This window comes from Kitasatospora sp. NPDC059973 (genome assembly GCF_042737525.1).
Taxonomy (GTDB): domain Bacteria; phylum Actinomycetota; class Actinomycetes; order Streptomycetales; family Streptomycetaceae; genus Kitasatospora.
Window position 1 is genome coordinate 1 of sequence record NZ_JBHWUI010000040.1, and the last position, 57,472, is coordinate 57,472.

General features: G+C 75.6%; 22 protein-coding genes. 8 read left to right on the plus strand and 14 right to left on the minus strand.

The window, feature by feature from the left end:
- Positions 1–42: 42 nt before the first annotated feature.
- The 3 genes from ACFWA9_RS13860 to ACFWA9_RS13870 form a co-directional block, all read right to left on the minus strand.
- The gene (locus ACFWA9_RS13860) at positions 43–1,053 is read right to left on the minus strand and encodes a zinc metalloprotease (protein WP_380386714.1); all 1,011 of its coding nucleotides are present in this window, start codon (positions 1,051–1,053) and stop codon (positions 43–45) included.
- Positions 1,054–1,346: 293 nt separating this feature from the next.
- Positions 1,347–2,051 carry an AAA family ATPase gene (locus tag ACFWA9_RS13865; RefSeq protein ID WP_352293803.1) on the minus strand — a complete coding sequence of 235 codons (705 nt, stop codon included), beginning with the start codon at positions 2,049–2,051 and terminating at the stop codon, positions 1,347–1,349.
- A gap of 295 nt (positions 2,052–2,346) precedes the next feature.
- Positions 2,347–3,273: an LLM class F420-dependent oxidoreductase gene (locus ACFWA9_RS13870; RefSeq protein WP_329491098.1), complete on the minus strand. Its 927-nt coding sequence runs from the start codon at positions 3,271–3,273 to the stop codon at positions 2,347–2,349.
- 162 nt (positions 3,274–3,435) lie between these two features.
- Here ACFWA9_RS13870 and ACFWA9_RS13875 point away from each other — a divergent pair, with 162 nt between their 5' ends.
- Positions 3,436–3,789 carry a DUF6401 family natural product biosynthesis protein gene (locus ACFWA9_RS13875; RefSeq protein ID WP_329491097.1) on the plus strand — a complete coding sequence of 118 codons (354 nt, stop codon included), beginning with the start codon at positions 3,436–3,438 and terminating at the stop codon, positions 3,787–3,789.
- 104 nt (positions 3,790–3,893) lie between these two features.
- Positions 3,894–4,700, plus strand: a complete 807-nt coding sequence (locus ACFWA9_RS13880; RefSeq protein ID WP_380386719.1) for an alpha/beta hydrolase — start codon at positions 3,894–3,896, stop codon at positions 4,698–4,700.
- Positions 4,701–4,725: 25 nt separating this feature from the next.
- Here ACFWA9_RS13880 and ACFWA9_RS13885 read toward each other — a convergent pair whose 3' ends face one another.
- Entirely contained in the window at positions 4,726–5,598 is an 873-nt protein-coding gene (locus tag ACFWA9_RS13885) for an SDR family NAD(P)-dependent oxidoreductase (RefSeq protein WP_352293808.1), read from the minus strand.
- A 395-nt stretch (positions 5,599–5,993) separates the two neighbouring features.
- Between ACFWA9_RS13885 and ACFWA9_RS13890 the strand changes: the two genes are divergently transcribed.
- On the plus strand, positions 5,994–7,688 hold the full coding sequence (locus ACFWA9_RS13890; protein ID WP_380386722.1) for a fatty acid CoA ligase family protein: 1,695 nt from the start codon (positions 5,994–5,996) through the stop codon (positions 7,686–7,688).
- A gap of 75 nt (positions 7,689–7,763) precedes the next feature.
- On the opposite strand, the gene ACFWA9_RS13895 is transcribed toward ACFWA9_RS13890, so the two are convergent.
- The 5 genes from ACFWA9_RS13895 to ACFWA9_RS13915 form a co-directional block, all read right to left on the minus strand.
- Positions 7,764–14,312 carry a type I polyketide synthase gene (locus tag ACFWA9_RS13895; protein WP_380386724.1) on the minus strand — a complete coding sequence of 2,183 codons (6,549 nt, stop codon included), beginning with the start codon at positions 14,310–14,312 and terminating at the stop codon, positions 7,764–7,766.
- Positions 14,313–14,392: 80 nt separating this feature from the next.
- The gene (locus ACFWA9_RS13900; protein WP_380386727.1) at positions 14,393–26,128 is read right to left on the minus strand and encodes an SDR family NAD(P)-dependent oxidoreductase; all 11,736 of its coding nucleotides are present in this window, start codon (positions 26,126–26,128) and stop codon (positions 14,393–14,395) included.
- A complete protein-coding gene (locus ACFWA9_RS13905; RefSeq protein ID WP_380386730.1) occupies positions 26,121–35,324 on the minus strand; it encodes an SDR family NAD(P)-dependent oxidoreductase in 9,204 nt (3,067 codons plus the stop codon). The genes ACFWA9_RS13900 and ACFWA9_RS13905 overlap by 8 nt, the downstream gene beginning before the upstream one ends.
- Positions 35,325–35,463: 139 nt before the next feature.
- Positions 35,464–42,189, minus strand: coding sequence for an SDR family NAD(P)-dependent oxidoreductase (locus ACFWA9_RS13910; protein WP_380386733.1), 6,726 nt, complete (start codon positions 42,187–42,189; stop codon positions 35,464–35,466).
- Positions 42,190–42,250: 61 nt separating this feature from the next.
- Positions 42,251–45,634: a type I polyketide synthase gene (locus ACFWA9_RS13915; protein WP_380386736.1), complete on the minus strand. Its 3,384-nt coding sequence runs from the start codon at positions 45,632–45,634 to the stop codon at positions 42,251–42,253.
- A gap of 523 nt (positions 45,635–46,157) precedes the next feature.
- Here ACFWA9_RS13915 and ACFWA9_RS13920 point away from each other — a divergent pair.
- From ACFWA9_RS13920 to ACFWA9_RS13930, 3 genes are all read left to right on the plus strand, one after another.
- Positions 46,158–46,718 (plus strand): hypothetical protein, encoded by a 561-nt coding sequence (locus ACFWA9_RS13920; protein ID WP_352296379.1) that lies wholly within the window; start codon positions 46,158–46,160, stop codon positions 46,716–46,718.
- A 352-nt stretch (positions 46,719–47,070) separates the two neighbouring features.
- Positions 47,071–48,267: a family 2 encapsulin nanocompartment cargo protein terpene cyclase gene (locus tag ACFWA9_RS13925; RefSeq protein ID WP_380386758.1), complete on the plus strand. Its 1,197-nt coding sequence runs from the start codon at positions 47,071–47,073 to the stop codon at positions 48,265–48,267.
- A 15-nt stretch (positions 48,268–48,282) separates the two neighbouring features.
- Positions 48,283–49,161 carry a geranyl diphosphate 2-C-methyltransferase gene (locus ACFWA9_RS13930; RefSeq protein WP_329491088.1) on the plus strand — a complete coding sequence of 293 codons (879 nt, stop codon included), beginning with the start codon at positions 48,283–48,285 and terminating at the stop codon, positions 49,159–49,161.
- Between the two features lie 136 nt (positions 49,162–49,297).
- Here ACFWA9_RS13930 and ACFWA9_RS13935 read toward each other — a convergent pair whose 3' ends face one another.
- Positions 49,298–50,059, minus strand: coding sequence for a maleylpyruvate isomerase family mycothiol-dependent enzyme (locus tag ACFWA9_RS13935; protein WP_380386740.1), 762 nt, complete (start codon positions 50,057–50,059; stop codon positions 49,298–49,300).
- Positions 50,060–50,256: 197 nt separating this feature from the next.
- Here ACFWA9_RS13935 and ACFWA9_RS13940 point away from each other — a divergent pair, with 197 nt between their 5' ends.
- Positions 50,257–51,276, plus strand: a complete 1,020-nt coding sequence (locus ACFWA9_RS13940) for an alpha/beta hydrolase (protein ID WP_380386743.1) — start codon at positions 50,257–50,259, stop codon at positions 51,274–51,276.
- Positions 51,277–51,393: 117 nt separating this feature from the next.
- Here ACFWA9_RS13940 and ACFWA9_RS13945 read toward each other — a convergent pair whose 3' ends face one another.
- The 4 genes from ACFWA9_RS13945 to ACFWA9_RS13960 all read right to left on the minus strand — a co-directional run bounded on the left by ACFWA9_RS13945 (position 51,394) and on the right by ACFWA9_RS13960 (position 57,052).
- On the minus strand, positions 51,394–53,004 hold the full coding sequence (locus ACFWA9_RS13945) for a hypothetical protein (protein WP_380386746.1): 1,611 nt from the start codon (positions 53,002–53,004) through the stop codon (positions 51,394–51,396).
- Positions 53,001–55,316, minus strand: coding sequence for a glycoside hydrolase domain-containing protein (locus tag ACFWA9_RS13950; protein ID WP_380386749.1), 2,316 nt, complete (start codon positions 55,314–55,316; stop codon positions 53,001–53,003). The genes ACFWA9_RS13945 and ACFWA9_RS13950 overlap by 4 nt, the downstream gene beginning before the upstream one ends.
- Positions 55,317–55,386: 70 nt before the next feature.
- A complete protein-coding gene (locus ACFWA9_RS13955; protein WP_352296393.1) occupies positions 55,387–56,583 on the minus strand; it encodes a DUF4185 domain-containing protein in 1,197 nt (398 codons plus the stop codon).
- 163 nt (positions 56,584–56,746) lie between these two features.
- Positions 56,747–57,052, minus strand: coding sequence for a hypothetical protein (locus tag ACFWA9_RS13960; RefSeq protein ID WP_380386752.1), 306 nt, complete (start codon positions 57,050–57,052; stop codon positions 56,747–56,749).
- A 91-nt stretch (positions 57,053–57,143) separates the two neighbouring features.
- Between ACFWA9_RS13960 and ACFWA9_RS13965 the strand changes: the two genes are divergently transcribed.
- Positions 57,144–57,472, plus strand: a 329-nt coding sequence (locus ACFWA9_RS13965; protein ID WP_380386755.1) for a helix-turn-helix transcriptional regulator, incomplete at its 3' end; no start/stop codon positions are given.

The window sequence follows — 57,472 nt, forward strand, 5'->3', positions numbered from 1 at the left end:
CGTTGCCCGCGCACCCGCCAGGGTCTCTGGACGTACGGCCCGTCAGGCCCGGTAGGCAGCCCAGGAGTTGGACATCCTGGCGACCTGGCCGGGGGTGAACTGGGTCATGCAGGAGTCGTAGGTGTAGTCCATGAAGTTGTGGATCGGGTCGACGCCGGTGGCCGTGCAGGTGTCGCGGCCGGCCGGGCACTGGTACGCGGCCGTCTTCTCGGCCGGAGTGTCCGAGACGTAGTCGCCCTGGCCGCCGCAGCCGCCCTGGAAGGTGTGGTACAGCCCGAGCCAGTGGCCGACCTCGTGGGTGACGGTGTCGCCCTCGTTGTAGTTGGTGGCCGAGCCGCCGGGGAACGAGCTGTCGAGGATGACCACGCCGTCGTCGCTCGGGTTCGACTGGTAGGAGCTGGGGAAGGTCGCCCAGCCGAGCAGCGACTGGCCGAGCTTGGCGGTGTAGAGGTTGAGGGCGTTGGCACCGCCCTTGCGCAGCGAGCTCTTCATCGACCGTTCGGCCGAGGAGCCCGGGGTGACGCCGTTGTACCAGGACGAGTTGTCGGTGTAGTCGGTGCCGGTCAGCTGGAACTGGAACTGGCTGGCGGTGTTGCCCGCGCCCTGGCCGCCGTAGGCGGCGTTGAGGACGGAGATCTGCCGGCTGATGTCCGTCGCGGTCAGCTTGCCCGTCGATCCGGCGTGGACCACGTGGACGTACACCGGGATGGTCGTGGTGGCGGCGAGCGTCCCCGGGGCGAGCAGCGCGCTGCCCTGGGAGGAGTGGGCCAGCTGGGCGACCCGGGCGCTGAGGTCCGCGTCCATCGCCTGGGCCTGGGCCTGGGTGACGGCGTTGGGCTCCTGGCCGCCCGGGCTGCCGGCGGGCTTGCGGGCCCCGGCGTCCTGGCTCTCCCCGCCGACGCACGGGGCGGCGACCGCGCCGGGGGCCTGCGCGGCGGCGGTGGAGAACGCCGAGGGGGCGGCGAACTGGGTGAGCCCGAGGGCCGTGACGAGGGCTGCGGCGCTGAGGAATCTGCGGGGGACACGCGAGGGTACGCGGGCAGAACGACGCATCTGCGCTCCTGAGGGGGAGTTGTGGGGGGTGGCGGAGGGGGGCCGCCGAGCCTAGGCTACGCAGGGCCGCGTGTACGCGTCAGGTTTCTTCCGGCCGCGAAGTTCTGACGACATATCGGACATAACCCGGAAGCCCGATCGAGTGACCCCGGTCACAGGTGGAGCATTTCCGATGCCGTACGGTCGGGGCAACGCCCCCGAGTTGTCCGAAAGTTGACGCTCCGTCCGCCGGACAGGCCTCGGAAGGCCGACCGGACCGGTCGGGTGGGCGGCCCCGCACCGCCTCGCCGAGACTACGACGCCACGAAGACGATCTCCCGCACGGCGCGCGCACCGGCCCGGTCGAGTACCACCGCCGACGCACAGCCCGCCGGCGGCTCGCCCGTCCCGGCCAGCCGCCCGCGCAGCCGCCGGGCGGACTCGCGGTGCCGGGCGAAGGCGTACGCGGAGACGCGCTGGCCCCGGGCGTGCTGGCCGTCCCGGGCCTCCTCCGCGCTCGCGTCCAGCAGGATCAGGTGCACCCGGCGCCCCTGCCGGGCGGCCGCGCGGCCCAGCCAGTACCGCACCCAGGGCAGCGTGCCGCAGTCGTGCACCGCGAGCGGGCCGCCGGCCAGGACGGCGCGGCGCAGCCGCCGGTAGTGCGCGGCCCGCACCAGCGGGCGGTAGGCGGCATAGGGCAGCCAGCCGGGGACCCGGGCCGCGTACTCCTCCCGCACCTGCTGGGAGTCGACCAGCGGGGCGCGGACGCAGCGGCGCATCAGGGTGCTCTTGCCGCTGCCCGGCAGGCCCGACACGACCAGCAGGTCGTCGGCGCGGTAGTGCAGCGCCTGCGCGGGCACCGCGGCGGCCCCCGCCTCGGGGCACCCGGCCGCGCCGGGGCCCCGGCGCAGGTCGTGCAAGCCGCGCGGGCGCAGCACCGCCGCGGCCGGGCGGACCTCGGCGGCGCACGCCGATCTCGGTACGGGCACCTTGGCCCCGGACACCCCGACCTCAACCACCGGCACTCCCCCTGACTCCGCGGCCCCGGCTCCCCGGCCTCCGCCTCCCGAAGAAACCTTCCCCCTTCAAGAGAGAGTAAAGACTAGTGGTCAGCGCCGGTGCGGCCGAGCCCTCCCGCGCCGCCGCGGCGCCTCCCGCACAACGCCCTCGCACCACGCCCTCGGAACCGACGCATTCGCCCCGGCCGTTCGTACCGGCTGTTTCGGCCCGGCTGCCGGGGCAGAGCGCGCCGCCCCCGCCCGGCGGCGCAGGCGGGCGGAGGCGGGCGGGGGCGGCGGACGGTCGCGGGGCGGGTCAGCCCAGCTGCGGGGCGACCCGGGAGGCGATCAGCTCCAGGTGGTCGAGGTCGTCCAGGTCGAGGATCTGGAGGTAGAAGCGCTCGGAGCCGACGGCGGCGTAGCGGCCGATCGTCGCCACCACCTCGTCGGGGGTGCCGGCCAGGCCGTTGGCCTTCAGCTCGTCCACGTCGCGGCCGATCGCGGCGGCCCGGCGGGCCACCTCGGCGTCGTCCCGGCCCACGCAGGCGACCAGGGCGTTGGAGTACACCAGGTCGTCGGCCTGGCGCCCGGCCCGCTCGACGGCGGCCCGGACCCGGCCGAACTGGGCGGCGCTCTGCTCGACCGAGACGAAGGGCAGGTTGAACTCGTCGGCGAAGCGGGCGGCCAGCGCCGGCGTCCGGGTCGGGCCCGTGCCGCCGACCAGCACCGGGATCTTCTCCTGGGCGGGCTTGGGCAGCGCCGGCGACTCGGTCAGCCGGTAGTACTCGCCGGCGAAGTCGAAGGTGTCGCCGACCTTGGTGTTCCAGAGGCCGGTGATGATCGCCAGCTGCTCCTCCAGCCGCCCGAACTTCTCCTTGGGGAACGGGATGCCGTAGGCGGTGTGCTCCTCCTCGAACCAGCCGGCGCCGAGGCCGAACTCGACCCGGCCGCCGCTCATCGCGTCGACCTGGGCGACCTGGATGGCGAGCACCCCGGGCAGCCGGAAGGTGGCGGCGGTCATCAGGGTGCCCAGGCGGATGGTGCTGGTGTCGCGGGCGAGGCCGGCCAGCGTGATCCAGGCGTCGGTGGGGCCGGGCAGGCCGCTCACCCCGCCCATCTTGAGGTAGTGGTCGGAGCGGAAGAAGGCGCTGAAGGCGCCGAGCTCCTCGGTGGTCCGCGCCACCCGGAGCAGGGTGTCGTAGCTCGCGCCCTGCTGGGGCTCAGTGAAGATTCGAAGATCCATGCGGTCCATTCTGGGGCAGATCGCCCCGTGCTTCCGGGCGATCCGCGCTTTCGGCCACGCGGCGGGGCGGGGGGCGGGACCGGCCGGGCGGCGGGCGGCGGGGTGGCCAAGGTCTCAGCCCGCGCGGCCGCTCCCCCGCCGCCGCTCGCCTACCTTGGACGGATGTTCGCCACGCCCGACGAGTCCCACCGCGACTCCCCCGACCAGCCGGCCGGCTGCCCGCTGCCCGGGATCGTCGCCGCCTTCACGCCGCGGCTGGCCGAGTTCGCCTTCGAGCCCGGCTTCGTCGCCGCGGTCGACCAGCACGTCGCCCAGTTGCGCGAACTGCTCTACGCGCAGGGCCCGGAGCTGCTGCCCCTGGCGCTGGACCGCGCGGAGCTGTCGCAGTACGCGGCGGAGTTCGTCGACGCGCTGATCGACATCGGCTGGCGGGAGCCGGTGGGGTACGACTTCGCGGTGCACCGGCTGACCGCGATCTGCTGGCTGGTGCGCGAGCAGGGCCTGCTCACCCGCTGAGGGCGGGCGCGGCCGGGGCGATCCTCCCGGGCGGGCCCGGCGCCGGCGGGTCGACGCGTACAGTGGCGGTCCACGGACGGACGGCGGGGGCGGGACGGTACAGGGTGAGCGGCGACACGGGGAGCACGGTCCGGGCGGGTCGCGAGAGCGGTGCGACCGGCCACCGGGCGCTGGTCTGGCGGGAGCTGCCCGAGCGCCCGGTGGCCGCGGTGCTGGTCCTGCACGGCGGCCGGGAGCACGGCCTCGGCCGGCCCGGCCCGGTCAACCTGCCCGGCCTGCGGATGACCGGGTTCGTCCGGGCCCTGCGCCGGGAGACGGCGGGGGCCGGGGTCGCGATCGGCACCGTCCGCTACCGCCACCAGGGCTGGAACGGCGAGCGCGCCGACGCCGCCCGGGACACCCGGGCCGCGCTCGGCGACCTGGCCGAGGAGCTGGGGCACGTGCCGACGCTGCTGGTCGGCCACTCGATGGGCGGCCGGGCGGCGCTGCGCGCGGCGGGCCACCCGAACGTCACCGGCGTGGTCGCGCTGGCGCCCTGGTGCCCGGCGGAGGACCCGTGCGTACAGCTCGCCGGCCGGAGCGTCCTGATGCTGCACGGCGACCGCGACAAGGTCACCGGCCCGGCCGACACCCGCGCCTTCGCCGCCCGCGCCCGCTCGGCCGGGGCCGGGGTCTGCGGCTACACCGTGGTCGGCAGCGGTCACGCCCTCCTCCGGCGCTCCGGTGACTGGCACCGTGCCACCGCCCGGCTCTGCACCGGACTGCTCGGCCTGCGCGACCTGCCCGCCGAGGTCGGGGCCGCGCTGGCGCTGCCGGCCGGCAGCCGCGACGCCCTCGCCCTCCCGCTCCCCGCCCAGCCGCGCACGGCGCCGCCGCGCCGCCTCACCCCGGTCCTGCCGACCGACGCCTGACGCCGCGCGCCGGCCGCCCCGGCGGTCACCGCACCCCGGCGGCCGGGCCGGGCGCGGGCACCGCGTGCTCCGCCGCACGGCTGACCTCCTCCCAGCCGGCCCAGGTCTCCATCCTGGTCCGCGCGATGTCGAACGCCAGGTCGTAGACCATGCTCCCCAGCAGCAGGCGCAGCGGGGGCTCGTCGCTGTCGACGAGCCGGAGCAGCGCCTCGGCGGCGAGCTTCGGGTCGCTGTCGACCGAGCCCTCGGCGAACTGCTTCGCCAGTTCGGCCCGGAGCGGGTCGTAGGCGTCCAGGGTGTCGGTGCTGTGCATCGCCGTGTAGAGGTCGGTCCAGTAGCCACCGGGCTGCACGATGCTCACCTTCACGCCGAAGCCGGCCACCTCCCTCGCGATCGCCTCGCTCAGGCCCTCCAGCGCGAACTTGCCGGCGCTGTAGAGCCCGGTGCTCGGGAATCCGCCCAGCGCGGCGACGCTGGAGATCTGCACCAGGTGCCCGGAGCCCTGCCCGCGCAGCACGGGCAGCACCGCCTGGCTCACCCAGAGCGCGCCGAAGAAGTTGACGTCGAGGTGGGCCCGGGCCTCGGCCTCGCCGAACTCCTCGACCATGCCCATCGAGAGCATCCCGGCGTTGTTGACGACGATGTCGAGCCGGCCGAAGTGGCCGACGGCCTCGGCGACCGCCGCGAAGACGGCGCCGCGGTCGGTCACGTCCAGCCCGAGGGGCAGCACCCGCCCGGGGTGGGCGGCCGCCAGCTCCTCCAGCGGCCCGGTGGTGCGCGCGGCGACCGCGACCCGGTCCCCCGCGGCGAGTGCCGCGTCCGCGAAGGCGCGGCCGAGGCCCCGGCTGGCGCCCGTGATGAACCAGACCCGGTCGGTGCTTGCGGCTGAGGTGCGCATACCCGGTACTCCTCCACTTACGAGAGACGAGACGGTTCGTCTCGTTTGCTGGCCTCCACTATCGTCCCCGTTCCGCCTTCTTGTCAAGACGAGACGTATCGTCTCACTGGCTCCGCGTGCGGCCGGTGATCCGGGCCGGGCGGTCCAGCTGCACCGCGCACGACCCTTTTTGACGGTTCTCGACCGCGATGATCGCCCGGCCGGTAGCGTCACTCCTGTCGTCCGAGGCCCACCGGCACCGGCTGCCGCACGGGCACCGTGTGCCGCCCGGTGCGACATGTCAGGGCGGCGCTACGGGGAGCGCGCCTTCGTGTGGACCCCGAGGAGTGAGAACCAGTGATGACTGCCAGGCGCCACCGTGGAGTCGAGGCCACCGCCGGACGGGCGGCCCGCCGATGACCGTCGCACCCCGGCACCCCTTCGAGGCCGAGGCCGGTCTCGCCGACTACCTGGAACGGCACGCCCGCACCTCCCCCGAGAAGACCGCGATCATCCACCCCGACGGCCGGGAGCCGGACGGCGCGATCCGCTACCGCGAGCTCAGCTACGGCGAACTGCAACGCCGGGTCGAGGAGTTGGCGGCCGGGTTCAGCCGGATCGGGATCACCTCGGGCATGCGGACCATCCTGATGCCCAAGCCCGGACCGGATCTGTACATCCTCGTCTTCGCGCTGCTGCGGATCGGCGCGGTACCGGTGGTGGTGGACCCGGGCATGGGCATCAAGCGCATGCTCGACTGCTACCGCGCGGTGGGCGCGGAGGCCTTCGTCGGGCCCTCGGTCGCGCACGCCGTCCGGGTGCTCGGCCGCCGCACCTTCGCGACCGTCCGGATCAAGGTGACGCTGGGCCGGCGCTGGTTCTGGGGCGGCCACACCCTGGACGGGCTGCTCGGCGGCTCCGGCTCGGCGCCGGCCCGGCCGGTGACCGGCGACGACCTGATGATGATCGCCTTCACCACCGGGAGCACCGGCGCCGCCAAGGGCGTCGAGAGCGTCCACCGGATGGCCACCGCGACGGCCCGCCAGATGCACGCCGCGCACGGGCGCGACCGTGACGACATATCGCTGGTCACCGTCCCGATCTGGGGGCTGTTCGACCTCATCTACGGCTCGACCATGGTGCTGGCTCCGATCGCGCCGGCCAAGGTGGCGCAGGCGGACCCGGAGCTGCTGACGGCGGCCCTGACCCGGTTCCGGGTGTCCACCGTGTTCGGCTCCCCGGCGCTGTTCCGCGTCCTCGCCGCCCACCTGGAGCGCGAGCGCGTCCCGCTGCCCGAGCTGCGCGGCGTGGTGTCCGCCGGCGCACCCGTCCCGCCCGACCTGGTCGCCTCGCTGCGCCGGGTGCTGGACGAGCGGACCGGGATCCACGTCGCCTACGGCGCCACCGAGGCGATGCCGATCTCCTCGATCGAGTCCACCGAGATCCTGGGCGAGACGGCGGCCCGGGGCGCGCTGGGCGACGGCACCTGCGTCGGCCGGCCGGTCGACGGGACGCTCGTGCGGCTGGTGCGGGTCGACGACGGCCCGCTGCCGGACTGGGAGGACGACCTGGCCGTCCCCGGCGGGGAGATCGGCGAGATCGTGGTGGCGGGGGACGTGGTCAGCCCGCGCTACCACGCCACCGCGGACGCCAACGCCCAGTACAAGATCCGCGAGCGGCCCGCCGACGGTCCCGAGCGGACCTGGCACCGGACCGGTGACCTGGGCTACCTGGACGACGCCGGGCGCCTCTGGTTCTGCGGGCGCCGGGCCCAGCGGGTGCGCACCGCCGGGGGCGACCTGCACACCGTCCGCTGCGAGGGGGTCTTCAACGCGCACCCGCTGGTCCGGCGCAGCGCGCTGGTCGGCATCGGGGCCCCCGGGGCCCAGCGCCCGGTGGTGTGCGTGGAGACCGAGGACGGCGTCTCCGAGGAGCAGTGGCCCGAGCTGCTGACCGAGCTGCGCCGGCTCGGCGCCGACCGGCCGCTGACGGCCGGGCTGCGCGAGTTCCTGCGGCACCCGGGGTTCCCGGTCGACATCCGGCACAACGCGAAGATCGGGCGCGAGGAGCTGGCCGGCTGGGCCGAGCGGCAGACGGCCGCCCGCACCTGAGCCGAACCGCGCGGGCCGGTCCGGACGGTGCTCCCGTCCGGACCGGCCCGCGCGGGTGCCGGGGGGGTCAGCGCGTCAGCGCGTCAGCCAGAAGGCCTCGCGCTGGAAGGCGTAGGTGGGCAGGTCCACCCGCCGCCCGCCCGGCAGGGCGGTGCGCCAGTCGACGTCCTGGCCGCGCACCCACCGCCGGGCGAGCGCCTCCAGTTCGCCGGCCGTACCGGTCGCCGGGGCCGCGGTGTCCGCCTCCGGCCGGCCGTCGATCACGTTCTCGGCCGGCGCCCCCTCGGCCACCGCCTTGAGCCCGCCGAGGAACCCCTCCCGGTCGGCGGCGAACACCACCGCGCGGTGCTCCAGGCCCGCCCGGCCGGTGGCCAGCGAGAAGGCGACGTCCAGGGCGGACGGCTCGGCCCCGGACTCCAGGAAGGCGGCGAGGCGCGCCGCCTGGGCGGCCAGCCCGGCCGCGGTGCGGCCCGACAGTGCCCAGGGCAGCGGCCCGTGCTGCCGGGCCGGAGCGCCCCCGGAGTCCGGGGCGTCCTCGGCCACGTGTTCCAACACGACATGGGTGTTGGTGCCGCTCATCCCGAACGAGGACACCCCGGCCCGCCTGGGCCGACCGGTCTCCGGCCAGGACCGCGCCCGCGTCAGCAGCCGGACCGCGCCGGCCTCCCAGTCCACCTGCGGTGACGGCCGGTCCGCGTGCAAGGTCCGGGGAAGCACGCCGTGCCGCATGGCCAGCACCATCTTGATCACTCCGGCCACGCCGGACGCCGACTGGGTGTGGCCGATGTTGGACTTCATGGTGCCCAGCCAGAGCGGCCGTTCGGGCGAGCGGCCGGCGCCGTAGGCGGCCAGCAGCGCGGTGGCCTCGATCGGATCGCCCAGCGCCGTACCGGTACCGTGCGCCTCCACCGCGTCGACCTGATCGGGCGTCAGGTCGGCGTTGGCCAGGGCCTGCTGGATCACCCGCCGCTGCGCCGAACCGCTGGGCGCGGTGAGCCCGTTGCTCGCGCCGTCCTGGTTGACGGCCGAGCCGCGGACCAGGGCCAGCACCGGGTGCCCGTGCCGGCGGGCGTCCGACAGCCGCTCCAGCAGGACGACGGCGACGCCCTCGGCCATTCCCATGCCGTCGGCCTCCGCCGAGAAGGACTTGCAGCGGCCGTCCGCCGACAGCTCGCCCAGCCGGCTCAGCCCGACCAGTTCGGACGGGTAGGACATCACGGTGACCCCGCCCGCCAGGGCGAGCGAGCAGTCGCCCTGGCGCAGCGCCTGGGCGGCCAGGTGCAGGGCGACCATCGAGGACGAGCACGCCGTGTCGACGGTGACCGCCGGGCCCTCCAGGCCGAGGGTGTAGGAGACCCGGCCGGAGAGGATGCTGATCACGTCGCCGAGACCGAGGTGCGCCGACAGCTCGTCGGTGACCTCGGCCCGGGCGCCGTAGCCCTGGTAGCGGGAGCCGATGTAGACGCCGGTCCGGCTGCCGCGCAGGGCGTGCGGGTCGATGCCGGCCCGCTCGACGGCCTCCCAGGAGGCCTCCAGCAGCAGCCGCTGCTGCGGGTCCATCGCCAGCGCCTCGCTCGGGCCGATGTCGAAGAACCCGGGGTCGAACTCGGCGGCGTCGTGCAGGAATCCGCCCTCCCGCGTGCAGGTGGTGTCGGGGCGTCCGGGCTGCGGGTGGTAGAGGCCCGCGAGGTCCCAGCCGCGCTCGGTGGGCAGCCCGGAGACGGCGTCCGTACCGGCGTCGAGCAGCTGCCAGAGGTCCTCGGGCGTCCGGACGCCGCCCGGCAGCCGGCAGCTCATCGCCACGATCGCGACGGGGTCGTCCCCGGCCGCGGCACCGGCGGGCGCCGGGTGCTCGGCCACCCGGGGCGACTCCCCCAGGATCTCGGTCCGCAGCCGGTCGGCGAGCGCCCGGACCGTCGGGTGGTCGAAGACCACGGTGGTCGGCAGCCGCAGGCCGGTCGCGGCGTTCAGCCGGTTGCGCAGGTCGACCGAGGCCAGCGACTCGAAGCCGAGTTCGCGGAAGGGCCGCCCGGTCGCGATCGCCTCGGGCGAGTCGTGGCCGAGCACCGCCGCCACCGTCCCGGCGACCAGTTCCAGCAGCTCCCGGTCGGCCTCCGCCGCCGGGCGGCCCGCCAGGCGGTCGCGCCACCGGGCGAGGGCGTCCGCCGCGTGCCCGGGCTCCGGCTGCTCGCTCCGGCGGCCCCGGCGGGCCTCGGGGATGGCGTCCAGGAGCGGCCGCGGCCGGGCCGAGGCGAAGGTCGGCACGAAGCGGTCCCAGGCCACGTCGACCAGGGCGACGAAGGTCTCGTCGCGGTCCAGCACCTGCTGGAGGGCGGCGACGGCCGGTTCGGGGTCCATCAGCGGCAGCCCCTGCCGGAACAGCCGGCGCTCGGCCTCCTTCGACGGGCCCTCGGGGCCCCAGCGGTCCGGGGTGTTCCACAGCCCCCAGGCGACCGAGGTCGCCCGCAGCCCGCGGGCCCGGCGCTGCTGCGCGAGGGCGTCCAGGTAGGCGTTGGCCACCGCGTAGGCGCCGTGGTCGCCGCTGCCCCAGACCCCGGCGACGGACGAGAAGAGCACGAAGGCGTCCAGGTCGTCCCGGTCGAAGATCTCGTCGAGGTGGCGGGCGCCGTCCGCCTTGGCCGCCACCACCTCGGCGAACTCCGCCGGGGTGGTGGCGTCCAGCGAACTCAGCCGGATGAAGGCGGCCGCGTGCACGACGGCCCGCACCGGCGTGCCGTCCGCCGCCAGCCGGGCCACCAGCGCGGCGAGCGCCGACCGGTCCGCGACGTCGCACGCGGTGACCGTCAACCTGGTACCGGTGGCCGCGAGTTCGGCCCGCAGCGCGTCGGTGGCCGGACCGCCGGCGGCGGAGCGACTGGTGAGCACCAGGTGCTCGGCCCCGCTGCGGGCCAGCCAGCGGGCGAGGTAGGGGCCGACCGCCCCGGTGGCGCCGGTGAGCAGGACGGTGCCGCGCGGCCGCCAGCCGGCCGGTTCGGCCGCCGTCCCCGGCTCGGCCCCGGCCCCCGCTGCGACCTCCGCCCCGGGGGCCGGGGCCGACGCGCGGACCAGCCGGCGCGCGTACAGGCCGTCGGCCCGGACGGCCACCTGGTCCTCGTCGGCGATGCCCGCGAGCACGCCGCACAGCCGGGCGCGCGCCCGGTCGTCCGGCTGCCCGGGCAGGTCGACCAGGCCGCCCCAGCGGTCGGGGTGCTCCAGGGCGACCGTCCGGCCCAGGCCCCAGAGGGCGGCCTGGCCGGGGCTGTCGAGCGGGTCGGCGGCGCCGACCGTGACCGCGCCGCGCGTCGCGCACCAGAGCGGGGCCGCGACACCGGCGTCACCGAGCGCCTGCACCAGGGTCAGCGTGAGCACCAGGCCCACCGACAGCGCGGGGTGCTCGGGGTGCGGCTGCCCGGCCGGCGCCAGCAGCGACAGCACGCCCGCCAAGGGCTCCGGCCCGCCGGCGAGTTCGCGCAGCCGGTCGGCCAGCCGGGCGCGGTCCGCGGCCGGGTCGAGCGCGATCCGCAGCACCCGGGCGCCGTGCTCGGCGAGGGCGCGTTCGGCCCCGGTGGCCCACGGGTCACCGGTGTCACCGGCCGGGACCACCACCAGCCAGGTGCCGGACAGGGCCGGCCCGGACGGCTCGCGGAGCGGCTGCCAGTCGATGACGTAGCGCCAGCCGTCCACCGCGGACAGCGTCCGCTGCCGCTGCCGCCAGGCGGCGAGCAGCGGCAGGGCGGGCGCCAGGGCGTCGACGGCCGCCCCGCCGTCCGGTCCGGCGCCCAGCGCGCGGGCCAGGGCCTCGATGTCGCCCTGCTCGACGGCCGCCCAGAACGGCTGGTCCGCGAGCGGCCGGCCGCCCGGCCCCGGCTCCTCCTCCGGCTCGGCGTCGAGCCAGTAGCGGCGGCGCTGGAAGGCGTAGGTGGGCAGCTCGACCGGGCGGCCGCCGGCGGTGGCGGCGCTCCAGTCGACCGGCACACCGGCGGCCCAGAGCCCGGCCACCGAGGCCAGCAAGCGCTCCGGCCCGCCCTCGTCGCGGCGCAGCGTGCCCGTCACGGTGGCCGTGGCCTCCGCGCTCTCGACGGTGTCCTGGATGCCGGCCGCCAGCACCGGGTGGGGGCTGACCTCGATAAAGACCCGGTGGTCGTCGTCGAGCAGCGCCCGGGTGGCGGCCTCGAACTCCACCGGCTGGCGCAGATTGGCGTACCAGTAGGCGGCGTCCAGCTCCCGCCCCTCCATCAGCCGCCCGGTGACCGAGGAGTAGAACGGCACCTCGGCCGGGCCCGGCACGACCGGCGCCAGTACCCCGGCCAGCTCGTCCCGGACCAGATCGATCTGCGGCCCGTGCGAGGCGACGCCCGCCTGGACCCGGCGGACCCGGACGCCGTCCGCCTCGCAGTCCTTCACGAAGGCGCCCAGCGCGTCGAGGTCCCCCGACACCACCACGGTGCCCGGCCCGTTCACGGCCGCCACCGAGAGCCGGCCCTCCCAGGCCCGCAGGCGCTCGCGCACCTGCTCCACCGGCAGGAACACCGGGGCCAGCCCACCGAGTCCGGCCAGTCGGGCCAGGGCCCGGCTGCGCAGCGCGGCCAACCGGGCGGCGTCCGGGAGCGTCAGCACGCCGGCCACGCAGGCGGCCGCCACCTCGCCCTGGGAGTGCCCCACCACGGCCGAGGGTTCCACCCCGTAGGAGCGCCAGACCGCCGCCAGCGACACCAGGACGGAGAACAGCACGGGCTGGACGACGTCGATCCGGTCCAGCGACGGCGCGCCGGGCGCGCCCCGCAGCACGTCCAGGAGGTCCCAGTCGACGAAGGGCTTCAGCGCCTCGGCGCACTCCGCCATCCGGGCCCGGAAGACCTCCGACTCCGCCAGCAGCTCGACGCCCATCCCGACCCACTGCGAGCCCTGGCCCGGGAAGACGAAGACGGTGCCGTCGTGCTCGGTGACGGCGGACCGGACCACCGCGGCGGCGGGCCGGCCCTCGGCCAGCGCGTCCAGGCCGCGCAGCAGCGCCGCCCGGTCCGCGCCCAGGACCGCGGCCCGCTCGGGCAGCGCCGCCCGGGTGACCGCCAGCGCGTGGCCGACGTCCCGCACGCCCAGCTCCGGCCGCTCCCGCAGATGCGCCGCCAGCCGGCCGGCCTGAGCCCGCAGGGCACCCTCGTCAGCACCCGACAGCAGCCACGGCACCACACCGTCCGCGCTCGCCTCCGCCGCCTCCGCCGACTGCGACGGCTCCGGCGGCGCCTGCTCCAGCACCACATGCGCGTTGGTCCCGCTGATCCCGAACGAGGACACCGCCGAACGCCTCGGCCGCCCCGTCTCCGGCCACGGCCGCGCCCGCGTCAACAGCTCCACCGCACCCGACGACCAGTCCACCTGCCCGGTCCGCTCGTCCGCGTGCAGCGTCTTCGGCAGCACCCCGTGCCGCATCGCCAGGACGGCCTTGATGACCCCGGTGACACCGGCGGCGAACTGGGTGTGGCCGAGGTTCGACTTCACCGAGCCCAGCCAGGCCGGGTGCTCCGGCGGCCGGCCCTGGCCGTAGGTGGCCAGCAGCTCGACGGCCTCGATCGGGTCGCCCAGCGCGGTGCCGGTGCCGTGCGCCTCCAGCAGGTCGACCTGGTCCGGCGTCAGCCGCGCCTCGGCGAGGGCCTGCCGGATCACCCGGCGCTGCGCGGCGCCGTTCGGCGCGGTCAGGCCGTTCGACCTGCCGTCCTGGTTGATCGCGCTGCCCCGGAGCACCGCGAGCACCGGGTGGCCGAGGCGGCGGGCGTCGGAGAGCCGCTCCACCAGCAGCAGGCCGACCCCCTCGGCCGTGCTCATGCCGTCGGCGCCGGCGCCGAACGCCTTGGAGCGGCCGTCCCGGGCCAGCGCCCGCTGGCGGGACAGCTCCAGGATGCCGTCCAGGGTGGACATCACCGTCACCCCGCCGGCCAGCGCGAGGTCGCACTCGCCCTGGCGCAGCGAGCGGGCCGCGAGGTGCAGCGCGACCAGCGAGGACGAGCAGGCCGTGTCCACCGTGACGGCCGGCCCCTCCAGCCCGAGCGTGTAGGAGACCCGGCCGGAGGCGACGCTGCCCGAGCGGCCGTTGCCCAGGTAGCCCTCCAGCCCGTCCGGCACCCGGCCCAGCCGGGTGCCGTAGTCGTGGTAGCCGAGGCCCGCGAAGACGCCGGTCCGGCTGCCGCGCAGGGAGTGCGGGTCGATGCCCGCCGCCTCGACGGCCTCCCAGGAGGTCTCCAGCAGCAGCCGCTGCTGGGGGTCCATCCCGAGCGCCTCGCGCGGCGAGATGCCGAAGAACTCCGCGTCGAACTCCGCGACGTCCGTCAGGAAGCCGCCCTGCCGGACGTAGAACGTGCCGGGCACGTCCGGGTCGGGGTCGTACCGGCCGTCGATGTCCCAGCCGCGGTCCCGGGGCAGGTCGGCGATCACGTCCGCGCCGTCGGTCAGCAGCGTCCAGAGGTCCTGCGGGGTGCGCACCCCGCCCGGGAGGCGGCAGGCCATGCCCACGATCGCGATCGGTTCGGGCGCGGGGTCGGCGAGTTCGGCGTTCCGCCGGCGCAGCAGCTCGTTCTCCTTCAGCGAGAGCCGCAGGGCTTCGACGAGGCGGTCCTGGGTCTCAGCCATCTTTCCTCCACTGGCGGTTCCGGGTCGGTCGGCATGCGGGGCCCGGGCGGGCGGACCGGCCGGGCGGTCGGGGCGCGGCGTCATGTCGCGCTGCCGAACGCGCGGGCGATCAGGTCTTCGGCGTCCATGCCGTCGAGCCGGTCGAGCTCGTCCTCCGCGACGGGCGCCGGGTCGGGCGTCGGGTCGGACGCCGGGTCGGGCGCCGACACAGCGGACGGCTCGGAGGGCGGCCCGGCGTCCGCCGCGGGGGCCGGGGCCTCCTCGGCGAGGCCCAACAGCACGTCGAGCAGGCCCAGTTCCCGCAGCCGGTCGAGCGGCAGCGCGGCGAGGGTCCGGCGGATCCCGTCCTCGTCGGCGCCGGTACCGGGCACCGCGGCGGCGACGGCCCCGGGTGCCTCCCCGTCGGGGAAGAGCTCCCGCCGCAGCCGCTCGGCGAGTTCGCGCGCGCTCGGGCTCTCGAAGACCACGGTGGCGGGCAGCCGCAGCCCGGTAGCCGTGTTCAGCCGGTTGCGCAGCTCGACGGCGGTCAGCGAGTCGAAGCCGAGGTCCTTGAAGGGACGGTCCGCCCCCACCAGGTCCGGCCCGTCGTGGCCGAGCACGGTGGCGGCGTGGCCCCGGACCGCCCGCAGCAGGACGCGGGTGCGTTCGGCCGCGGGCAGCCTGGTCAGCCGCAGGACGAGCGAACCGTCCTCCGGCCGGCCGGTGCCGGCCGTCCGGCGCGCCGGGGCGACCAGCTCGCGCAGCAGCGGGGGGACGTCCCCGCCGCGCTCGCGCAGGCCGGCCAGGTCGAGCGGCGCGGCCACCAGCGTCGACCGGTCCAGCCGGACCGCGGCGTCGAACAGGGCGAGGCCCTGCTCCGGGGTCATCCCGAGGGCGCCGCTCCTGGCCAGCCGGCCGTGGTCGCTCGCGCCGAGGTGTCCGGTCATCCCGCTGCGGGGCTCCCAGAGCCCCCAGGCGAGCGAGAGCGCCGGCCGGCCGGCCTCCCGTCGCCGGGCGGCGAGCGCGTCCAGGAAGGCGTTGGCCGCCGCGTAGTTGGCCTGCCCCGGGCTGCCGAAGACACCGGCGGCCGAGGAGTAGAGGACGAAGGCGGCGAGGTCCTCACCGGCGGTGAGCTCGTGCAGCGCGAGTGCCGCGTCGGCCTTGGGCCGCAGCACCGCGTCCAGCTGCTCGGCGGTCAGGGACTCCACCACGCCGTCGTCGAGCACGCCCGCGGTGTGCACGACGCCGCTCAGTGGCGGTCGGAGCCCGGCGAGCAGCTCCCGCAGCGCGTCGCGGTCGGCGGTGTCGCAGGCCGCGATGGTCACCTCGGCGCCCAGTTCGCGCAGCGAGGCCTCCAGTTCGCCGGCACCCTCGGCCGCCGGGCCACCACGGCTCACCAGCAGCAGATGCCGCACCCCGTACGCCGTCACCAGGTGCCGGGCCAGCAGCGACCCCAGCGTGCCGGTACCACCGGTGACCAGCACCGTGCCCTCGGGGCCCAGCTGCCGGGGGACGGTCAGCACGACCTTGCCGACCAGCTTGGCCTGGCTCAGCTGCCGGAAGGCCTCGGGTGCCCGCCGGACGTCCCAGCAGGTCGTCGGCAGCGGCGACAGCACGCCCTGCTCGAAGAGGTCCACCAGTTCGGCCAGCATCTGCTGGATCCGGTCCGGTCCGGCGGCCGCCACCAGGTCGAACGCCCGGTAGGTCACACCCGGGTGCGCGGCGGCCACCTCGCCGGCGGCGCGGACGTCGGTCTTGCCCAGCTCGACGAACCTTCCGCCGCGGGGCAGCAGGCGCAGCGAGGCGTCGACGAACTCCCCCGCGAGGCAGTCCAGGACGACGTCCATCCCGCGCCCGCCGCTGGCCGCCAGGAACGCCTGCTCGAAGCCGGTGGTCCGCGAGTCGGCGATGCGGTCGTCGTCGAGGCCGAGCGAGCGCAGCGCCGGCCACTTGCCCCGGCCGGCCGTGCCGTAGACCTCGGCGCCCCGGTGCCGGGCCAGTTGCACGGCGGCCGTTCCGACCCCGCCGGCGGCGGCGTGGATCAGCACCGACTCGCCGGGGCGCAGGCCGGCCAGGTCGTACAGGGCGTAGTAGGCCGTCAGGAAGGCGACCGGCATGGCCGCCGCCTCGGCGAACGACCAGCCCTCGGGAATCCGGGCCACCAGCCGGGCATCGGCCACCGCGACCGGTCCGAAGGACCGGGGCAGCATGCCGAGGACGCGGTCCCCGGGGGCGAAGCCGGTCACCCCCGGGCCGGTCTCCAGCACCACCCCGGCGCCCTCGCCGCCGAGGTACGCCGCCGGGTCCGGGTACATCCCCAGCGCGACCAGGGTGTCGCGGAAGTTCAGTCCGGCCGCGCGGACCGCGATCCGCAGCTCGCCGGCGGCCAGCGGCGCGAGCGCCTCGGGGTGCGGGGCGAACGCCAGGCCCTCCAGGGTGCCCGACGCGTCGGCGGTCAGGTGCCAGGCGGGCGTGTCGGGCCGCTCAGGCGTGGCGGGCAGCGCAGGCGTATCGGGCAGTGCCAGTTCACCCCGGGCCGCCACCGCCCGGGCCAGCCGGGGCGCGTGCAGTTCGCCGTCGCGGAACGCGAGTTGGGGCTCGCCGGTGGCGACGGCGGCGTCCAGCAGCCCGGGGGCGGCCGGATCGTCGTCGAGGTCGACGAGGACGAACCGGCCGGGGTGCTCGGCCTGGGCGGAGCGGAGCAGCCCCAGCACGGCGGCGCCCACCGGGTCCGGCGCGCCGTCCGTCGCCCGGGCGGCCACCGCACCGCGGGTCACCACGGCCAGCGGGCCCGCGTCGGCGGGGGTTTCGGCCAGCCTGGCCCGGACCTCCGTCAGTGCGTGCCGGACGGCGTCCCGGACCGCCCGGGCCGGGTTGGCGTCGCCCGCCGCGGTGACCATGATCCGCGCCGTCCGCGCGACCGGTCCGGCCGGGAGCGGCAGCGGCTGCCAGGCCACGTCGAAGAGCGCGTCGGGGGCCACCGCCTCGCGCTGCCCGAGCGCGCCGCCCGGGATCTCCCGGACCAGCAGCGAGGCCGCCGAGGCCACCGGACGGCCGTCCTCGTCGGCGACCAGCAGCGACACGCTGTCCTCACCGGTCGGCACCAGCCGGACCCGCAGCGCCGTGGCGCCCGAGGCGTGCAGGCGGAACCCGCTCCACGAGAAGGGGAGCCGGGCGGCGCCGCCGACGCCCTGGAGCGCCCAGGCGTGCAGGGCGCTGTCCAGCAGGGCGGGGTGCAGTCCGTAGCGCCCGGCCCCGGCGCGCTCGGACTCCGGGAGGCCGACCTCGGCGAAGAGCTCCGGACCGCGCCGCCAGAGGGTCCGCAGGCCGCGGAACGCCGGTCCGTAGCGGTACCCGGCCTCGTCGAGGCCCTCGTAGAAGCCCGCGGTGTCCACCGCGACCGCACCGGCGGGGGGCCAGACGGCCAGGTCGGCCGGCTCCTCCACGGGGTCGGCCGGGGCGAGGGTCCCGGAGGCGTGCCTGGTCCACGGCCGCCCCTCGCCCGGGCGGGCGTGGACGGTCACCGTGCGCCGTCCGGTGTCGTCGGCGTCCCCGACCGCGACCTGGATGCCGACCGCCGCCCGCTCGGGCAGCGCCAGCGGCGCCTCGATGACCAGGTCCTCGACGACCGGGCAGCCGGCCTCGTCACCGGCCCGGACGGCCAGCTCGACGAAGGCCGTCCCCGGCAGCAGCACCGTCTCCCGCACGGCGTGGTCGGCGAGCCACGGGTGGCCGCGCCGCGACAGCCGGCCGGTGAGCAGCAGGCCGTCACCGCCCGCCGGGGCGACCACGGCGCCGAGCAGCGGATGGCCGGCGTCCCCCAGCCCGAGGCCGGCGGCCGAGCCGCCCTGCTCGTCCGCCGCGGTCCGCACCCAGTAGCGGCGGCGCTGGAAGGCGTAGGTGGGCAGCTCGACCGGGCGGCCGCCGGCGGTGGCGGCGCTCCAGTCGACCGGCACACCGGCGGTCCAGAGCCCGGCCACCGAGGCCAGCAAGCGCTCCGGCCCGCCCTCGTCGCGGCGCAGCGTGCCCGTCACGGTGGCCGTACCCTCCGTGCTCTCGACGGTGTCCTGGATGCTGGTGGTCAGCACCGGGTGGGGGCTGACCTCGACGAAGACCCGGTGGTCGTCGTCGAGCAGCGCCCGGGTGGCGGCCTCGAACTCGACCGGCTGCCGCAGATTGGCGTACCAGTAGGCGGCGTCCAGCTCCCGCCCCTCCATCGTCTTCCCGGTCGTCGAGGAGTAGAACGGCACCTCGGCCGGGCCCGGCTCGACCGGCGCGAGCACCGCCAGCAGTTCCTCGCGCAACCGCTCCACCTGCGAGGTGTGCGAGGCGTAGTCCACCGGAATCCGCCGGGCCCGCACCCCGCCCTCCTGGCAATGCGTCACAAGCTCGTCCAACGCCTCCGGTTCACCGGCCACCACCGTCCCCGCCGGGCCGTTCAGCGCCGCCACCTGGATCCGGTCCCGCCAGCCGACGATCAACTCACCCACCTCACCGGCAGGCAGCGGAACGGACACCATCCCACCCTGCCCGGCCAACCCGGTCAACGCCCGACTGCGCAACGCCACGACCCGCGCCGCGTCCGACAGCGACAACGCACCCGCCACACACGCCGCCGCGATCTCCCCCTGCGAATGCCCCACCACCGCCGACGGCTCCACACCGTACGAACGCCACAACGCCGCCAACGACACCATCACCGCGAACAGCACCGGCTGCACCACATCCACCCGCTCCAACGACGGAGCACCGGGCGCGCCCCGCAGCACATCGAGCAGATCCCAGTCGACGAACGGCCCCAACGCCTCCGCACACTCCGCCAACCGCGCCGCGAAGACCTCCGACTCCGCCAACAGCTCCACACCCATCCCGACCCACTGCGAACCCTGCCCCGGGAAGACGAACACCACCCGGTCGTCGGCCGTCGCCCGGGCCCGCACCGTCGCGGCGGCGGGCCGGCCCTCGGCCAGCGCGTCCAGGCCGTGCAGCAGGGCCGCCCGGTCCGCGCCCAGGACCGCGGCCCGCTCGGGCAGCGCCGCCCGGGTGACCGCCAGCGCGTGGCCGACGTCCCGCACGCCCAGCTCCGGCCGCTCCCGCAGATGCGCCGCCAGCCGGCCGGCCTGAGCCCGCAGGGCGCCCTCGTCAGCACCCGACAGCAGCCACGGCACCACACCGTCCCCGCTCGCCTCCGCCGACTCCGACGGCTCCGGCGGCGCCTGCTCCAGCACCACATGCGCGTTGGTCCCGCTGATCCCGAACGAGGACACCGCCGAACGCCTCGGCCGCCCCGTCTCCGGCCACGGCCGCGCCCGCGTCAACAGCTCCACCGCACCCGACGACCAGTCCACCTGCCCCGTCGGCTCCGCCACGTGCAGCGTCTTCGGCAGCACCCCGTGCCGCATCGCCTGGATCATCTTGATCATTCCGGCGGCGCCGGCGGCGCCCTGGGTGTGGCCGAGGTTCGACTTCACCGAGCCCAGCCAGAGCGGTTCCGCCTCTCCGCGGTCCTGGCCGTACGTCGCCAGCAGCGCCTGCGCCTCGATCGGATCGCCCAGCACCGTTCCGGTGCCGTGCGCCTCGACGGCGTCCACGCCGTCGGCGGCGACCCCGGCGTTGGCCAGCGCCTGCCGGATCACCCGCTGCTGCGCCGGTCCGTTCGGCGCCGACAGCCCGTTGCTCGCCCCGTCCTGGTTGACCGCGCTGCCCCGGACCACCGCGAGCACCCGGTGTCCGTGGCGGCGCGCGTCGGAGAGCCGCTCCAGGACCAGCAGGCCGACCCCCTCGGACCAGCCGGTGCCGTCGGCCGTCGCGGAGAACGGCTTGCACCGCCCGTCCGCCGCCAGCCCGCGCTGCCGGGAGAAACCGGTGAACGCGGCCGGCGTGGTCATCACGGTCACACCGCCGGCCAGCGCCAGCGAGCACTCGCCCGAGCGCAGCGAACGGCTCGCCAGGTGCACCGCCACCAGGGCGGACGAGCAGGCGGTGTCGACGGTGATCGCCGGGCCCTCCAGCCCGAGCGTGTAGGAGATCCGGCCCGACGCGACGCTGCCCGCGCCGCCCGTACCCGCGTAGGCCTCCAGCTCGGACGCCCCCTCGGCCCGGTCGAGCAGCGCGCCGTACTCGTGGTAGAGCAGCCCCGCGAACACCCCGGTGTCGCTGCCCCGCAGCGCCGCCGGGTCGATGCCCGCGTGCTCGAACGCCTCCCAGGAGGCCTCCAGCAGCAGCCGCTGCTGCGGGTCCATCGCCAGCGCCTCGCGCGGCGAGATGCCGAAGAACTCCGCGTCGAACTCCCCGGGGTCGGCGAGGAACGCGCCCGCGTCGACGTAGCTCTTGCCCGGACGGTCCGGGTCCGGGTCGAACAGCGTGTCGAGGTCCCAGCCCCGGTTCTCGGGGAAGCTCCCGACCACGTCCCGGCCCGCCGCGACCGTCTCCCAGAGGTCCTGCGGCGAGTCGATGCCGCCCGGGAAGCGGCAGGACATGCCGACGATCGCGATGGGCTCGTCCTGCGCCTCGGCGGCGAGTGCGGCCGGGCGGGCGCCCTCGGCCTCGCCGAACAGCTCGGCCTCCAGCCGCCGCGCCAGCACAGTCGGCGTCGGATGGTCGAACACCAGGGTGGCCGGCAGCCGGAGCCCGGTGGCCGTGGCGAGCCGGTTGCGCAGCTCCACCGCGGTCAGCGAGTCGAAGCCCAACTCGCGGAAGGCGAGCGCCGGTTCGATCCCGGAGCCGGTGCTGTGACCGAGCACCGTCGCGGCGTGCGCGCGCACCAGCTCCAGCAGGGCCCGACCGCGCTCACCCGCCGGCCGGCCGGCGAGCCGCTCCGTCAGGGTGCCGGCCGCCCGGCCCTCGGCGGCGGCCCGGGCCACCCGCCGCCCCGGCCGGACCAGGCCGCGCAGCAGGGCGGGGACGGTCGCGTCCGCGGACCGCAGCCCGGCCAGGTCGAGCGCCATCGGCACCAGCACCGCCTCGTCGGCCGCGAGCGCGGCGTCGAACAGCGCGAGCCCCTGCTCCGAGGAGAACGGCCGCACGCCGCTCCGGGCGATCCGGCGGTGGTCGGCCAGGTCGAGGTGGCCGGTCAGCCCGCTGGCCTCGGCCCACAGGCCCCAGGCCAGCGACACGGCGGGCAGCCCCTGCGCCCGCCGCGCCCCGGCGAGCGCGTCCAGGGCGGCGTTGGCAGCCGCGTAGGAGGCCTGGCCGGCGCCGCCGAGCACGCCCGCGGCGGAGGAGAAGAGGACGAACGCGGCGAGGTCCTCGCCGGCGGTGAGCTCGTGCAGCGCGAGCGCGGCATCGATCTTGGGCCGCAGGACGGCCGCCAGCCGCTCCGGCGTCAGCCCGGCCACCAGGCCGTCGTCCAGTACCCCGGCGGCGTGCAGCACACCGGTCAGCGGGCGCCGGAGGCCGGCGAGCAGCTCCCGCAGCGCGTCGCGGTCCGTGGTGTCGCAGGCCGCGATGGTCACCTCGGCGCCCAGTTCGCGCAGCGAGGCCTCCAGTTCGCCGGCGCCCGGGGCCGCCGGACCACCGCGGCCCACCAGCAGCAGATGCCGCACCCCGTACGCCGTCACCAGGTGCCGGGCCAGCAGCGACCCCAGCGTGCCGGTACCACCGGTGACCAGCACCGTGCCCTCGGGATCGAACCGCGGCCCCGGCGCGCCGCCCTCGGACGGGATCGCCCGGACCAGCCGGGGCATCAGCACCTCGCCCGCCCGGACGGCCAGTTGGGGCTCCTCGGAGGCGAGGACGGCGGGCGGCAGGAGCGGCACTGCGGCGGGTTCGTCGACGTCCACCAGGAGCAGGCGCCCCGGGTGTTCGGCCTGCGCGGAGCGCACCAGCCCCCAGACGGCCGCGCCGGCCGGGTCCGCGGCCTCGCCCGGCCGGACGGCGGTCGCGGAGCGCGTCACCACCACCAGCCGGTGGTCCGCCGACCGTTCGTCGGCCAGCCAGGAGCGCAGGGTGTCGAGCGCCCGCCGGGCCAGCAGGTGCACGGCCGCCGCCCCCTCCTCCCCGGGCTCGGGGTAGTGCTCGACGACCACGGCCGGGGCCGGGGCCGCCGCCTCCGGCGCACCGGGCGCCGGCGCCCATGCGATCCGGTAGAGGGAGTCCCCGGCGGCGGCGCCCGCCGCGCCGAACTCCTCGGCGGAGAGCGGGCGCAGGGCCAGCGACCGGGCGGTCGCCACCGGCTGCCCGGCGGGGTCGGCGACGGACAGGGCCATCCGGTCCGGTCCGTCCGGCCGCAGCCGAACGCGCAGGGCCGAAGCGCCCACCGCGTGGACGCGCACCTCGTTCCAGGCGAACGGCAGTCGGGTGGCGATCGGGGCGCCGGGACGGGCTACCGCGTCGGTCCCAGCGCCTGAGGCTGAGCCTGCGTCCGCGTCGGCGTCCGCGTCGGCGCCGGTCAGGAAGGTGGCGTGCAGGGCCGCGTCCAGCAGCGCCGGGTGGAGCCCGTACCGGCCCGCCTCGGCCGACTGCTCCTCGTCCAGGCCGACCTCGGCGAACACCTCGTCGCCACGGCGCCAGGCGGCGCGCAGCCCCCGGAAGGCGGGCCCGTAGTGGTAGCCCGCCGCCACCAGCCGCTCGTACAGCCCGGCGGTCTCCAGGGCCACCGCGCCGGGCGGCGGCCACACTTCGGCGTCGAAGGCCTCCGGGGACCGGTCCGCGGCCGAGCCGGCGGCCGCCAGCACGGCGGTGGCATGGCGGGTCCACGGCTCCTCGCCGCCCCGGTCCGGGCGGGTGTGGACTCCGACCTGCCGCACCCCGGACGGCTGGGCGGCGCCCACCCGCACCTGCAACTGGAGACCGCCCTGTTCGGGCAGCACCAGCGGCCGCTCGATGACCAGCTCGTCGAGCAGCTCGCACCCCACCTGGTCACCGGCCCGGACGGCCAGTTCGACGAAGGCGGTGCCCGGCAGGATGGCGGTGCCCGCCACGGCGTGGTCGGCCAGCCAGGGGTGGGTGTCCAGCGAGAGCCGGTTGGTGAACAGGACTTCGTCGCTGTCGGCCGGTTCGATCACCGCGCCGAGCAGCGGATGGTCCGCCGTGCCGAGCCCCGCGCCGGTCAGTCCGCCGCCCGTGAGCCCGGAGGCGTTCAGCCAGTAGCGCTGCCGCTGGAACGGATAGGTCGGCAGCTCCACCCGCCGTGCGGGCGGGCCGCCGAAGGCCGCCGCCCAGTCCACCGGCCGGCCCTGGACGTGCACCTCGGCGAGCGAGCCGAGGAACCGGGCGGGCCCGCCGTCGTCGCGGCGGAGCGAGCCGGTCACGATGCCCTGGATCCCGGCCGCCTCCAGCGTCTCCTGGAGGCTCGCCGTCAGCACCGGGTGCGGACTGACCTCGACGAAGACGCCGTGGCCCTGCTCCGCCAGCGCCCGGGTCGCGGGCTCGAAGGCGACGGTCCGACGCAGGTTGCGGTACCAGTAGTCGGCGTCGAGCTCGGCGCCGGTCAGCCAGCGCTCCTCGACCGTCGAGTAGAACGGCACCTCGGCCGGGCCCGGCTCGACCGGCGCGAGCACCGCCAGCAGTTCCTCGCGCAACCGCTCCACCTGCGAGGTGTGCGAGGCGTAGTCCACCGGAATCCGCCGGGCCCGCACCCCGCCCTCCTGGCAATGCGTCACAAGCTCGTCCAGCGCCGCCGGTTCACCGGCCACCACCGTCCCCGCCGGGCCGTTCAGCGCCGCCACCTGGATCCGGTCCCGCCAGCGGACGATCAACTCACCGACCTCACCGGCGGGCAGCGGAACGGACACCATCCCACCGCGCCCGGCCAACCCGGTCAACGCCCGACTGCGCAACGCCACGACCCGCGCCGCATCCGACAGCGACAACGCACCCGCCACACACGCCGCCGCGATCTCCCCCTGCGAATGCCCCACCACCGCCGACGGCTCCACACCGTACGAACGCCACAACGCCGCCAACGACACCATCACCGCGAACAGCACCGGCTGCACCACATCCACCCGCTCCAACGACGGAGCACCGGGCGCGCCACGCAGCACATCGAGCAGATCCCAGTCGACGAACGGCCCCAACGCCTCCGCACACTCCGCCAACCGCGCCGCGAAGACCTCCGACTCCGCCAACAGCTCCACACCCATCCCGACCCACTGCGCACCCTGCCCCGGGAAGACGAACACCGTCCGGCCCGAGCCGGGGCCCGCCGCCACGCCGCGGACCACACCCGGCGCCGGGGAGTCCCCGGCCACGGCGTCGAGGCCGCGCAGCAGGCTGTCCGTGTCGGTCCCGAGCACTACCGCACGGTGCTCCAGAACGGCCCGGGTGGTCGCCAGCGCATGGCCGACCGCCGCCGGATCCTCGACCCGGCCCGCCCCGAGGGCCGAACGCAGGCGCGCGGCCTGCTCGCGGAGCGCGGGCGCGCTGCGCGCCGACAGCAGCCACGGCACCACGGCGGGCCCCGGCACCGGCGCGACCGCGGCCGGCGCCTCCCCCGGCTCCGCGTCCACCGGGGCCGGGGCCTGTTCGAGGACGACGTGCGCGTTGGTCCCGCTCATGCCGAACGACGAGACGCCGGCCCGGCGCGGGTGCTCCCCCGCCGGCCACGGCCGGGCCTCGGTGAGCAGCCGGAGCGCGCCCGAGGACCAGTCGATGTGCGGGGACGGCTCCTCGGCGTGCAACGTCCTCGGCAGGACCTCCTTCCGCATCGCCATCACCATCTTGATCACCCCGGAGACGCCGGCCGCCCCCTGGGCGTGGCCGACGTTGGACTTCAGCGAGCCCAGCCAGAGCGGCTGCTCCGCCGGCCGGTCCCGGCCGTAGGTGGCGAGCAGGGCCTGGGCCTCGATCGGGTCACCGAGCTTCGTCCCCGTGCCGTGCGCCTCGACCACGTCCACCTCGGCGGCGGACAGCCGGGCGTCGGCCAGGGCCCGCCGGATCACCCGCTGCTGGGCGGGGCCGTTCGGCGCGGACAGCCCGTTGGACCGGCCGTCCTGGTTGACCGCCGACCCGCGCACCACCGCCAGGACGTGATGCCCGTTGCGGCGCGCGTCCGACAGCCGCTCGACCAGCAGCAGCCCGACGCCCTCGGCCATCCCGAAGCCGTCCGCGCCGGCCCCGAAGGCCCGGCAGCGCCCGTCGGTGGACAGACCGCGCAGCCGGGAGAAGCGGACGAACTCCTCGGGGGTGAGCATCACCGTCACCCCGCCGGCCAGCGCCAGCGAGCACTCGCCCGACCGCAGCGACTGGACGGCCAGGTGCAGGGCGACCAGGGAGGAGGAGCAGGCGGTGTCGACCGTCACCGCGGGGCCTTCCAGGCCCAGGGTGTAGGAGATCCGGCCCGAGGCGACACTGGCGGCGCTGCCGGTGCCGACGTGCCCCTCCAGATCGGCCGGGATCTGCGCACCGCGCCGCGCGTAGTCGCCGTAGACCACGCCGGCGAACACCCCGGTGTCGGTCCCGCGCACCGACACCGGATCGATGCCCGCGTGCTCGAACGCCTCCCAGGCGGTCTCCAGCAGCAGCCGCTGCTGCGGGTCCATCGCCAGCGCCTCGCGCGGCGAGATGCCGAAGAACGCGGCGTCGAACTCGGCGGCCTCGTGCAGGAACCCGCCGGCCCGGACGTAGGAGCGGCCCGGTACGTCGGGGTCCGGGTCGTAGAAGTCGGTGAGGTCCCAACCGCGGTTGACGGGCAGCCCCGAGATCACGTCGGAGCCGGCCGCCACCAGGTCCCACAGGCCCTCGGGCGAGGTGACGCCGCCGGGCAGCCGGCAGGCCATGCCGACGATCGCGATCGGCTCCTGCCGGCTGTCCTCCACCTCCCGCAGGCGGTCGCGGGTCTCGCGCAGCTCGGCGGTCACCCGGTTGAGGAAGTAGCGCATCCGGTCGTCATTCATGAGCGTTTCCCTCTGCGGAGTGATCGGGCTGGTAGATGCCGAACTCGTCGCCGAGGAGCCCGATCAGCTCGTCGTCGGTCACGGCTTCGAGTTCGGTGACGGTGTCGGCGGGACCGTCGGCGCGCGACGCGGTGGCGCGCCAGCCGGCCAGCAGGTCCTGGAGGCGGTCGCCGACCGCCTGGCGTTCGGCCACCGCGAGCGAGGCGGCGGACAGGACCGCCGCCAGCCGGTCCAGTTCGGCCAGGACCGGCACCACGGTGGTGTCGGGGCGCGGGGCCAGTTCGGCGTGCAGGTGGTCGGCGAGCGCCGCCGGGGTCGGATGGTCGTAGATCAGGGTGGCGGTCAGCCGCAGGCCGGTCGCGATCCGCAGGCGATTGCGCAGTTCGACGGCGGTGAGCGAGTCGAAGCCGAGGTCCTTGAACGGCTGGTCGGGCTCGATCGCGTCCGGCGAGGAGTGCCGCAGGACGGTCGCGATCACCGGCCGGACCAGCGCCAGCAGGGCGCCGGGCCGCTCGGCCTCCGGCAGCTCCGCCAGGCGGCGGGCCAGCGCGGCCGCCGGGTCGTCCGACGGGTCGGCGACCACCGGGCCGGACGGCGCCGGCACGGGCCGTTCGGCGCGGAGCCCGCCAAACAGGGGCAGCCGCCAGGCCGGGTCGTCCCAGGCGCAGTGCAGGACGGCGACGGAGGTCTCGTCGTGGTCCAGGATCCCCCCGAGGGCGTCCAGGGCCAGCTCCGGGTCGAGGTCCCGGGCCCCGTGCCGGCGGATCCGGTCCTCGTCGCCGGGGGCGGCCGTGACGGCACCGTCCCAGTGGCCCCAGGCGATCGCGGTGGCGGGCAGGCCGTCCGCCCGCCGCTGGTGCGCCAGCGCGTCCAGATAGGCGTTGCCCGGTGCGTAGTTGGCGTGACCGGCCAGGCCGCAGACGCCGGCGAAGGAGGAGAACAGGACGAAGGCGGAGAGGTCCAGGCCCTCGGTCAGCTCGTGCAGCACCCGGGCACCGCCCACCTTGACCCGCAGCACGTACTCCATCTGATGGACCGTCAAGGAATCGACCAGGGCGTCGTCGAGCAGCGTGGCGGCGTGGAACACGGCCGTGAGCGGGTGCTCCCCGGGCAGCCCGGCCAGCAGCGCGCCCACCGCGGCCCGGTCGGACACCTCGCACCGGTGGGCGCTCACCCGGGCGCCGGAGGCGGTCAGCTCGGCGAGGAACTCGGCGTCCTCGAAGGCGTCCTCGCTCAGCAGCAGCAGGTGTTCGGCACCGTCGGCGGCCAGTCGCCGGGCGAGGTGACGGCCGAGCGCGCCGGTGGCACCCGTGATCAGCACAGTGCCGCCGGGCTTCCAGTCACGCACCGCCGGACGGCCCGCCAGCGGCGCCCGCTCCAACCGGCGGACGGACAACCCCGCAGCCCGGACCGCCAGTTCGTCCTCACCATGCCCACCCAGCAGGGCAGTGACCGTGGCCCGCGCCAGATCGACGCCGGGCGAATCCGGCACATCCACCACACCACCCCAACGGTCCGGCAGCTCCGCGGCGACCACCCGGCCCAGACCCCAGAGCATCGCCTGCTCCGGACCGGACACCCGCTCACCACCACCCACCGCCACCGCGCCCCGCGTCACACACCACAACGGCGCCGCCACACCCACGTCCTCCAACGCCTGCACCAACGCCACCGACGCCGCCAGACCCCACGGCACCGACCCACCACCGGCCACCGCACCCGGCCCACCGCCCAGCAGCGACACCACCCCCGCCGGCTCACGCCCCTTCAACGACGCCGCCAACGAGTCACGCCCAACCGCGCCGTCCACCACCAACACACCGGCATCCACACCGACTTCGGCGAACGCCGACACCAGCGCCGACCCCCAACCCCCGTCCGCGCCACCCTCCGGCACCACCAGCAGCCACGCACCCCCCGGCACCACCGCCGGAACCGCGTCCAACGACCGCCACACCACGCGATACCGCAACGCATCCACCGCACTCAACGGCGAAACACCCGAACCCACCACCGACGGCTCCAGCCAGAACCGCTCACCCTGGAACGCATACGTCGGCAACTCCACCCGACGCCCACCCCCCGCGGCCACACCCCAGTCCACCGGCACACCACGCACCCACACCTCGGCCACCGACGCGAGGAAACGCCCAAGCCCACCCTCGTTCCGCCGCAACGACCCGACCACCACGGCTTCTCCGCCGTGCTCCTCCAACGTCTCCTCGACGGCCAGGCTCAGCACCGGGTGCGCACTGCTCTCGACGAACGCCCGGAACTCGTCGGCCGCACAGGCCCGCACGGCCGCCGCGAACGCCACCGGTTCCCGCAGGTTCCGGTACCAGTACTCCGCGTCCAGCATCGCCGTGTCCACCCGGCCGCCGGTCACCGACGAGTAGAACGGCACCTCCGCCGACCGGGCGGCGACCTCGCCCAGGGCGTCGAGCAGTCGGCCCCGGACGGTCTCGACCTGCACGGAGTGCGAGGCGTAGTCGACCGGGATCCGACGCGCCCGCACCCCCCGCGCCTCACAGTCCGCCAGCAGCCCGTCCAGCGCCGCCGGCTCTCCCGACACCACCACCGAGCCGGGCCCGTTCACCGCCGCCACCGACAACCGGCCCTCCGCGGCGGCCACCCACTCCCCCGCCTCGACCGGGCTGAGCGCCAGCGACACCATCCCGCCCCGGCCCGCGAGGGCGTCCGCGATCACCTGGCTGCGCAAGGCCACGATCCGCGCCGCGTCCACCAAGGAGAGCGCACCCGCCACACAGGCGGCCGCGATCTCCCCCTGTGAATGGCCGACGACCGCCGACGGCTCGACACCGTAGGAACGCCACAGCTCGGCCAGTGCGACCATCACCGCGAAGGACACCGGCTGGACCACATCCACCCGCTCCAGCGACGGCGCGCCGGGCACGCCACGCACCGCATCGAGCAGATCCCAACCGACGAACGGCCGCAACGCCTCCGCGCACTCCGCCAACCGCGCCGCGAACACCGGCGAGGAATCCAGCAACTCCCGTCCCATGCCTACCCACTGCGCTCCCTGACCCGGGAACACGAACACCACCCCCGCGTCATGCGGCAGGTCGGCCGCGCCCTCGACGACCCCCGCTGCCGGCGAGACCCCGCCCACGGCGCGCAGACCGAGCAGCGCCTTGGCCCGGTCCTCCGCGACGACGACGGCCCGGCGCTCCAGCCGCGCACGCCCCGAGGCCAGCGAGTAGGCCACGTCCGGCACACCCAGGTCGTCCCGTGCCTCCCACCAGTCGGCCAACCGCGCGCCCTGCGCGCGCAATGCCGACCCGCCCCGCGCGGAGACGACCAGCGGCACCACCCCCGGCCCCGACGACGCGGCCGACGGCTCCTCCAGCGGTGCCTGCTCCAGCACCACATGCGCATTGGTCCCGCTGATCCCGAAGGAGGAGACAGCCGCCCGACGCGGCCGCTCCCCCGAAGAACCCCACTCCCGGGCCTCCGTCAGCAACTCCACCGCGCCCGAGGACCAGTCGATGTGCGGCGAGGGCTGCTCGGCGTGCAGCGTCATCGGCAGCACACCCGCCCGCATCGCCGACACCATCTTGATCACACCCGCCACCCCGGCGGCCGCCTGGGTGTGCCCGATGTTCGACTTCACCGAGCCCAGCCAGAGCGGTGCTCCCCCGGCGCGGTCCTGACCGTAGGTGGCCAGCAGGGCCTGCGCCTCGATCGGGTCACCCAGGGTGGTGCCCGTACCGTGGGCCTCCACCACGTCCACATCCCGCCCGGACAGTCCGGCGTTCGCCAGCGCCTGCCGGATCACCCGCTGCTGCGAAGGACCGTTCGGCGCCGTCAGCCCGTTCGACGCACCGTCCTGGTTCACCGCACTGCCCCGCACCACCGCCAGCACCGGATGCCCCAACCGCCGCGCGTCCGACAGCCGCTCCACCAACAGCACCCCGACACCCTCGGCCATACCGAACCCCTCGGCATCCACCGAGAAGGAACGGCACCGACCGTCCCTCGACAGCCCCCGCTGCCGCGAGAACTCCACGAACATCCCCGGAGTCGACATCACCGTCACCCCGCCGGCCAGCGCCAGGTCGCACTCACCCGACCGCAACGACTGCACCGCCAGGTGCAACGCCACCAACGACGACGAACACGCCGTGTCCACCGTCACCGCCGGCCCCTCCAACCCCAACGCGTACGAGACCCGGCCCGAGAGCACGCTGCCCGCGCTGCCCGTCACCGCGTAGCCCTCGACCTCGGTCGACGCCTCTCGCAGCAGGGTCGTGTAGTCCTGCATGCTGAGGCCCGCGAAAACGCCGGTCCTGCTGCCCCGGGCCGAATCGGGGTCGATCCCCGCCCGTTCGAAGGCCTCCCACGAGGTCTCCAGCAGCAACCGCTGCTGCGGGTCCATCGCCAGCGCCTCCCGCGGCGAGATCCCGAAGAACCCCGCGTCGAACTCGGTGGCGGCGTCCAGGAATCCGCCGGCCCGGACGTAGGACCGCCCGGACGCGTCGGGGTCGGCGTCGTACAGGCCCTCGACGTCCCAGCCGCGGTCCGCGGGCAGCGCGGAGATCGCGTCCGTCCCCGCGTCGAGCAGCCGCCACAGGTCCTCCGGCGAGCGCACGCCACCGGGGTACCGGCAGCTCATCCCGACGATCACGACGGGCTCGTCGGATCCGGCCGTCACCGGACGGGCGGCCGGGAAGGCCGGCTGGTGCCCGAAGAGTTCCGCGTGCAGGTGGTCGGCGAGCGCCGCCGGGGTCGGATGGTCGTAGATCAGGGTGGCGGTCAGCCGCAGGCCGGTCGCGGTCCGCAGGCGGTTGCGCAGTTCGACGGCGGTGAGCGAGTCGAAGCCGAGCTCCTTGAAGGCGCGGCTCGGTAGGACGGTGTCGTCGGAGGAGTGCCGCAGGACGGAGGCGACCACCTGGCGGACGGTGTCCAGCAGGGCCTTCCGCTGCTCCTCGGCGGAGCGTCCGGCCAGGCGGCGGGCCAGGTCCGGGGACTCCTCGGCGGAGGTCGCGGGCGTCCGCTCCGGAGCGGCCACCGGGCGATCGGCGGCGAGCAGGTCACTCAGCAGCGGGACCGGCCTGGCGCCCGCGCCGAGCCCGGTGCCGTCCCAGCGGGTGCTGAAGACGGCGACCGCGGTCTCGTCGTGGTCGAGGATCCCCGCGAGCGCGTCCAGCGCCAACTCCGGCCGGAAGGTCAGCACACCGCGTCGCCGGATCTGCTCCTCGATGGCGGGTGCGGCGATGCCGCCGCCGTCCCAGTGGCCCCAGGCGATCGCGGTGGCGGGCAGGCCGTCCGCCCGCCGCTGGTGGGCCAGTGCGTCCAGATAGGCGTTGCCCGGTGCGTAGTTGGCGTGACCGGCCAGGCCGCACGTCCCGGCGATCGAGGAGAACAGGACGAAGGCGGAGAGGTCCAGACCTGCGGTCAGCTCGTGCAGCACCCGGGCACCGCCGACCTTGACGCGGAGCACGTGCTCCATCTGATGGGCGGTCAGGTCACCGATCAGGGCGTCGTCGAGCAGGGCGGCCGTGTGGAACACGGCGGTGAGCGGGTGCTCCGCCGGCAGCGCGGCCAGCACCTCGGCGACCGCATCCCGGTCGGCCACGTCACAGGCGGCCACGGTGACCTTCGCGCCGAGCCCCGTGAGCTCCGCTTCGAACGCCTCGGCGCCGGGTGCGGCACGACCGCTCCGACTCAGCAGCAGCAGGTGTTCGGCACCGTCGGCGGCCAGTCGCCGGGCGAGGTGACGGCCGAGCGCGCCGGTGGCACCCGTGATCAGCACAGTGCCGCCGGGCTTCCAGTCACGCACCGCCGGACGGCCCGCCAGCGGCGCCCGCTCCAACCGGCGGACGGACAACCCCGCAGCCCGGACCGCCAGTTCGTCCTCACCATGGCCGCCGATCAGGGCGGTGACCGTGGCCCGCGCCAGATCGACGCCGGGCGAATCCGGCACATCCACCACACCACCCCAACGGTCCGGCAGCTCCGCGGCGACCACCCGGCCCAGACCCCAGAGCATCGCCTGCTCCGGCCCGGACACCCGCTCACCACCACCCACCGCCACCGCGCCCCGCGTCACACACCACAACGGCGCCGCCACACCCACGTCCTCCAACGCCTGCACCAACGCCACCGACGCCGCCAGACCCCACGGCACCGACCCACCACCGGCCACCGCACCCGGCCCACCGCCCAGCAGCGACACCACCCCCGCCGGCTCACGCCCCTTCAGCGACGCCGCCAACGAGTCACGCCCAACCGCGCCGTCCACCACCAACACAGCCGCATCCACACCGACTTCGGCGAACGCCGACACCAGCGCCGACCCCCAGCCACCGTCGGCGCCGCCCTCCGGCACCACCAGCAGCCACGCACCCCCCGGCACCACCGCCGGAACCGCGTCCAACGGCCGCCACACCACGCGATACCGCAACGCATCCACCGCACTCAACGGCGAAACACCCGAACCCACCACCGACGGCTCCAGCCAGAACCGCTCACCCTGGAACGCATACGTCGGCAACTCCACCCGACGCCCACCGCCCGTGGCCACACCCCAGTCCACCGGCACACCACGCACCCACACCTCGGCCACCGACGCGAGGAAACGCCCAAGCCCACCCTCGTTCCGCCGCAACGACCCGACCACCACGGCGTCGACCGTCTCCTCGATGCCCGGGCGCAGGACCGGGTGGGGGCTGACCTCGATGAAGACGCCGTGGCCCTGTGCGGAGAGCCGGTGGACGGCCTGGTCGAAGCGCACGGTCTCGCGCAGGTTGCGGTACCAGTAGTCGGCGTCGATCCCCTCGGTGTCCAGGAGGTCCCCGGTGACGGTGGAGTAGAACGCCACCTCCGAGGCCGCCGCGCGGTCCGGGCCGAGCGCGGCGAGCAGGTGCTCCCGGACGGTCTCGACCTGTGCGGAGTGCGAGGCGTAGTCGACCGGGATCCGGCGCGCCCGCACTCCCCGCGCCTCACAGTCCGCCAGCAGCCCCTCCAACGCCGCCGGCTCCCCCGACACCACCACCGACCCCGGCCCGTTCACCGCCGCCACCGACAACCGGCCCTCCGCGGCAGCCACCAACTCCCCCGCCTCGACCGGGCTCAACGCCAACGACACCATCCCGCCCAGCCCCGCCAACCGCTCCGCGATCACCCGGCTGCGCAACGCCACGATCCGCGCCGCCTCCGACAGCGACAACGCACCCGCCACACACGCCGCCGCGATCTCCCCCTGCGAATGCCCCACCACCGCCGACGGCTCCACACCGTACGAACGCCACAACGCCGCCAGCGACACCATCACCGCGAACGACACCGGCTGCACCACATCCACCCGCTCCAGCGAAGGCGCGCCCGCAACCCCCCGCACCACATCGAGCAGATCCCAACCGACGAACGGCCCCAACGCCTCCGCACACTCCGCCAACCGCGCCGCGAACACCGGCGAGGAATCCAACAACTCCCCACCCATCCCCGCCCACTGCGCCCCCTGACCCGGGAACACGAACACCACGCCGGAGGCGTCCGGCAGATCGGCCGTACCCTCCACCAGCGCGGGCGACGGCTCGCCCGAAGCCAGCGCACGGACGCCCGCCAGCGCCTGGGCCCGGTCCCCTGCCACGATCACGGCCCGGCGCTCCAGCCGCGCACGCCCCGAGGCCAGCGAATAGGCCACATCCGGCACACCCAGGCCGTCCCGCGCCTCCCACCAGTCGGCCAACCGCGCCGCCTGCGCGCGCAACGCCGACCCGCCCCGCGCGGACACGACCAGCGGCACCACCCCCGGCCCCGACGACGCGGCCGACGGCTCCTCCACCGGCGCCTGCTCCAGCACCACATGCGCGTTCGTCCCGCTGATCCCGAAGGAGGAGACAGCCGCCCGACGCGGCCGCTCCCCCGAAGAACCCCACTCCCGGGCCTCCGTCAGCAACTCCACCGACCCCGCGTCCCAGTCCACTTCCGGCGAGGGCTCGTCGGCGTGCAGCGTCCTCGGCAGCACACCCGCCCGCATCGCCGACACCATCTTGATCACACCCGCCACCCCGGCGGCCGCCTGCGGATGCCCGATGTTGGACTTGACCGACCCGAGGTACAACGGCCGGTCCGCCGGGCGGTCCTGGCCGTAGGTGGCGAGCAGCGCGTGGGCCTCGATCGGGTCGCCGAGGCGGGTCCCGGTGCCATGGGCCTCCACCACGTCCACGTCCGGCGCGGACAGTCCGGCGTTCGCCAGCGCCTGCCGGATCACCCGCTGCTGCGAAGGACCGTTCGGCGCCGTCAGACCGTTCGACGCACCGTCCTGGTTCACCGCACTGCCCCGCACCACCGCCAGCACCGGATGCCCCAACCGCCGCGCGTCCGACAGCCGCTCCACCAACAGGACACCAACGCCCTCGGCCATACCGAACCCCTCGGCATCCACCGAGAAGGAACGGCACCGACCGTCCCTCGACAACCCCCGCTGCCGCGAGAACTCCACGAACATCCCCGGAGTCGACATCACCGTCACCCCACCGGCCAACGCCAGGTCGCACTCACCCGACCGCAACGACTGCACCGCCAGGTGCAACGCCACCAACGACGACGAACACGCCGTGTCCACCGTCACCGCCGGCCCCTCCAACCCCAACGCGTACGAGACCCGGCCCGAGAGCACGCTGAGCGTGTTGCCCGTCAGCAGGTAGCCGGCGAGGTCGTCCGCGCCCTCGTGCAGCCGGGGGCCGTACTCCTGGGAGAGCGCCCCGGCGAAGACGCCCGTCCGACTCCCCCGCAGCGAGTCCGGGTCGATCCCCGCCCGCTCCACCGCCTCCCACGAGGTCTCCAGCAGCAACCGCTGCTGCGGGTCCATCGCCAGCGCCTCCCGCGGCGAGATCCCGAAGAACCCCGCGTCGAACTCGGCCACCGCGTCCAGGAACCCACCGGCCCGCACATAGCTGGACCCCGGCCGCCCGGCCTCCGGATCGAACAGTGCCTCGTTGTCCCAGCCGCGGTCGGTCGGCAGCGGCCCGACGGCGTCCCCGCCGTCGACCACCAGCCGCCACAGGTCCTCCGGCGACCGCACCCCGCCGGGGTACCGGCAGCCGATGCCCACCACGGCCACCGGCTCGCCCGACGCGGCCTCCGCCGCCCGCAGCCGCTCCCTGGTCTGCCGCAGGTCGGCCGAGACACGCTTCAGGTAGTCGAGGAGCTTCTCTTCGTTATCCATCGGGAATCCGTCCAACGGGTAGAGGCCGGGAGCGCCGTTCGAGGTCAGGCCGGGCGGTCGGGACAGGGGAGCCGCAGGGAGCAGCGGGGCAGCACGGAGCGGGGCGGGGCAGCACCGGACCGAGCGGAGCGGGGGCCTATCAGGACAGGCCGAATTCCTCGTCGATGAGCGAGAAGATGTCGTCGACGGTGGCGGACTCGTAGTCCCGCCGGTCCTCGGTGGCCCCCGTCTCGAAGGCGCGGGCCTCCTTCCACTTCCCGAGGAGGGCTTCGAGGCGCTCGGTGATGCCGGCGACCGCCTCGTCGTCCTGCGCCACCGCGCCGAGCGCGCCCTCCAGCCGGTCGAGTTCCCGGTAGACGGCCGCCCCGGCGCGGGCGTCCGGTACCGGCGCCCCGGTGGCCTCGGCCTCGCCGACGAGCCGGGCCCGCAGGAGGGCCGCGAGTTCGGCGGGCGTCGGGTGGTCGAACACGGTGGTGGTCGGCAACCGCAGTCCGGTCGCGGCGTTCAGCCGGTTCCGCAGCTCGGTGGCGGCCAGCGAGTCGAAGCCGAGGTCCCGGAACGCCCGGCGGGCGTCGACCGCGCCGGCGAGACCGTGCCCCAGCACCACGGCCGTCTCGTCGAGCACCAGGTCCAGGACCAGCCGCTCGCGCTCGGGCCCGCGGAGTCCGGCGAGCCGCTGGGCCGGCGTCGTCCCCCCGGTGGGCGAGGCCGCGGCGGCCGTCCGGCGGCCGGTCACCCGGACCAGCCCGCGCAGCAGCGGCGGTACGGCGGCCTGCCCGGCGCCGGAGGCCGCCCGTGCCCGCAAGGAGGCGGTGTCCAGACGCATCGGCACCAGGACCGGCGCGGCCGCGCGGTGGGCGGCGTCGAAGAGTGCCAGCCCCTCCTCGCTCGACAGCGCGCCCATGCCGACCCGCCGCATCCGGTCGAGGTCGGCGCCGTCGAGGTGCCCCGTCATGGCGCTGCGTTCGGCCCACAGCCCCCAGGCGAGTGCGAGGGCCGGGAGGCCGCGCGAGCGCCGGTGCGCGGCCAGGGCGTCCAGGAAGGCGTTGGCCGCCGCGTAGTTGCCCTGTCCGGCGGCGCCCACCAGGGCGGTGGCGGAGGAGAACAGGGTGAACACCGCGAGGTCCAGGTGCTCGGTCTGCCGGTGCAGGTGCCAGGCGGCGTCCACCTTCGGCGCCATGACGCCGTCCAGCCGCGCCCGGTCCAGCGAGGTGACGACCCCGTCGTCCAGCACGCCCGCCGTGTGGACCACCGCCGTCAGCGGGTGCTCGGCCGGGACCCCGGCCAGCAGACGGGCGACCGCCCCGCCGTCCGTGACGTCGCACGCGGCGACGGTCACGGTGGCGCCGAGGGCGGTCAGCTCGGCGGCGAGGGCGGCGGCTCCGTCGGCCTTCGCGCCCCGGCGCGAGGCCAGGAGCAGGTGCCGTACGCCGTGGTGGGTCACCAGGTGCCGGGCGGTCAGCGCGCCCAGCGTCCCCGGGGCGCCGGTGATCAGCGCGGTGCCGTCCGGGTCCGGCGCGGCGGGCACGGTCAGGACGATCTTCCCGATGTGCCGGGCCTGGCGGAGGTGGCGGAACGCCTCGGGGGCCCGCCGGACGTCCCAGACGGTCAGCGGCGTCCGGTGCAGGGCCCCGGCCGCGAACAGGGCCAGGACCTCCCGGAGCATCGCGCCGATCCGCCCGGGGTCGACCTCCATCAGGTCGAAGATCCGGTAGTCGACGCCGGGGTGCGCGGCGGCCACCTCGGCCCCGTCCCGGTGGTCGGTCTTCCCCATCTCCAGGAAGCGCCCGCCCCGTGTCAGCAGCCGCAGGGAGGCGTCGACGAACTCGCCGGCCAGCGAGTTGAGCACGACCGAGACCCCGCGCCCGCCGGTCGCCGCCAGGATCCGCTGCTCGAAGCCGAGGTCCCGGGAGGAGGCGATGTGCGCCTCGTCCAGACCCGACGCGCGCAGCGTGCCCCACTTGCCCGGGCCGGCCGTGCCGTAGACCTCGGCCCCCCAGTGCCGGGCCAGTTGCACCGCGGCCATGCCGACCCCGCCGGCCGCCGAGTGCACCAGGACGCTCTCGCCGCGCCGCAGGTCCGCCAAGTCCCGCAGGCCGTGGTAGGCGGTCAGGAAGACCACCGGGACGGCGGCCGCCTCGGCGAACGACCAGCCGTCGGGCATCGGGACGACGGCCCGGTGGTCGGCCACCGCGACCGGTCCGAACGCGCCGGAGAACAGGCCCATCACCCGGTCGCCGACGGCGACCCCGGCCACCCCGGGACCGATCCCGGTGACCACGCCGGCGCCCTCGATGCCGAGCCCGTCGAGCCTCGGGACCAGACCCAGCGCGACCACGACGTCACGGAAGTTGAGTCCGGCGGCGCGGACCGCGATCCGGACCCGGCCCTCGGCCAGCGGGCCGGTGGCGGAGTCGTCCGGGCCCGGCAGCAGCGCCAGGTTCTCCAGGGTGCCCTTGCCCTCGATGTCCAGCCGCCAGGCGGCCGCGCCGACCGGCGGCGTCAGCGCCGCTGCCGCCCCGGCGAGCCGGGGCACACTCAGCGTGCCCTCGCGAAGGGCGAGTTGGGGCTCACCGGAGTGGACGGCCGCGGCCAGCAGCGCCGGTGGGGCGTCGCCCTCGTCCAGGTCCAGCAGGACGAAGCGGCCGGGGTTCTCGGCCTGCGCGGCCCGCACCAAGCCCCACACCGGGGCCTGCACCGGTGCGGCCGCTCCCTCGCCGGGGCGGACGGTCACGGCGCCCCTGGTCACCACCACCAGGCGGGAGGCGGCGAACCGGTCGTCGGCCAGCCAGGTCCGCAGCGCGTCGAGGACGTCGGCGGCCAGCGCGCGGGCCGCCGCCCCGAGGTCGGCCGCGCCGGGGGTCGCGGCCGGGGCGGCGCAGGGCAGGAGGACCGCCTCCGGCACGGCACCGTTCGTCCGCGTCGCCGCCTCCGCCAGCGAGCGCAGATCGGCGAACGTCCCGCCGACCGGGCCGTCGGAGCCGGCGCCCCCGGGCCGCTGGCCCGCGAAGCCGGCGCCCCCGGGGCCCACCACGGCCCAGTCGCCTCCGGAGCCCGACGCGGTGGCGGCGGGCGCGCCGACGGCCACCCAGTCGACCTGGAAGAGCGCCTCGCCGTGGGCCCGGCCGACCTCGTCCAGCTGCTCCCGGGTGACCGGCCGCAGCGCCAGGGACTCGATCCCGGCGACCGGCCGGCCCGTGGTGTCGGCGACGCTCAGCGCCACCTTGCCGGCCCCCAGCGGGGTGACCGTGACCCGCAGGGCGGTCGCACCGACGGCGTGCAGCGTCAGGCCCTCCCAGGCGAACGGCAACTGCGGCAGGCCGTCCGCCGTTTCGGCGGCCGGCCCGGCCAGGCCGATGACGTGCAGCACGGCGTCCAGCAGCGCCGGGTGCACGGCGAAGCGGTCGGCGCCGTCGGCGGCCTCCTCGGGCAGCGCGACCTCGGCGAACACCTCGTCGCCCCGCCGCCAGGCCGCCCTGACGCCCCGGAAGGCCGGGCCGTAGGGCAGACCGGTCTCGGCCAGGTCCGCGTACAGCCCGTCGATCCGGACGGGTCCGGCTCCCGGCGGGGGCCAGGCCGCCGGGCCGGCATCGTGTTCCCCGGCCGCCCCGGCCCCTCCTACCGGTCCGGCGGGCCCCGCCAGGCCGGTGGCGTGCCTGGTCCACGGCTGCTCGGCCGGCGCCCCCGCCGGCTGGGAGTGCAGGCTCACCGGACGCCGCCCGGCCTCGTCGGGCGCGCCGACCACCACCTGGAGCGACACCGCGCCCTGGTCCGGCAGGACGAGCGGGGCGTGCAGCGTGAGCTCCTCGATCCTGCCGCAGCCGGCCCGGTCGGCGGCCTGGAAGGCCAGCTCCAGCAGGGCCGTGCCCGGGACCACCGTCGTCCCGAGGACGGTGTGGTCCGCCAGCCACGGGTGCTCGGCCAGCGAGAGCCGACCGGTGACGAGGACGCCGTCGGAGTCGGGCAGCGCGAGTGCCGCGCCCAGGAAGGGGTGCTCGACCGGGGTGAGTCCCAGGGTGCTCGCGTCACCCGACGCTCCCGGGGCCGGCCGCCACCAGTAGGACTGCCGTTGGAACGCGTACGTCGGCAGGCTCGCCGGGGTGGCACCGGTGCCCGCGAACGCGGCCGTCCAGTCCACCGGGCCGCCCCGGACGAAGGCCTCGGCGGCCGAGGTGAGGAAGCGTTCGAGACCGCCCTCGTTCCGGCGCAGCGTTCCCACCACGACGGCGTCACGGCCGAGTTCCTCGACCGTCTCCTCGATGCCCGGGCGCAGGACCGGGTGGGGGCTGACCTCGATGAAGACGCCGTGGCCCTGTGCGGAGAGCCGGTGGACGGCCTGGTCGAAGCGCACGGTCTCGCGCAGGTTGCGGTACCAGTAGTCGGCGTCGATCCCCTCGGTGTCCAGGAGGTCCCCGGTGACGGTGGAGTAGAACGCCACCTCCGAGGCCGCCGCGCGGTCCGGGCCGAGCGCGGCGAGCAGGTGCTCCCGGACGGTCTCGACCTGCGCGGAGTGCGAGGCGTAGTCGACCGGGATCCGGCGCGCCCGCACTCCCCGCGCCTCACAGTCCGCCAGCAGCCCCTCCAACGCCGCCGGCTCTCCCGACACCACCACCGAGCCGGGCCCGTTCACCGCCGCCACCGACAACCGGCCCTCCGCGGCAGCCACCAACTCCCCCGCCTCGACAGGGCTCAACGCCAACGACACCATCCCGCCCAGCCCCGCCAGCCGCTCCGCGATCACCCGGCTGCGCAACGCCACGATCCGCGCCGCCTCCGACAGCGACAACGCACCCGCCACACACGCCGCCGCGATCTCCCCCTGCGAATGCCCCACCACCGCCGACGGCTCCACACCGTACGAACGCCACAGCTCGGCCAGTGCGACCATCACCGCGAAGGACACCGGCTGGACCACATCCACCCGGTCCAGCGAAGGCGCGCCCGCAACCCCCCGCACCACATCGAGCAGATCCCAACCGACGAACGGCCGCAACGCCTCCGCACACTCCGCCAACCGCGCCGCGAACACCGGCGAGGAATCCAGCAACTCCCCACCCATCCCCGCCCACTGCGCCCCCTGACCCGGGAACACGAACACCACGCGGCCGGGCCGGACCGCCGCGTCGCCCACGATCACCTGCGGGACGGACCGGCCCTCGGCCAGTGCCGCCAGCCCGGCCCGGAACGCCTCCCGGTCCGCACGGTCGGCCAGCAGCACGGCGCGGTGCTCGAAGACCGACCGGGTGACCACCGTCGCGAGGCCGGTGTCCACCGGCCGTTCGCCGCCCCGGACGTCCAGAGCCCCCCGGACGTCCAGGGCACCCCGGGCATCCAGGTGCGCCAGCAGACTCCGGGCCTGCGCGGCCAGCGCCTCCGGCGAGCGCCCCGAGAGCAGCCACGGCACCACCGCCGGACCGCTCTCCGGCCCGCTCTCCAAACCGCTCTCCGGCCCGTCCGCCTCCCCGCCGGGCTCCTCGGCCGGCGCCTGCTCCAGCACCACGTGCGCGTTCGTCCCGCTGATCCCGAAGGAGGAGACGGCCGCGCGGCGCGGCCGCGCGCCCGGGAGCCACTCCCGGGCCTCGGTCAGCAGCTCGACCGCTCCCGAGCTCCAGTCCACGTGCGGGGACGGCTCGTCCACGTGCAGCGTCCTGGGCAGCACGCCCGCCCGCATCGCCGACACCATCTTGATCACGCCGGCCACCCCGGCGGCCGCCTGGGTGTGCCCGATGTTCGACTTCACCGAGCCCAACCGGAGCGGCGGTGCCCCCTCGGACCGGCCCTGACCGTACGTGGCCAGCAGTGCCTCGGCCTCGATCGGGTCGCCGAGGCGGGTGCCCGTGCCATGGGCCTCCACGGCGTCCACATCCTGCGCCGAGAGCCCCGCGTCCGCCAGCGCCTGCCGGATCACCCGCTGCTGCGAAGGACCGTTCGGCGCCGTCAGCCCGTTCGACGCACCGTCCTGGTTCACCGCACTGCCCCGCACCACCGCCAGCACCGGATGCCCCAACCGCCGCGCGTCCGACAGCCGTTCCACCAGCAGGACACCGACGCCCTCGCTCCAGCCCGTGCCGTCCGCGGCGGCGGCGAACGGCTTGCACCGTCCGTCCGGGGCCAGGCCCTGCTGCCGGCTGAACTCGACGAACATGCCCGGGGTCGGCATCACCGTGACCCCGCCGGCCAGCGCCAGGTCGCACTCGCCCGACCGCAGGGAGCGCACCGCGAGGTGCAGCGCCACCAGCGACGAGGAACACGCCGTGTCCACCGTCAGCGCCGGCCCCTCCAGGCCCAGCGCGTAGGCGACCCGCCCCGAGATCACGCTGGGGGTGACGCCGGTCAGCAGATAGCCGCCCTGGTCCTCCGAGCCCTCGTGCAGGCGGGGGCCGTACTCCTGGAAGGTCGCCCCGGCGAAGACGCCCGTCCGACTCCCCCGCAGCGACAGCGGGTCGATCCCCGCCCGCTCCACCGCCTCCCACGAGGTCTCCAGCAGCAACCGCTGCTGCGGGTCCATCGCCAGCGCCTCCCGCGGCGAGATCCCGAAGAACCCCGCGTCGAACTCGGCCACCGCGTCCAGGAACCCACCGGCCCGCACATAGCTGGACCCCGGCCGCCCGGCCTCCGGGTCGAACAGCTCCGCCAGGTCCCAGCCCCGGTCGGTCGGCAGCGGCCCCACGGCGTCCCCGCCGTCCACCACCAGCCGCCACAGGTCCTCCGGGGACCGCACGCCCCCCGCGAACCGGCAGCCCATGCCCACCACGGCCACCGGCTCGCCCGACGCGGACTCCGCCGCGCGCAGCCGCTCCCTGGTCCGGTACAGGTCGGTGGTCACCCACCTGAGGTACTCGACCAGCTTCTCCTCGTTCGCCACTGCTCTCACTCCGTGTCGGTGCGGCCGTGCGGAAGGTTCGGACATCGCGCGTCGGGGCGCGTCAGGAGGTGCGGAACTCCTGGTCGATGAAGGCGAAGAGCTCGTCGACCGTCGCCGTCCGCAGCCTGTTCGGCTTCGGGTCGTCGCCGTCGGTACGCGGCCTGGCGGCCAGCAGGGACCGCAGCCGGGCCTCGACCCGCTCCCAGGCGGCGCTGTCCGGCCCGAGCGCGGCCAGCGACCGCTCCAGCCGGTCCAGCTCCGCCAGGGCCCCGGAGCCCGCCGCGCGGGGCGCCGGCTGGAGCAGGACGCCCAGCCGCTCGGCGAGGACGAGAGGCGTCGGATGGTCGAACAGCAGACCGGTCGGCAGCCGCAGCCCGGTGGCCGCGCCGAGCCGGTCCCGCAGCTCCACCGCGGTCAGCGAGTCGAAGCCCAGCTCCTTGAAGGAGAGCCCGGGGTCGACCGGCCCGGCGTCGTGGTGACCGAGCACGGCGGCCGCCTCGGAGCGCACCAGGTCGAGCAGCGCGCCCGGACCCCGGTCGCCGGGCAGCGCCCGCTCCGGCCGGTCGACCGCGTCGGCCCCGGCAGACGCGGCAGGCGCGGCAGACGCGGTCGCCGAACCGGCCACCGGGGCCGGCGGGAGCACGCTGCCCCCGAGCCAGTACCGCTCCCGCTGGAACGCGTAGGTGGGCAGCTCGACCCGCCGGGCGCCGTGCCCGGCGAACTCCGCCGCCCAGTCCACCTCGACGCCGTGGACGTGCAGCCGGGCGAGTGCGGTGACCAGCGCGTCGGCCTCGGGCCGGTCCTTGCGGAGCGTGGGCACGAGGACGGGACCGGCGCCCGGCCGCGCGGGCTCGGTCAGACAGTCCCGGCCCATCGTGGCGAGCGTGCCGTCCGGCCCGAGCTCCAGGTAGGCGGTGACGCCCTCGCGCTCCAGCCGGCGCATGCCGTCGAGGAACCGGACCGGCCGGCGCACGTGCCGCACCCAGTACTCGGCCGAGCCGAACTCCTCGGCCGTGACGAGATCGCCGGTGACCGTGGACACGACCGGCAGCTCCGGCGGCCGGAGGTCCAAAGCCGCCACGACGCCGCGGAAGTCGTCCAGCACGGCGTCCATGTGCGGGGAGTGGAACGCGTGGCTCACCCGCAGCCTTCTGGTCCGGCGGCCGGCGGTCCGCCAGTGGGCCGCGATCCGCTCGACCTCCTCGGCGTCCCCGGCGACCACGGTCGCCTCCGGGCCGTTGACGGCGGCGAGGCCGACCAGCTGCTCCCGGCCGGCCAGCAGCGGGAGCACCTCCTGCTCGCCGGCCTGCAGCGCCGCCATGGCGCCGCCGGGCGGGAGCGCCTGCATGAGCCGGCCGCGGGCGGTCACCAGCGTGCAGGCGTCCGCGAGCGGGAACACCCCGGCGACGTGGGCGGCGGCCAGTTCGCCGACGGAGTGGCCGAGCAGGAGGTCCGGCCGGACGCCCCGGCTCTCCAGCAGCCGGAACAGGGCGACCTCGATCGCGAACAGGGCGGGCTGCGCGACACCGGTGCCGTCCAGCAGATCCGCGGCGGCGGAGCCCGGTGCCGCGAAGAGCACGTCCCGCAGCGGCCGGTCCGGGCCCGCTCCCGCGGCGGCCGCGGCCGCGTCGACGTGCTCGCAGACCGCGTCCAACGCCGCTGCGAACACCGGGTGTTCCTGGTAGAGCACGCGCCCGGCCCCCGGCCGCTGGCTGCCCTGACCGGCGAACAGGAAGGCGAGCCGGGCGGGCCCGTACGCCTGCCCGGACAGCACCTCGGCGGTGCGCCCGCCCCCGGCCAGCGCCGTCAGGCCCCGCCGGAGCCCGGCGTCGTCCCGACCGGTCACCGCGGCGCGCTGCTCGAAGGCCGAGCGCGTGACGGCCAGCGAGTACCCGACGTCCGCCGCGCGGAGCCCGGGCCGCTCGTCGAGCCGCGCCAGCAGCGCGGCCGCCTGGGCCCGCAGCGCCGCCGGCGAGCGGCCGGACAGCAGCCACGGCACCGTCCGGGCCGCCCCCGCCCCGCCGCCCGAGGGCCCGGCCGCCGAGCCCCCGGCCTCCGCGACCTCGACCTCCGAGGGGCCGACCTCCGAGGACCCGCCCTCCGTCCGCCCGCCCTCCGAGAGCCCCGGCTCCGAGGCGGTCGGCAGGGGCCCGGCGGCCAGCACCACATGGCAGTTGGTCCCGCCGAGGCCGAACGAACTCACGCCCGCCAGCAGCGGCCGGTCCGGCTCCGGCCACGGCCCCAGCTCCCGCTGCACGCGCAGGTGGAGCGAGTCCAGCGGAATCAGCGGATGGGGGCGCTCGTAGTGGAGACTGGGCGGCAGCTCCCGGTGCCGCAGACTCAGGGCGACCTTCAGCAGGCCGACGATCCCGGCGGCGCCTTCGAGGTGCCCCACGTTGGTCTTCGCCGAGCCGACCGCCAGCGGCCGCCCGGGCTCCCGTAGCCGCCCGAGGGCGGCGCCGAGGGCCGCGGCCTCCACCGGATCGCCGACCTTGGTGCCCGTGCCGTGGAGTTCCACGTACTGGACGTCCGCCGGGTCCACCCCGGCCCGGCGGTAGGCGCGCCGGACGACCTCCTCCTGGGCCGCCGGGCTGGGTGCGGTGAGCCCCTCACCGCCGCCGTCGTTGTTCACCGCGCCGCCGAGGATCAGGCAGTGCACCCCGTCGCCGTCGGCGAGCGCGTCCGCGAGGCGCTTCAGGACGACCACCGCGCCGCCCTCGCCCCGGACGTAGCCGTCCGCGCGGGCGTCGAAGGTGTGGCACCGGCCGGTCGGCGAGAGGCCGCCGAACCGGGCGACGGCGATGCTGCTCTGCGGGGCGAGGTTGAGGTTCACTCCCCCCGCGAGCGCGAGGTCGGTCTCGCCGGCGCGCAGGCTCTCACAGGCCTGGTGGACGGCGACCAGGGAGGACGACTGACCGGTGTCGGTCACCAGGCTGGGCCCGCGCAGGCCGAGGGTGTAGGAGACCCGGTTGGCGATCATGCTGCGCTGCAGCCCGGTCACGCTGTGCTGGGTGACGGCCTGCGGGCCGCGCTGGTGCAACAGGGTCGCGTAGTCGTCCCAGATCGCGCCGAAGAAGACACCGGCCGATCGTCCGTCGAGTGTCGCCGGGACGATCCCGGCGTACTCCAGGGCCTCCCAGGCGAGTTCCAGCATCAGCCGCTGCTGCGGGTCCGTCGCGACCGCCTCGCGCGGGGAAAGGCCGAAGAAGCCGGGGTCGAATCGGTCGACGTGATCGAGGAAACCGCCCCATCGGGGTATCGATCCGCCGGTTTCGACTGTTTGTCCGCCATCCGTCGGCAATTCACCCCACCGGCCTTCCGGCACCTCCGTGACAGAGGTTTCACCGTGCCGGAGAAGTCGCCACAGCTCATCGGGAGTCGAAGCTCCGGGTAACCGACACGACAGACCGACAACGGCTATCGCATCACTGTGAGTGGAATACATGAGAGATTCGTAAGATACGTGTGCTTCCCGTGAGGCCACAGCGCAACTGAACCAGCATCAGCAGAACGCGTCAAGGGTCGCTCTGTACACGACATCAAGCTTCAGCGCCGGAGGTCAGAGGCCTGTCGGCGGCACCCAACCGGCCATACCCACAAGGGATCACGGCCGCAGGGGCGCTTCACCACGGCAATTGCCCGAACGGCCCCGCCGCCCTGCCCGTCCGGACACGACCCGTCGGCCCGGTGGCCGATTGTTAACCCCCGGTAAAATCCCTGGCGGCACGAACTACCCGGGGTGTCCGACGTTCACGGACGACCGGATCCGGCCACTGCGGCCCGGTGCTCCCCGCCGGGTGCCGGGCGGCCCGGAACACCCCCGCCGGGGCCCCGGCCCCGCCACCCGGCGACGGCCGAATCGCAGGTGGCTAGGCTGGAGATCGCCGAGGAGACCGGCACCTGCCCTGCGGACCGTGACGCCGGCGGCATCCACCGCCCCACCGCGGGGCAAGCATCGAGGAGCAGTCGTGACCGAACAGAGCGGCCCGCAGCGGAGCATCGCCGACATGATCCGCCGTCCCATGCTCACCGGCCTGCAGGACGCCGAGCTGATCGGCCCGCTGGGCACCACCCGGATCAACGAGTGGGTCGACTGGATCGCGGCGGTGGTCGCCGGCCAGATCGTCCAGCCGATCGCCAGTGAGCGCGACGCCTTCGCGGACCGGGTGGACACCCTCTCCGAGGTCGGCAAGCGCAACAAGCAGCTCTACCGGGACGCCGCCCAGGAGGCGCAGCAGCTGCGCTCCCGGGTCGCCGAGCTGGAGGCCGAGCTGGCGCGGCTGCGCGCCCCCGCGGGCCCGGCGCCCGACTCAGCGCCCGACTCCGCGACCCCGGCCCACGACGCCGCTACCCCGGTGACCGGTCCCGCCCCCGCCCCGGCCGCCGACCCGGCGGCCTCCGAGGGGGCAGGCGGCCCCTCGCTCTCGCTCCGGGACCGCCTGCGGTCCAAGTACCCCGCGACCGCCGAAGCCCTGGACCGGCGGGACGCCGCCGCCGCGGCGGACGCCGAGCGGCACCCCGAGGGCTGACCCGGCGGGCCGGTGGTCCCCGGTCCCCGGCGGGGAACGCCCGCCGCGCCCCGGCCCCTCGATCCGCACCTCCGGCCCCGCACCCCCCGACCCGGCCCTCCGCGCCCCCGACCCGGCCCCGATCTGCGTGTGCGCGGGAGCCCGGCTCCGTACCGGACCCGGCCGGGGCGGCGGCCGTCGGGCCGGTCGGCCGCCGCCCCGACCGCCCCCACCACGCGCACACCGCGCGCTTGAAACCCGATCTTCCCGAACATTCACCCTATCGAGTAGATCAACCGCTCCGGAGGCCTCCGGCCGAGACCACCCCGCCTACCGTTGATCAGCGAACGGCAAGGGGGGTACCGCCTGCGGGATCCCCCCTTCTGTCGCGCCGGATGACGACCCGTCATCCGGCGCGGTCCTGCGCGGAGGGAGGCCCGTCCATGCCCATGAACACCGGACCGGAGATCACCGGGGACACCTCGGCGGTACGGTCATGAGCCGTACCGCCCTGGAGCGGATCCTCAGCGGCCCCAGCGGCCTCGGCACGGGCGGCCTGCACCCTGGCCGCCGTACGCCGCCGCCCGAGGCCGGCGGCGCCGTTCCGGGCCTCTACTACCACCCGGTACCGGAACCCGACCCCGGGCGCGTCGAGGAGGTCGGCAACCGGATCAAGACCTGGGCGGTGGACGAGGTCCAGCTGTACCCGCCGGAGTGGGAGGACCAGTTCGACGGGTTCTCGATCGGCCGGTACATGGTCGCCTGCCACCCCGACGCCCCCGACACCGACCACCTGATGGTCGCCGCCCGGCTGATGGTCGCCGAGAACGTGGTGGACGACTGCTACTGCGAGGACCACGGCGGCTCGCCGGTCGGCCTCGGCGGGCGGCTGCTCCTCGCGCACACCGCGCTCGACCCCCTGCACACCACGGCGGAGTACCAGCCGGCCTGGGAGGAGTCGCTCCAGGAGGACGCCCCGCGGCGCGCCTACCGCTCCGCCATGGGCTACTTCCACCGTGCCGCGAGCCCGTCCCAGGCGGACCGGTTCCGGCACGACATGGCGCGCCTGCACCTGGGGTACCTCGCCGAGGCGGCCTGGGCCGAGACCGAGCACGTCCCCACCGTCTGGGAGTACCTGGCGATGCGCCAGTTCAACAACTTCCGCCCGTGCCCGACCATCACGGACACCGTCGGCGGCTACGAGCTGCCCGCCGACCTGCACACGCTGCCCGCCCTGCAACGGGTCATCGCGCTCGGCTCGAACGCCACCACGATCGTCAACGACCTCTACTCCTACACCAAGGAACTCGCCGGCCCCGGCCGGCACCTGAACCTCCCGGTGGTGCTCGCCGAGCAGGAGGGCGGCACCGACCGCGACGGCTACCTGAAGGCGGTCGAGGTCCACAACGACCTCATGCACGCCTTCGAGGCCGAGGCGGCCGCCCTGGCCGCCGCCTGCCCCGCGCCGCCCCTGCTGCGCTTCCTGCGCGGCGTGGCCGTGTGGATCGACGGCAACCACTACTGGCACCGGACCAACACCTACCGCTACAGCCTGCCCGACTTCTGGTAACCAAGGAGCTGACCCATGACCACGACCGATATCCCCACCACGCCCACCAGCCTCGTTCCCGGTCCCGCCACGCCCTACCAGGGCGACATCGCCCGCTACTGGGACCACGAGGCCCGACCCGTCAATCTGCGCCTCGGTGACGTCGACGGCCTCTACCACCACCACTACGGCATCGGCGACATCGACCACGCCTCGCTGGGCGACCCGGACGACAGCGAGCGCGAGAAGAAGGTGATCGCCGAGCTGCACCGGCTGGAGTCCGCCCAGGCGGAGGTGCTGCTGGACCACCTGGGCCCGATCGCCCCCGACGCCACCCTGGTGGACGCCGGCTGCGGCCGCGGCGGCTCCATGGTGATGGCCCACCAGCGCTTCGGGTGCAAGGTCGAGGGCGTCACCCTCTCCGCCAAGCAGGCCGAGTTCGGCAACCGGCGCGCCCGGGAGCTCGGCATCGACGGCTCGGTCCGGTCCCGGGTCTGCAACATGCTCGACATGCCCTTCGAGACCGGCCAGGTGGCGGGCTCGTGGAACAACGAGTCCAGCATGTACGTCGACCTGCACGACCTCTTCGCCGAGCACTCCCGGATGCTGGCGGTCGGCGGCCGGTACGTCACCATCACGGGCTGCTGGAACCCCGCCTACGGGCAGCCGTCGAAGTGGGTGTCCCAGATCAACGCGCACTTCGAGTGCAACATCCACTCCCGCCGGGAGTACCTGCGTGCCATGGCGGACAACCGGCTCGTGCCGCAGGCCGTCATCGACCTCACCCCGGCGACCCTGCCGTACTGGGAGCTGCGCGCGACCTCCTCGCTCGTCACGGGCATCGAGGAGGCGTTCATCTCCTCGTACAAGGACGGCTCCTTCCAGTACGTCCTGATCGCGGCCGACCGGGTCTGACCGGGCTGACCGGGTCTGACCTGGCCGACCGGGCCGACCGGGCCGGCTCCCGGGGCCGGGTGTGGCAAGGGGCACCGCCCCGGCCGCACCCGGCCCGCCGCGTTCGCGACGGCCGGCCCCGCCGGTCAACGCGGAGTCAGAACGCGGAGTTGGCCACCCAGTGCGCCAGCAGGCCCTCGTCCCCCGTCACCTCGAAGCGGCCGGCGGCCCGGTCCAGCCGGCCGTAGAGGAACAGCAGCAGGTCCGCCGCGGTGCCGCGCACCGTCACGTCGGCGGCCGTCCCGGCACCCTTCGGGTCGAGTCCGAAACCGTCGGGCCGCAGCCGGACCAGCCAGTCCCCGGCCCCGTCGGTGCGGGTGAACCGGACGGTCCGGTCGTCCGCCCGCAGGAGGGCCGTCCCGGGCGCGAAGCCGGCGGCGAAGGGCAGGTTGACCAGGAATTCCGCGACGCCGTCGGCCGCCAGCGCCGGGTCGATCCCGGGGTGCAGGCCCAGGGCGAGCTCCGCGTCCACGCGGTGCACCAGGGTCTCGAAGAGCATCCGGCGCACCCAGAACCGGGCGTGCTGGTCGGCGCCCCAGGCCCACATCGGCGCGTCGAGGTCGGCCGCGGTGAACTCCGCACCGGCCTCGACCGCGGCCTCGGCCAGCCAGTCGGGGTAGCCGTCCGGCCCCTCCGGCAGCCGCAGGTCGACCTCCCGGCTGCGCGGCGGCTCCTGGATCCGCTGCCGCAGCAGCACGGTGAACCAGCGCTGCACGCTCCCGGCGTGACGCACCAGGTCGGCCAGCGTCCAGCCGGGGCAGGTGGGCACCGCGGTGGACGGGTCGGCGGCACGGACGACGGCGACGAAGCGGGCGGTCTCCGCGGCGACAGCGGCGGGGTGATCGAGGGTGGTGGTCATGGCCACCATTCTCCCGGCCCCCGCCCGACCGGGCCGCCCCGGGTGGGCCGGAGCCGGCCGACGGCGGGAGCGACGGACCGGCCGCGGCCCGGCCGGACGGGTGATTGACTGGGCCCTATGGACCTCGTTCATTCGACGTGCTGCCTCCCCCCGGTCCCGTCCGGCCGGCGCCCCGGGGCTCGACCGGACGGCCCGGCATGAGCGTCGCCGACCCGCCGGCCGCACCCGGCCCCGCCCCGAAGGCCCGGACCGCGCCCCCGTTCGACCCCGAGCTGGCCGCCGCGCTGGCAGCTCTGGGCGACGCGGCCGGGGAGCCGCTCACCCCGGCGAACCTGGCGGCCCGCCAGGCCCGGGACACCGCGACCCGGCCCCGGCCCGCCGTCGACGAGCTGACCGACGGCGGCCGTTTCGAGGTGGCCGAACTCCGGGTACCGGGACCGCCGGACGGGCCGGAGGTCACCCTGCTGAGCGCCCGGCCCGCCGGGATCTCCCGGCCGCTGCCGCTGCTGTACTACCTGCACGGCGGCGGCATGGTCATGGGCAACGCCTGGTCCGTCCTCCCCCGGGTGCTGCGGGAGTGGGCGCTCCCGCTGGAGCTGGCCGTCATCTCCGTCGAGTACCGGCTGGCACCGCGGGCGCGGTACCCCGGACCGGTGGAGGACTGCTACGCCGGCCTCACCTGGGCGGTCGCGCACGCCGACGGGCTGGGAATCGACCCGGCGCGCATCGTGCTCGGCGGCAAGAGCGCCGGCGGCGGGCTCGCCGCCGCGCTCGCCCTGCTCACCCGGGACCGGGGCGGGCCCGTCCCGCTCGGGCAACTGCTGCTCAGCCCGATGCTGGACGACCGCGACCGCTCCTTCTCCAGCCACCAGCTGGCCGGCACCGACACCTGGGACCGCACCTCCAACGCCACCGCGTGGCAGGCCCTGCTGGGTGACCGGTACGGTGCCGCAGACCTCCCGCCCTACGCGGCCCCCGCCCGCGCCACCGACCTGTCCGGGCTGCCTCCGGCCTACGTCGACGTCGGATCGGCCGAGACCCTCCGGGACGAGGACGTGGCCTACGCCCAGGCGCTCTGGCAGGCCGGCGGCCGGGCCGAACTGCACGTGTGGCCCGGTGCCTGCCACGGCTTCGACACCCTCGCGCCGCACTCGGCGCTGGCCCGGGACGCCCGCGACGCCCGTACCCGCTGGCTCCGGCGCCTCCTCGCGCGCTGATCCGGCCGGCGCCGACCACCGGGGGTGTCCCACCGCACGGGCCCGTCCCCGGACGCGCCGGGGCCCGCCCGGCCGGCGGAACTCCCGGCCGGGCGGGCCCCGTCGGGGCGGCGGCCGTCAGGCCAGCGCCGGTCCGTCCGTGGAGTTCAGCCGGCCCCACCCGGACCAGGCGCTGAAACCGGTCTGCCAGCGATGGAAGACACCGGCCCCGCTGCTGCCCAGCACGTCCAGCCGGCCGTCCTGGTTGGTGGCCGCGGCGATGGCGGTGCCACCGCCGCCGAAGGTCTCCCAGCCCGACCAGCCGCCGTTCACGGCCGTCTGCCACAGGTGGGTGGCCGTGCCGCCGTTGATGGCGAACACCTCCATCCGCCCGTCGGCGGAGCGCGCCGAGGACAGCTCGGAGTCGGCGGCTCCCCCGCCGGTACCGGTCCAGGCCGACCAGCTGGTGGGGCCGGTCTGCCAGCGGTGGAACACCCCGGTACCGCTGGAGGTGAACACCTCCAGCCGACCGTCCGAGTTGTGATTGACCGTCAGCCCGTGCCCGCCGCCGCCGAAGGAGTCCCAGGCCGACCAGCCGCCGTTGGGCGCGGTCTGGTACAGGTGGCCGAAGGTGGTGTCCGACAGGGCGAACAGCTCCAGCCGGCCGTCGGGCGCGTTCTCCATCTGCAGCCGTGCACCGGCGGGGCCGCCGACCCCGGCCCACCCGGCGAAGGCGCCGTTGGGCGCGGTCTGCCAGGTGTGGATCACCCCGGTGGCATTGGAGGCGAAGACCTCGATCCGCCCGTCGGCATTGCCACCGGCCGCGATCCGGGACCCGCCGCCGCCGAGCCCGGCCCACCCCGACCAGCCGGCGTTCGGCGCGGTCTGCCAGAGGTGGGCCAGCGTGCTCCCGTTGAGCGCGAACAGCTCCAGCCGGCCGTCCTGGTTCGGCGCGATGGCCAGCTGGGCGTTGCCCGGGCCGCCCTCGTCGACCCATTCCGACCAGCCGCCGTTGACGGACAACTGCCAGGTGTGCCAGACACCGCCCGGGCCCGCGGCGAAGGTCTCCAGCCGGCCGTCCGCGTCGCGGCCGGAGACCATCCGGCCGGACGGGTACGGGTGCGGGCGCGGCCCGGCCGGGCCGTCCTCGACCACCCGGTGGTAACGGCGGGCACTGAACGAGCCGTTGGGGTGCCCGTCCAGTGAGGCGTCGCCGATGTTGGCGGTGAGGTGGCGGACCGGCGCGGAGCCGAAGGAGTAGTAGGAGAAGTCGCCGTCGCCGTCGAGCCACTGGTCGAAGAGGAAGACGTGCTCGCTGTAGTTGTCGAGGATGTCACCGGGGCGCAGGTCACCGCGGTCGATGGGGTACGAGTACGTGTCCGACAGCGACCCGGTCCAGGCGTTGGCGTCCAGGTGCCAGGCCATCGACACGTAGCCCGAGCAGTCCCGGCGGTAGTCGAAGTCGCCGCCGGGGCCGGGCGAGTAGCCGCCCTGGTCGTACGGGCCCGGCTGGTGGTCGACCCAGTACTGGGCCCGCGCGATGATCTCGCCGCGGGTGATCGGGCCGCCGAGGGCCGAGTCGGCCCGGGCGCTGCCCGCGGTCGCCAGACCGGTGCCGGCCAGCGCGAGGACGAGCACGAGGGCCATCAGCAGGGCCCGGGCCGTCGCCCTGGAGGCGTGCGACGCGTGGCGGGCGGGGCGGGTGCGCGGTGGCATCGCGGTCTCGACCGTTCCTCTCGACGTGTTCATACGCCCACCCAGGCGGCGCCGCCGAAGGTGCCGTCGGCGTTCCAGGCACTCCAGCCGCCGTTGGGCGCGTTCTGCCAGATGTGCGAGATGTTGGCTCCGCCGGGGGCGAGGGCGAACACCTCCAGCCGGCCGTCCGCGTTGCGGCTGACGTTCACGGTCGCGGCGGCGCCGCCGAAGGAGCCGTTCCAGGCGCCCCAGCCGGCGGACGGGGCCGCCTGCTCGCGGATCGCCACCCCACTGCCGTTCGGTCCCAGCACGAAGACCGCCATCCGCCCGTCGGCCTGGTGACCGACCACCGGCGCACCGCCGGTCGGGCCCCCGAACGGCCCGGCGCCGTCGCCGTTCCAGCCACTCCACCCGCCGTTGGGCTCCGTCTGCCAGATGTGCGAGATCGAACCGCGGTCCGGTGCCACGGCGAACACCTCCAGCCGCCCGTCCGCGTTCTGACCGACACTCAGATCGGACGCCGCTGGCCCGAAGGAGCCGTTCCAGGCGCCCCAGCCGGCGGACGGGGCCGCCTGCTCGCGGATCGCCACCCCACTGCCGTTCGGCGCCAGCACGAAGACCGCCATCCGCCCGTCGGCCTGGTGACCGACCACCGGCGTACCCCCGGTCGGGCCCCCGAACGGCCCGGCGCCGTCACCGTTCCAGCCACTCCACCCGCCGTTGGGCTCCGTCTGCCAGATGTGCGAGATCGAACCGCGATCCGGTGCCACGGCGAACACCTCCAGCCGCCCGTCCGCGTTCTGACCGACGGTCAGGCCCGAGGACGCAGGGCCGAAGGAGGTGTCCCACGTGCTCCAACCGCCGTTCGGCGTGGTCTGCCAGCTGTGCTGGATGCTGCTCCGGCCGGGGCCGAGGACGAACAGCTCCAGCCGCCCGTCGGGGTCGCGGCCGACCACCGGCAGGCCGCCGACCGGACCGCCGAGCCGCTGCCACGTTCCCCAGCCGCCGTTCGGTGCCGTCTGCTCGCGGAAGAACAGCCCCTGCTGGTCCGGCGAGACCGCGAACGCGACCATCGCCCCGTTGGCCTGCCGGCCGATCGCCGGGTTCTGCCGGCCGTCGCCGAAGTCGTCCCACCCCCTGGCGGTGGGCGCCAGTTGGACGTCCAGGTAGTCGGCGTCGATGTTGATGGTGATGCCGCCGTAGGTCTCGTTCTGACCACCGGTGTACTGGTGGATCCGCTGGTGGTTCGCCCACAGGTGGTCCGGGATCGCCGGGTCCGAGGTGCTGGTGCTGCCGTTGCCCGGCCACGCCGCGAAGTCGATGACGTCCGGCATCGCGTAGGAGGAGTAGTGGGCGACCAGGTCGGAGATCGTGCTGCCGGCACTGCCGTACACGCCCGACAGGTAGCCCCGGGCGTGCAACCGCGTGGTCCAGGCGGACAGGTAGCCCAGGACCAGGCCCGAGTACGACGGGGCGTAGTGCTCGTTGTCCATGTAGACCGGGGTGCCCGGGGGGAAGCCGAGGGCCGACATCTGCGCGATCGCGTCGTCGGCGTCGGCCGCGCCCTGGGCCGCGGACGGGATCGTGGCGCAGCCGGGGCAGGCGCCCGGCGCCTGGTGGCCGACGTACAGCGGGAAGAAGTGCCAGCCGATCGAGGCCTGCCGGGCGACCCAGTCGGCGGTCAGGTTCGGCTGGTCGCAGGTGCGGTTGACGCCGCCGATGTAGATGCCGATCGCGCCGTAGGGCGAGGCGTCCATCCAGGTGCGCATGGTGGACGAGCTCGGGGCCGCGCACGGGTCGAAGCCCTGGCCCGTGTAGTTGGTGGCGGCGCCGTCCACCGCGGCCGTCAGCGCCGCGCCGGCGCCGGCCGTGATGCCACCGGCGCCGGCCGGGTCGGCCGCGCTCCGCGGTGCCTGCGCCGTCCGGCGCGGCTGCGGCAGACCGGCCCGGTCGAGGACGGTCGCCACCGCCGCCCGGTCGGTGCCGTAGGCCGCGGTGACGGTGACCGCGCCGGTGGTCGCCGTGATCTCGCGGGAGGCGGTGTTCTCCCGGGCCCCGCGCTCCGCGCCGGGCAGGGCCGGCTGCACCAGGATCGCCTCGCTGCGTCCCCGCAGGTGGGATGGGCAGTCCTGGTTCTCGCCGGGGCGGCCGAGGTAGACGGCGTGCCGGTCGAACCGCACGCAGGTGTCCGGCGCCGCGTCCAGGTCGATCACCGGCCAGGTGCCGGGGACGCGCAGCGTGGTGCCCCGGTAGGTCACGTCCTTGGCGCCGTCGGTGGCCGCGGCGGCCGGGCCGGTGGCGGCGAGGGCGGCGGAGGAGAGGAGCAGCGCGCCCACCAGCGCTCTGGTCAGGACGGCGAGTCTCACGGGGACTCCTTCCGGTGCGGCGGTCGCGGGGTGTCGAGGGGCGGCCGTGACGGCCGCTGCGGGGCGCGCACTACGGCCGGATCCCGTCGAACTGCAGGACCCGGTAGGCGCCCTGCGCGGTCCACTGGGAGACGATCAGCGTCAGCGAGTTCGCACCGGCGCTGCCGGGGTGGATGTAGCCGCCGTAGAGGCTCTCGACCTGCGGCCGGCCCCAGTGGTTCGGCGGCCAGAGGTTGCTCGCGACGATCTGCGGGACCGGCGCCGACCACGCGGCGTCGGGCCGGGGCGCGGTGCGCGTGCAGATCGAACCGTCCGTCAGGTCGAGGTAGCTCATGCAGTAGCGGCCGTCGATCCGCTTCACGGAGAACTCGGCGATGTTGTTCCCGGGGCCGAACAGCGGGGTCGGCGGGGTGCCGTCGGTGGCCCAGTGCCAGCCGCCGTCGTACGCCCAGTTCTGCTGGGCCCCGAAGTCGCCGGCCCGGAACGCGTCCGGGTCGATCCGGAACAGCTGGATCGCGCCCTGGTCCGCGGTGTTCTTGTGGGTGCCGTTCCAGCGCTTGGAGTAGATGTAGAGCCAGCCGTCCGGGTCGATGCCGGCGAAGGACCACATCCCGTACATCGACTGGTTGACGCCCTGGTCCTGGCCGGGCCAGTGGTACGGGTAGTCGGTCCAGGTCCGGCCGAAGTCGTCGGAGTAGGCGACGCCCGACATCAGTGAGCCGTCCTCGCCGGCGGGCAGCGGGTCCGGGCCGATGCCGCGCGCCACCGAGGTGTACTGGAGGTAGGTGCGGCCGCCGAACTCGATGCAGTCGTTCGGGATCCGGGTGCTCTCCACCCCGTGGCCGTTGTCGGTTCCGTGGCCGTAGTCGAGGAGCTGGGCCGCGGAACCGTCGGGCATGGCGTAGCTGAACGAGATCGGGGTCGCCCCGGAGCGGTCGAAGGTCGCCTGGTTCAGCATCACCGGGGAGCCGAGGTAGCCGTTGCCGGTGTCGAAGGAGTCGCCGAACACGTAGCCCCAGGTGTTGTCGTGCTCCCGGTAGTACGGGATGCCCAGGTCGCCGCTGCCCAGCCCGTACCGGCTCGCCGAGTCACCGGGCAGTTGGCACAGGGGCGCGCCGGTCTGGCCGACGCCGTTGGTCGCGGCGGCGGGCCCGGCGGCGGCGACCCCGGCGCCCACGGCGAGGCCGGTGCCCAGGGCGAGCCCCGTCCCGGTCCGCAGGAGCGAGCGCCGGGTGAGGGCCTGCCCCGGCTGCGGTGAAGTGGACATGGATCTCCTTCGGTTGCTGGGAGGGGTGGGGTGCCGCCGGCCGGGGCACCGGACGCCGGCCCCCCGGGAGCGTGCGGCCCCGGCGCCCATGCTGGGCTCCGGCCGACCGGCCGGGACAGGCCACGGACCGGCCAAAGGCGGCCGGTGCCGGCGGCGGCGCGGCCTACCGGTACCGGGCCACCACGGCCACCACGGCCACCACGACGGTCAGCAGGACGAGCGCGGCCGCGGCCGGCGCGAGCCAGCCGCGGCCGGCGTCGAGTCCTCTGCCGACCTCGACCTGGCCGCCGGGCGGGATGCCGGGATGCCGTTTCGCGTAGTGCTCGACCTGCTGCCGCTCCCCCTCGGACTCGCCGAGCCAGGCCGTCCTGGAACTGCACTCACCGCACCAGTAGCGGTAGGCCACGTCGACTCCTCGCTTCTCGCCGCACAGCGCCTGCACGAAGGCAGCGATTGTGGCGTTCGTCATGTTCGGTGGACAGGCCAACCGGCCGGACATCGCTGACCGGTCGTCACCGGTAGGCTCACCGGCGATTACCGGCGAGTAGAGAGGCGCCCCGTTGACGGATCAGCTCGGCACGCTGTTACGCCGGCTCCGCGGCCAGGCGGGCCTGACGCAGGAACAGGTGGCGGAGCGCTCCGGCGTGAGCGTGCGCACCATCCGCCGGCTGGAGAGCGGCAGGTCCAGCGACCATCGGCTGGGTACGGTCAATCTGCTGGCCGACGCCCTCGACATCAGTGCGGAGGACCGCCGGCAGCTGGCGAGCACGCTCGCCGAGGCGCGCGGCGCGTCGGCTCCCGCGGTGCCCCGGCCGGCTCCCGCGCCGCTCGAACCGACGCCCCGGCCGGCTGCCGCGCCGCTCGAACCGGCGCCCGCTCCACCCGGCGG

Bases quoted from the DNA above. Each gene is read 5' to 3' on its own strand.
- ACFWA9_RS13900 (WP_380386727.1), bottom strand. From the start codon at position 26,128: ATGAATGACGACCGGATGCGCTACTTCCTCAACCGGGTGACCGCCGAG.
- ACFWA9_RS13895 (WP_380386724.1), bottom strand. From the start codon at position 14,312: ATGGCTGAGACCCAGGACCGCCTCGTCGAAGCCCTGCGGCTCTCGCTG.
- ACFWA9_RS13860 (WP_380386714.1), bottom strand. From the start codon at position 1,053: ATGCGTCGTTCTGCCCGCGTACCCTCGCGTGTCCCCCGCAGATTCCTC.
- ACFWA9_RS13905 (WP_380386730.1), bottom strand. From the start codon at position 35,324: ATGGATAACGAAGAGAAGCTCCTCGACTACCTGAAGCGTGTCTCGGCC.
- ACFWA9_RS13890 (WP_380386722.1), top strand. From the start codon at position 5,994: ATGACCGTCGCACCCCGGCACCCCTTCGAGGCCGAGGCCGGTCTCGCC.
- ACFWA9_RS13945 (WP_380386746.1), bottom strand. From the start codon at position 53,004: ATGAACACGTCGAGAGGAACGGTCGAGACCGCGATGCCACCGCGCACC.
- ACFWA9_RS13930 (WP_329491088.1), top strand. From the start codon at position 48,283: ATGACCACGACCGATATCCCCACCACGCCCACCAGCCTCGTTCCCGGT.
- ACFWA9_RS13915 (WP_380386736.1), bottom strand. From the start codon at position 45,634: ATGTATTCCACTCACAGTGATGCGATAGCCGTTGTCGGTCTGTCGTGT.
- ACFWA9_RS13870 (WP_329491098.1), bottom strand. From the start codon at position 3,273: ATGGATCTTCGAATCTTCACTGAGCCCCAGCAGGGCGCGAGCTACGAC.
- ACFWA9_RS13875 (WP_329491097.1), top strand. From the start codon at position 3,436: ATGTTCGCCACGCCCGACGAGTCCCACCGCGACTCCCCCGACCAGCCG.
- ACFWA9_RS13940 (WP_380386743.1), top strand. From the start codon at position 50,257: ATGAGCGTCGCCGACCCGCCGGCCGCACCCGGCCCCGCCCCGAAGGCC.
- ACFWA9_RS13955 (WP_352296393.1), bottom strand. From the start codon at position 56,583: ATGTCCACTTCACCGCAGCCGGGGCAGGCCCTCACCCGGCGCTCGCTC.
- ACFWA9_RS13960 (WP_380386752.1), bottom strand. From the start codon at position 57,052: ATGACGAACGCCACAATCGCTGCCTTCGTGCAGGCGCTGTGCGGCGAG.
- ACFWA9_RS13885 (WP_352293808.1), bottom strand. From the start codon at position 5,598: ATGCGCACCTCAGCCGCAAGCACCGACCGGGTCTGGTTCATCACGGGC.
- ACFWA9_RS13935 (WP_380386740.1), bottom strand. From the start codon at position 50,059: ATGACCACCACCCTCGATCACCCCGCCGCTGTCGCCGCGGAGACCGCC.